This is a genomic window from Dyella sp. 01N448 (assembly GCF_056399225.1).
The window spans coordinates 398827-456497 of sequence record NZ_JBFTQX010000001.1; the positions used below are offsets into that span (position 1 = coordinate 398827).

The following is a 57671-nucleotide window of genomic DNA, read 5'->3' on the forward strand; positions in this document are numbered from 1 at the left end:
GGAAGCAGGGCGAGGAAACGGCGCATGAGCCCTCCAGGTGTTACGGATCCTCTGCCGAGACTAGCGCAAGTGTCTGCGGGGCGATGAATCGCCGGAAAACATGAGGAGCAAGTTAAGAGACAGGAGTGAGTGGAGAGGAGTGAGGCGGGAGCAGGCCCGCTGACTCTCGCTCCTCTTCTCTCACTCCTCGCTTCTCAGCTGCGCGCCACCACTTCGTCGATGTGCTTGAGCAGATCCGCCGGGTCTTCATAGACACGAAACGCACCGGCATCTTCCAGCTCTTCCTCACCATAACCACCCGACAGCAACCCCACGCCAAGCGCCCGAGCGCGCTGCGCGGCCAGCATGTCCCAGATGCTGTCGCCGATGACCAGGCTGTAATGGATGTCGATGCCCAGCTGTTGCGCGGCGGCGATGAAAAGATCCGGATCGGGTTTGGCGTGGCGCACCTGGTCACGCGTCACCACCGGGACTTTCGAAGGATCCACACCCAGCGCTTCAAGATTGTGCGCGGCGGTAGTCATGCGACCGCTGGTGGCGATGGCCCAGGGAATTTCCGCGTCGGTGAGGAAGGCCAGCAACTCGCGTGCACCCGGCAGCGGACGCACCGAGCCTTGCGTGGCCTGGCGGTTGTACGCCTCGGCGTGCCACGTGCGCAGGCGGGTGAGGCGTTCCTCGGTGATTTCGATGCCGGTTTCGCGCAGCAGGATGTTGGCGAACAGGCCGCCGCTCATGCCGATCTTGCGGTGGATGCGCCATACCGAGAGCTCCACGCCTTCGCGATCGAGCGCTTCTTTCCAGGCCAATACGTGCTGGTAGACGCTGTCGACCAGGGTGCCGTCGAGATCGAACAGGAAGGCGGTATCGCTGCGTGGCATGGGAGGCGCTCGAGCTGGGGGAGGGTGCTAAAGCGTAGCACTCGCGCCGGGCGCTTCCTGGAAGCGTGATGCAACGCACGAAGCCATGTAGGGCTGGATGTCGGCTGACAGAAAACGTTCCGCGGCCTGCCTAACGTGGGCGTCGTCGAACGAGCGACTCTGGCCGGGGGCGGGGAGCGCACGTCGTCGCAAGGCGAGGCGCGCTTGCTCCATGGCGCAGCGCCGTTGGCGATCCTCGCAAATATGCACATCCCCGGCCGATCGCGCGTGCGGCGACACCATCAACGCGAACAGGGGAATCTCAATGAACACGAACAGGCTGATGGCTACGGCAGGCTTGGCAGCATGCGTGGCTGCGACTACGGCGACTGCGCAAGAAGGCTATGCGCATCTGATCTTCAGCGGCCGTGTGGTGCAGGAGGCCTGCAGCAGCGGTCTCGCACCGCTGGGCACGAACGGTGCCGAAGCGAGCTGCGGCAGTGGTAGCTCGCGCGCCGCCTTTGTCGAGAACACGGCGATCGCCCGAAACACTACGGGCGTCGCCATGCTCGATTATTTTGCCGATCGACCCGACGGTGGCCGCAAGCTCGTGGTGACGCGCCAATACCGTTGAGCACCGCCAACGGCTGACGACATTCAGCCGTTGGGCACCAGCGCTTTGCCGGCGTCGAGCACGGCCAGTGCGGCGGCGCCGAGCAAACCCGGATCCGGATGCATCATGGCGACGGTAGGCACCTGCTCCATGGTCTCGCGGAAGCGGCCCTTGGCTTCGAAGCGCTCGCGGAAACCGCCATGCTTCAGCCACGGCAGCAGGATCGGCAGCATGCCGCCGGTGAGATAGACACCGTCCCAGCCGCCCAGGCTCAACACCAGGTCGCCCGCCACGCTGCCGAAAATGCCCGCGAGTGTTTCCACCGTGCGCACGCACAGCGGATCGCTGCCCGACTCGGCGCGCGCGGTGATGTCTTCGGGCGTGTATTCCTCCGGCGGCTGGCCGGCGATGTCGGCCAGGGCGAGGTAAAGATTCACCAGGCCGTTGCCGCAGATCATGCGTTCGTTGGAGACGCGGCCGAAGCGCGAGTTGAGGCGATGCAGGATCTCCACGTCTTCGGTGGTGTGCGCGGCGAAGCCGGCATGGCCGCCTTCGGTTTCCAGCACCATCCAGCGACCTTCGCGACGCATCAGGCCAGCCACGCCAAGACCGGTGCCCGGACCCACGACGACAAACGTTTGTGTTTCGCGCGTGCCCAGTTCGGTGATCGGCTGCGGGCCGACCGAGGACAGCTGATCGCGGGTGTGCAGCGGCACGGCCATGGCCTGCGCGGCGAAATCGTTGACCAGGTGCACCGCTTCCATGCCCAGCTCCGCTTGCAGCGCATGCGCCGCGACCTGCCAGGGATTGTTGGTGACCTTCACCGTTTCGCCTTCGCTGACGCGACCGGCGGCGGCGATGATGGCGCGCTGTGCGGTGAACCCCGTGTCCTTGAAGTATTCGCGCATGGCTTCGGCCAGCGAGTCGTGATCCTTGACCCGGTAGCGGCGCACGCTGTCCTCCATCAACGGGTTCGCGCGGCCCGTATCAGCCAGTGCAAATCGCACGTTGGTGCCGCCAAGGTCAGCAAGCAAGGTCGGGGCGGCACGGGCGGGTGTTCTCATGGACGGTCCTGCACTTGGGGAGACGGTAAGCGTGACTCCCTCGGGCTTTTTCGTCCAGTACTGCGGTGCAACGAAAAGCTGCCATTCGCGACCGAATGGACGGCCTTATGGCCGTCCACTGGTCTTTGGCATGTTTCTACGGCGTGGGCGCCGATCAGCCGCCCAGGTAAGCCGCCGGCGTGGCGCCGAAGCCTGCCTTCACGTGCTTGGCGGTGTCGTCCGCCAGCACTTCGGCGTCGTCGCGCTCCAGCGCTTCCAGGGTGCGGGCGGCGATATCGGCCGGGCTGGTCTTGGGCGCATCGACATGGCTGACCATGTCGGTGTCGATGTAGCCGGCATGGATGCCGAGCACCTGGGTGCCCTGCGCGCGCAACTCGATGCGCAAGCTGTTGGTGAGCGCCCATGCGGCGGCCTTGGTCACCGAGTAGGCGCTGGTGCTGTCCAGGCTCAGCCAGCTCAGGGCGGAGAGCATGTTCACCAGGGCGCCGCCGCCGTTCTTTTTCAGTACTGGCGCAAAGGCGGCGCTTACCGCGTACACACCGTACAGATTGGTTTCCATGATGCGACGCAGGTTGCCCTCGCCATCGGCCGCGTCCAGCAGCGGCGTGCCGCCGGTGATACCGGCGTTGTTGATCACGATGTCCACGTCCGCAGCCAGCTTTGCAGCGGCGGCGACATCCTGCGGGTTGGTCACGTCCAGCTTGACCGGCACGACGCCGGGCAGGGTGACGGTGGACGGATCGCGCGCAGCGGCATAGACCTTGCGCGCGCCGGCGGCCAGCACGGCCTTGGCGAAGGCGAGACCGAGGCCGCGGTTGGCGCCGGTGATGAAGACAGTGGAACCCTGGATTTTCATGATGGTGTGTCCGGTAGCGGGGTGGGAGAGAACGGTGATTATTTATATGACCAAAATCATATAATTCGAGTACTCGCCAGTTTCAAGGGCGCGGCCGAATTTTTTTTGCATCGGCGCCCTTCACGCCGCCCTCACAAAAAGTCACTTGCATTTCGCAAGTTACCATTTATATGATGATCGTCATCTAATGCAGTAGGGCCCGTCGCCGTGCGCCACACCACCGCCGAAAACATGCAATGCCCGATCGCCCGCGGACTGGACCGGGTGGGCGAGTGGTGGAGCATGCTGATCCTGCGCGACGCTTTTTATGGCTTTACGCGCTTCGACGATTTCCAGACCAGCCTGGGGATCGCGCCGAACATCCTCAGCCGCCGCCTGGCGATGCTGGTGGAAACCGGCATGCTCGAGCGCCGCCGCTACAGCACCCGTCCGGTGCGCCACGAATACGTGCTCACCGAACGCGGCCGCGATTTCCGCCCGGTGCTGCTGGCGATGATGGCCTGGGGCAACCGGCACTTCGCCGAGGAAGGCCAGGCCATCGAGCTGATCGATCGCCAGCTGGGGCACATCGTCGAACCGGTGCTGGTCGATCGCCAGACCGGCGAACCCATCACCCGCGAACGCCACGAATTGCGCGCCGGCCCCGCCGCCAGCGAGCGCATGCGAGCGCGCATCGAATTTCGAAATTCACGGGCGCAAGCCCTGCAAACCCTTTCCCATCCCAAGTCTCCGGAGTCACTCCCATGAATGCCGTCACCGTTGCCGAGCGAGCGGACGCACCCGCCGTTACGGAATCCGCCCCCCGCAGCCGGAAAAAGCAGCTGCTCAGGCTCGCCATCGGCGCGGCGGTGATCGCCGGCGTGATCTATGGCGGCCACTGGTGGAGCGTGGGCCGTTTTATTGAAGACACCGACGATGCGTATGTCGGTGGCGATGTCACCGTGATCGGCCCGAAGGTGCCCGGCTATATCACGCAGGTCGCGGTGACTGACAACCAGGTGGTGCACGCCGGCGACCTGCTGGTGAAGATCGATGATCGCGACTATCGCGCCGCGCTCGCCAAGGCTGATGGTGCAGTCGCTGCGCAGGAAGCCCTGCTCGCCAATCTCGACGCCACCGAAAAACTGCAGCTGGCAGTGATCCGCCAGGCGCAGGCCAGCGTGGCGGCGGCCGCTGCCGAAACGCAGCGCTCGCGTGACGACGAAGCGCGTTACCGCGATCTCTCCAGCCGCTCGGCGGTGTCGATCGAAAGCGCGCAGCGCGCCGATGCCACGTACAAGACGGCGCGCGCCGGTTCGGACAAGGCGGATGCCTCGCTGGTCGCCGCGCAGCGCCAGATCGACGTGATCGAATCGCAGAAGCAGCAGGCACGCGCGGCCTTGCAGCAGGCGAAGGCCGAACAAGACATTGCGCGCCTCAATCAAGGCTATACCGAGCTGCGCGCACCGGTGGATGGCGTCGTCGGCAACCGCCGTGCACGCACCGGCGCCTATGCCGCGGCGGGGACGCAGTTGCTGTCGGTAGTGCCGGCGCGTGGCCTGTGGGTGGACGCCAACTTCAAGGAAGACCAGCTCGCCCGCATGACGGCCGGGCAGTCCGTGGAAATTCGCGCCGACGTCGTGCCTGGCCGCGTATTCCACGGCCATCTCGCCAGTCTCGCCCCGGCCACCGGCGCGCAGTTCAGCGTGCTGCCGCCGGAGAACGCCACCGGCAACTTCACCAAGGTCGTGCAGCGCGTGCCGGTGCGCGTGGTCTTGGACAGCAAGGACGACGAACTGGGCGTGCTGCGTCCCGGTCTTTCCGTGGTGGCTGACGTGGACACGCGCGGCAGGGTCGCCACGCCATGAGCGCTCATGCCGCCAGCGCACCGCTGAGCGGGCCCATCGATCCGGCCGCGCTCAGCGTCGCGCAGAAAGTATTCGCCTTCGCCAGCATGTGCGTGGGCATGTTCATCGCCTTGCTCGACATCCAGATCGTGTCCGCGTCGCTGCGCGATATCGGCGGTGGCCTGTCGGCGGGCGCGGATGAAACGGCCTGGGTGCAAACCAGCTATCTGATCGCGGAAATCGTGGTGATTCCGCTGTCGGGCTGGCTGTCGCGCGTGATGTCCACGCGCTGGTTGTTCGCTGCGTCGGCGATCGGTTTCACCATCACCAGCATGCTGTGCGGCATGGCCTGGGACATCAAGAGCATGATCGTGTTCCGCGCGCTGCAGGGTTTCCTGGGCGGCTCGATGATCCCGATGGTGTTCACTACCGCCTTCGTGTTTTTCCAGAACAAGCAGCGCGTGATCGCGGCGGCGACCATTGGCGCGATCGCCTCGCTGGCGCCCACGCTTGGGCCCACGCTGGGCGGCTGGATTACCGATCACTCGTCATGGCATTGGCTGTTCTTCATCAACCTGGTGCCCGGCATCTTCGTCGCGGTGGCGGTGCCGATGCTGGTCAATATCGACCGCTCGGATTATTCCCTGCTGCGTCACGCCGACTACCTCGGCATGGTGCTGCTGGCGATCTTCCTCGGCTGCCTGGAATACACGCTGGAAGAAGGTCCGCGCTGGAACTGGTTCAGCGACCAGGTGATCCTCACCACGGCGTGGCTGTCAGGGCTGGCGGGCGTGGGCTTTATTGCGCGCAGCCTGACTTACGATCATCCCGTCGTTGATCTGCGCGCACTGCGCGACCGCAATTTTGCGCTGGGCTGTTTCTTCTCCTTCGTCACCGGCATCGGCCTGTTCGCCACCATCTATCTCACGCCGCTGTTCCTCGGCCGCGTGCGTGGCTACAGCGCGCTGCAGATCGGCGAGGCGGTGTTCTCCACCGGCGTGTTCCAGATCCTCAGCATTCCGCTCTACACCTTTCTGGCCAAGCGCTACGACCTGCGCTGGATCATGATGGCGGGGCTGGCCGTGTTCGCCATCTCCATGTGGGACTTCACGCCGATCACGCATGACTGGGGTGCACACGAACTGCTGCTGCCGCAGGCCCTGCGCGGCATGGCCCAACAGCTGGCGGTGCCGCCGGCGGTGACCCTCACCCTGGGCGGCCTCGCACCGAACCGGCTCAAGCTCGCCTCGGGCCTGTTCAACCTGATGCGCAATCTTGGTGGTGCCATCGGCATCGCGGTGTGCGCGACCATCCTCAACGACCGCACCAATCTGCATTTCTATCGCCTGTCCGAACATCTCAACGCGAGCAACGAAGCGATGAACGGCTGGCTGGCGCAGACCACCGGCCATATCGCCGAGCTCGGACAGAACGTCGACGACGCGACCAATGGCTCGCTGCATCAGCTGTGGCAACTGGCGTATCGCGAAGCGCAGACGCTTTCTTACGCGGACGCCTTCCTCGCCATTGGCCTGTGCTTTGTGGTGGCCACGGCGATGGTGCCGTTGATGCGCAAGGTGGCGCCGCCCGCTGCGCCGTCCGCCGATGCGCACTGATCCGATCTTCTACTTTCTTCGAGATATCACGATGAACACTTCGCTTTCGTCATCTGCCGGCGCGTCACGCTCATCATCGCGTCGCCACTCGTTAACTCTAGGCGCACTTGCGGCGGCCCTGATCGGCCTGGCCGGTTGCACGGTCGGCCCGAACTATGTGCGGCCAGAGGTGAAAACCAATGCCGACTACGCCAGCCAGTCGATGCTGCAGCAGCGCGACGCCACACGTGCCGCACCGGAGCTCGATGTTTGGTGGCAGGGTTTCGATGATCCAGAACTCACCCGCATCATCAGCCGCGTGATGGCCCAGAACCTCGACCTTGCTGCGGCAATGGCACGCGTGGACCAGGCACGCGCGGCCGCACGCGAGGCAGGTGCACAGCTCGCACCGCAAGGCAGTCTTGATGGCCAGGTGGTGCAGCAGCATCAATCGACCAAGGGCCCGCTGGGCGAGATCGCCAGCCAGACGCCCGGCTACAAGCGCTCTCAGACGCTGGAAACCCTGGGCGTTGGCGCAAGCTGGGAGCTTGATCTTGCCGGCGGCCTGCATCGTGGCGCCGAAGCGGCGGATGCCGAAGCGCAGGCAGCCGAAGCCAGCCAGGATGGCGTGCGCGTCTCCGTAGCCGCCGAGGCCGCGGACAGCTACTTCCAGGTGCGCGGTGCGCAGGAACGCATACGCCTTGCGCAGCAACAGATCGATACGGAAAGCCAGCTGCTCGAACTAGTGAAGGACAGGCTGGCCGGTGGCCTGGCGACTTCGCGCGAAGTGGCACAGGCACAGGCGCTGGTGTTGCAGGCCAAGACCACCTTGCCGCCGCTGCGCATCACGCTGGCGCAGCAGCTCAATCGCCTCGACGTGCTGATGGGCGCCGCGCCCGGCACCTACGCGGCGGAACTGAAGGATCACGCACCGACCTTCACCGTGCCGGTGATCGGCACCGATGGCGGCCCGGACATGCTGCTGCGCCGCCGCCCGGACGTGATCGCCGCCGAGCGCAAGCTCGCCGCATCGAACGCACGCATCGGCGTTGCCGTGGCCGAGTACTACCCGAAGGTGTCGCTGGGTGGCCTGCTCGGTTTTGAAAGCCTGCAGAGCGGCTCGCTGTTCTCCTCCCAGGCGTTCCAGCCGCAAGCCGTGCTGGGCCTGCATTGGCGCTTGTTCGACTTCGGTCGCGTGGATGCCGAAGTGGCGCAGGCCAAGGGTGCGAATGCCGAAGCGCTGGCGCAATATCGCCAGTCCATGTTGCGTGCCACCGAAGACGTGGAGAACGCCATCGTCTCGCTCGCGGAGCTGGAAACCCAGCACCGCGATCTGATCCTGGAAGTGCAGGCCCACGTGCAGGCCCGCGATGCCGCGCAGGATGCCTACAAGGGCGGTGCGGTAAGCCTGATCGAAGTGCTGGATGAAGATCGCCAGTTGCTAACTTCGCGCGACCAGCTTGCCCGCGTGCATGCCGACGACGCGCGCGCCGCAGTGGCTACGTTCCGTGCACTGGGTGGCGGCTGGTCCGGCAGCGAGGCGAAGGACGTGGCAGCGCGTTGAGCGCTGCCGTGCACGGGAGTTATTTCGAAGGTGCGGGCGTTGGCGGGACCTGGTCTTCCGCATCCGCCTTGAGCTCATTGGGATCACGCACACGTGGATCGTAACTCGTCATCAATGGCTGTCCGACCGGCGGCTTGTCGCGCAGACCCGCCACCTGATTTGCCGTCACCGCGCCGCCGCGATTACCCCAGCTGGAGCGGACGAAGGTGAGGATGTCCGCGATCTGCTGATTGTTCAACCGCTCGCGGAAGGCCGGCATGCTGAACTGCGTGGGCGCGTCGCGGCCGGCCGGCATGGTGGCGCCATGCAGCACCAGGCGCACAGCGGAGCCGGGATTCTCGCCGTTCAGCACGGGATTGCCGGCAAGCGCTGGATAGACCTGTCCATAGCCGTGGCCGTCGGTGCGATGGCAGGTGGCGCAGTTGTCGATATACAGCTGCGCACCCGGTGCGCTCACGTTGCCGCTGTAGAGCGCCGTGTGCGTGGCCGCGTCATAGGTCACCGCCTGTTCCTGCCGCGCCGCCGGCAAGGACTTCAGGAAGTGGACCATGGCAGCGAGATCCGCATCGCTCATGTACTGCGTGCTGTGCTCGATCACGTCGCTCATGCCGCCAAACACGGCACTGCGTTCGGTGCGGCCGGATTTGAGCAGGGCGATCAGCTCATCCTCCGGCACACTGCCAAGACCGCTGGCCAGTTCGCCGCGCAGGCTGGGCGTGACCCAGTTGTCGTTGACGCTGCCGCTGAGGTACGCCGGGCCATCCCTCGGACTCAATGCCTTCTCTTGCAGCGTGAATGCGCGCGGCGTGTGGCAGGCACCGCAATGCCCCAGGCCTTCCACCAGGTATTGCCCGCGCGCCATGGTCGCGTCGCCGGTGGCGGCGGTCTCGATCGGCGAGACCTTCGGCGCGAACAGCCAGCGCCAATAGGTGAGCGGCCAGCGCATGGACAGCGGCCAGTGGATGTCTTCGGCGTGGTTGTCCTGCTTCACCGGTTGCACGCTGTGCATGAAGTAGGCGTACAAGGCCTGGATGTCCTGATCGCTCACCTTCGCATACGACGGATACGGCATGGCGGGATAAAGCGTATGGCCGTCCGCATTGATGCCGCGACGTACCGCGCGCTCGAATTGGCCATAGCTGTACTTGCCGATGCCGGTATCCGGATCGGGCGTGATATTGGTGCTGTAAATCGTGCCGATCGGCGAGGCGATCGGCAGGCCGCCGGCATACGGCTTGCCGCCGGGTGCAGTGTGACAGGCGGCACAATCGCCGAGGCGGGCAAGGTATTCGCCCTGCTTGACCTGATCGGGCGTGGCCTCCGCTGCCTTTGCCGTTGGATCGCCGCCGCCACCGGGGAAAAGCATGGCAAGCAGCCATACGATTACCAGCAGCACGACCAGTACGACGATGACGCGCCACAAGCTGCTGCCACGACGAGGCTTCGCATAGGTGTTCATGCCTGCACCAGAGGCCCGGGATTCTTGAGATAGGTCTCGCGGATGGCCTTGACGGACATATACGTGAGGCCGCCGATTAGACCGGTCGGGTTGTAGCCAAGATTCTGCGGGAACGCCGACGCGCCCGTGACAAACACGTTGTGCACGTCCCAGTTCTGCTGGAAGCGATTCAATGCACTGGTTTCAGGCGAGCTGCCCTGGATCACGCCACCGGTGGTATGCGTGGTCTGGTATTGGCGCACGTCATAGTGGCCGCCGGGTTTGCGTATCGTCTGCGAGGTTTGCCTGGGCTTCATCGCATCGGCAATCTCCTGCGCCTTATCTGTCAGGAATTGCGTCATCTTGTATTCGTTGTCGTGCCAGTCGAAGGTGATGCGCAGCAGCGGCAGGCCAAACGAATCTTTATAGGTCGGGTCCAGATCAAGATAGCGATCGCGATAGGACATCACTGAGCCATGCGACTGCACGCCAGTGGTGTGCAGATAGCTGTCTTTCGCTGCGCGCTTCCACTTCTCGCCCCACGCCGGCGTACCCGGTGGCACCAGCAGTTGCTGGATCGGCCGGCCGCCGGTCTGTCCACCGAGGATGTAACCACCGCCCACGAATCCGTGCGGCCCGTGATCGAAGTGATCGGAGTTGAACTCGTCGATGATCTGGTTGCCGCCGGAGCCCGCGCCGATGAACGGATTGATCGCCACGTCCTTGTCGAAGAAGACGTTGACGTTGCTCATCATCTGGTACGCGTAGTTTTTGCCGATCACACCCTTGCCGGTGTTGGGATCGTACGGCGCACCGATGCCGGACATCAACATCAGGCGCACGTTGTGCATCTGGAACGCCGACACGATCACCAGGTCAGCAGGCTGCTCTACCTGCTGGCCCTGCGCATCGACGTAGGTGACGCCGGTGGCGCGCTTGCCGGTGGAGTCGAGGTTGATCTTGATCACGTGGCTATTGGTGCGCAGCTCGAAATTCGGCTTGCGCATCAGCACGGGAAGAATGGTGGTCTGTGGCGACGCCTTGGAATACATGAAGCAACCAAAGCGCTCGCAATAGCCGCACAGATTGCACGGACCCAGCCGCACGCCATGTGGATTGGTATACGGCCGCGACGCATTCGACGAGGGCTGCGGGAACGGCTTGTAGCCCTTCGAACGAGCCGCATCGGCAAAAAGTTTGGCGCCGTAGTTGTCGGCCACCGGCGGATTCGGATACTCGCGCTTGCGTACGCCCTCGAACGGATTGCCGCCATCCTTGATCTCGCCATTGAGATTGCCCGCGCGACCCGAGGTGCCGCACAGATACTCGAACTGATCGAGGAAGGGTTCCAGTTCGTCGTAGGTGACGCCGTAATCCTGGATCTGCATGTCCTCGGGCATGAATTTCTGCCCGTAGCGCTTGCTGATATGGCTATGGAATTCCAGGTCTTCCGGCGATGGCCGGTAGTGCTGCCCGTTCCAGTGGATGCCGGCGCCGCCCACGTTGTTGCCGAGCAGGAACGAACCGTACTGGCGATACGGCACGGCGGTTTCGTTGAGGTTGTGGCGGATCGTCACCGTCTCGCGCGCCAGCGGTTGAAACAGTTCGCCGCGGATGCCGTAAGCGAGCTCATCGGCATTGTGCGGATAGGTGAAATCAGGCGAGGTATCACGATAAGCGCCGCGTTCCAGCGCCAGGATCTTCAAGCCCGTATCGACCAGCTCCATGCCGATGATGGCGCCGGTCCAGCCAAAGCCGACCAGCACCACGTCGACCGGTTTCATGCGCATCATGATTTCGCCCCTTCGATCGACACCGGCCCAAATGGATAAACCTTGCCGGGCTGTTCGATCCAGTCGGCGTAGTCGGCGCGCGCGCCCGGAAAACCGATCATCTTCCAGGCGCCCATCAGCTTGTTGCCGCCGTACATCGGGTCGGCGAAATAGCCTTCCTTGGTGTTGGCCAGCAACTGGGTGAAGAAGGCGATCGCCGGGATATCGTCGAGCTGGATTTCACCCTTCTCCATCTGATGGAGGATGGCGTCGCGTTGCTCGGCCGGCAGCGCGGAGAACTTCTGGTTGTGCTGCTTCTGGCACCAGCTGTCGACCGAGGCGATGCCCTTGCGATAGAACTCGCGCGGCGTATAGCGCAGCTGGTAGCCAAGCGTGGCTGGCGCATCGGGCACGAACGGCCCCTGCATATACCAGAGGCCGCCATGGCCGTAGGCCGCTTCCATCTGGCGATCGAGAAATTCCGGCACACCCGCTTCGACGGCGCTGGGTCCGTCTTCATTGGGCGGGATCAATCGTTCCACCGCGGCCTGCAGGAATTCCCACTCGGGCGCCGTGAAATAACGTGGCGAGTACTTCGTTGCCGTGGCAGCTGCCGCAGGCGTAGCGGCCGTGCTGCTTTGCGTCTGCGCGATGGCGGAGGTTCCCAGCAGACTGACGGCAGGAACCGCCACCAGCGACTGTCGCAAAAAGTCGCGACGGGAAGGCGATCTGGGCTTGCTGGACATGACAACCCCTTACCAAGCGTGCGTTGCGTTCGCCGATCCTGACGCGACAGCTGAATGCAAAACGTGAAGGTTTGTTTACAGAACAAACGCAGCAGGCGAGCGGCTTGCGTGCGTTTTCCTGGAGGCGTTTGGACGCCCATCGTTCACAGTATGTCGACCACACGCATGACGACTATCGGACTTTGGTGTTGTCGGGCGATCGACACGCTGCGCATCGCCAAGGAACAGAACGAACGCTTCCCTGGTTTCGAATCCGACGTGCAACCTCCCCTTGTGGGAGCGCACCCTGTGCGCGACCGCTGCGACGGGGCAGCGACTTCGGCAGTCGCGTTCGCGCACAGGGTGCGCTCCTACAGACATAATGTCTGCGACCTCAAAAGGGGATGGGCATGGACACCTTCCGCGAACAGAGCCTGTTGCGCCTTTCAATCGGCGCGACCTTCCTGGTCGGCGTGGCCTGCGTCACCGTGGGCTTGCTGATGCGCTCGCAGGCCCTCGCCTTCGACGGTTTCTACTCGCTGGTCGACGTGGTGCTCACGGCCGGATCGCTGGCGGTCTCCCATCTGGTCACCAGCGAGGGCAGCCGGCGCTTCCAGTTCGGCTACTGGCACCTGGAACCGCTGGTGCTGGTGTTCAATGCGGCGGTGCTCACCGCGATCTGCAGCTACGGCGGCTTCACCGCCTTGCATGGCCTGCTGACCGGCGGCCACGAGCTCGCCTTTGGTTTCGGCGCGGTGTGGGCGGCGATCATGGGCGTGGTCAGCGTGGCCATGGCGCTATATATGCGCCGCCAGGCCAATGCCCTGGGATCGGTACTGCTGCAACTGGATGCGAAGGGCTGGCTGATCGGCGGCGCCATCAGCGTCGCGGTGTTGGTGGGCTTTGCCCTGGCGGCCGTGATGCAGGGCGGCCCGCTTGACCACTGGACGCGCTACATCGATTCCACCGTGCTCTTGCTGCTGACGCTCGCGCTCTTGCCGCTGCCCCTTGGCAGCCTGTGGCAGGCGCTGCGCGAAGTGCTGCAACTGGCGCCCGATTCGCTCGACCAGCGCGTGCGTGATGTGATGACGGCGATGGTAGGGGAGCGCGGCTATCTCGATTTCACCAGCTACGTTGCCAAGATCGGGCGCATGCGGTTTATCGACATCCATATCCTGGTGGATGCGTCGCGACCGTTGGGTGATATGCGGGATGTGGATGCGGTGCGCAGCGACATCGCCAGTCGGCTGGGCAGCGATATTCGGGCCGAGTGGCTGACGATTGTTTTCACCGGCAAGCGCGAATGGATGTAAGCCGCGATCACCTTGTAGGAGCGCACTTGTGCGCGACAACCCGGCGAAGCGGTGAACTGCAACTCTGCGGTCGCGCACAAGTGCGCTCCTACAAGGTGACCGCAGGCAGCGAAAACCTACCCCCGCTTCTGCAACCAATCCCCCAGCTGCTTCAACACCTGACTGCGCGCGGGCTCAGCCTCATTGAACAGCTCGCGATACGGCCGCGAGTGGATGTAAGCCGCTGCGATGTCCCCAACTGTGGGAGCGCACCCTGTGCGCGACGGCCACGCTGGGGTGTACCGCTTCGTAGGTTTGTCGCGCACAGGGTGCGCTCCCACAAGGTGCGCCGTCCGTCGCGGGACAGCGGCGGAGAAACTACCCCCGCTTCTGCAACCAATCCCCCAGCTGCTTCAACACCTGGCTGCGCGCGGGCTCGGCTTCATTGAACAGCTCGTGATACAGCGAATCGAAATAGCGCGTGGTGACTTTGTTGCCGGCCCAGCTGGCCGATGAAAAATCGCGGCTGCCGGAGGGATTGACCAGCTTGTCCGCCCCCGCCACCAGCAGCAGGGTGGGGATGGCGAGCTTCGATGCATCGGCGACTGCCGCGTCGCCTGCGCGGAAAATGAAATCCGCCAGGCGCGGCGTGATCCAGCCATGCCGCAGCGGATCGCGGCGATAGGCCGGTTCCACCTGCGGATCATGCGAGAGCTTGTCGAACGGCAATCCATTCGGCAGCGGTAGATTGGGCAGCGACCTGGCCAGTGTGGCCGCCAGCTTCTGTCGCCACACCGGCTCCCAGGTGCGCAGGGAAGGGGAGGACAGCACCATCGCCCCGGGCTGCACGCGGCGGTCGAGCACGGCGCGCGCCGCGACCAGGCCGCCCATGCTGTGGCCTAGCAACAGCGGCCGCTGTGGCCGGGCCTGAGCGTAGTCGTTGTAGACGATCGCCAGGTCTTCGAGCAGATCATCCGGATGGGACAGCGCGCCGCGCCGTCCGGGCGACTGGCCGTGGCCACGCTGGTCGTAGCTGCGCACCGCATAGCCGCGCGTGCGGAACCACGCGGCCAGGCGCTGGTAGCGACCGCTGTGCTCGCCCAGCCCATGCACGATCAGCACGGCGTCCTGCGCCCGGCTGCTGGGCCAGTCGCGCACGAACAGCGTCTGGCCATCGGCCATGGTGAGGGTGTGGGAGCGTTCGCTGCCCTGGTCGCCCGGGTGGTTCACATTGCGCACTCGACGGTAAAGGCCTGCATTCTGCAACAAGCGACGCATTTTTGGCGCTCTGCCATGCGGCCAAACAAAAGGGGAGCGGACTGGCCGGCTCCCCTTGACGCACTGCACGACCGGCGCGGGCGCCGGCCGGATCATCAGAAGTCCGCGCGGAACTCCACGCCAATAATGCGCGGGTCGTTGACGAACGCGGTGCGGTTGTTGAAGTCGATCGCACCGGTGATGTACTGCTTGTTGGTGATGTTGCGGCCGTACAAGGCGATTTCGCGCTTGCCGAAATCCCAGTTGTAGCCCACGCGCACGCCACCCTCGAGCATCGGCTTGCCGCGGAATTCCTCCGAGTCGTACAGGAAGAAATTCACTTCGCTGCGGTAGGCCCAGTCGGTGTAGATGAAGAACTCGCCACTCTCGCCATAGGGGATGCCGTAGCGCGCGGTGAAGTTGCCGATCCACTGCGGTGCGTTCGGCAGCGGGTTGCCGTTGACCAGCGCATTGCCGTCGGCGTTGAGCGGATCGAGCACGGTGCAGCCCGAGCCGCACACGGCCACGGCCAGGTTCGGGTCGTCCAGCTTGGTGTGGTTGTAGCTGCCGCCGGCGGTGAGGACGAAGTTCGGCGTCACGTACGCTTCCAGATCGAACTCGGCGCCGTAGCCTTCGGTCTTCTTCGCGTTGATCAGGCGCGTGACGTTGATGTCGCCGCCCACCGCGGTGAGCTGCTGGTTGTGCATGGTGTAGTCGTACACGTCGGCGTTGAAACGCAGACGGTTGTCCATGCCGGTGGTCTTCACGCCCAGCTCGTACGAGGTGATCGTCTCGGGCTTGGCCTGCGAGATGAAGTCGGCAAACAGCACGCGGCCCTGCACGCTCGGTGCGCGGAAACCGTTGGCGATACGGCCATACACGTTGACGTTGGGATTGAGTTCCCAGGTGCCGGTGAGGTCGCCGCTCCAGCGCGCGTCATGCGGGTTGGCGCTAAGCGACAGCGGGCCGCCGCCGATCGGCGACAGGATGCGATCAACGTGGAAGTCGCGCGAATCGTGCGACCAGCGCGTACCGGCACGCACGTCGAAATCGTCGGTGATGTGATAGTCGGCCGAACCGAACACCGCATATGCCTTGGTGGTCTGCGCCTGCTGCGCATAGCCGTCCATCACGTGGTTGGCCAGCGTGTTGTAGTCGTAATTGACGATCGCGATGTTTTCGTAGAAGTAGTACGCGCCGACCTGCCAGTTCAGGCGATCCTGCTGGTTGCTGGCCAAGCGAACTTCCTGCGTGATCTGGCGATCGTGCGGCAGCGCATCGGCGGTTTCCGACGGGAACGGCGTGACGGCCTTGTCCTGGCTGGGATTCAGCGGAATGGCGATACCGCCGTCCACGTCGCCGAGGCTGTACGTGGTGGCCTTCTCGAAACCGGTGATGGAGGTGAGCGTGTAATCACCCAGGTTCCAGGTGAGGTGCAGGTTGCTGCCCCACGAGAACAGGTGCTGGCGGTTGAGGCCGTCCTGATACACCACGTTGCGGTCAAAACCCTGGACCAGGCTGTCGCTGCCCAGCGGAATCGCGTTGGCGCGGTTGACCATCGCGCTGCCATCCAGCCAGCGGCCGTGCACATTGATCAGCGCGTTGAAATCCTGCACGTCGTACATGGCCTGCAGACGCACGGCGCGGTCGTTGTAGCCGCCCAGGTCGTCCTTCTTACCGGTGTAGTCGTTGTCGATCCAGCCGTCGCGATGCTGCGCCAGCGCCGACACACGGCCCGACCAGTTGCCGCCCAGCGAGCCACCGAGTGCGGCTTCAGCATTGGCGGTGCCCTTCGTGCCGTAAGAAGCCTTGGCGTAACCGCTGGTATCCTGGCTCGGCTTCACCGAGTCGAACTTGATCACGCCCGCCGGCGAGTTACGGCCGAACATGGTGCCCTGCGGGCCGCGCAACACTTCGACCTGCTGCAGGTCGAACAGCGGGAAGCCCTTGAGGATGGGGTTTTCCTGCACGATGTCGTCGTACACCATCGACACAGGCTGCGACGCATTCAGATCGAAGTCGCTGTTGCCCAGACCGCGGATATAAAAACGCGGGAACTCACGACCGTAGGAAGTCTCGGCGTACACGCTCGGCGCGCGGCCGGCGAGCTGCAGCACGGTGTCACCCGCCTGGCCGTAATTGCTCAATTGCTCCGCCGTCACCACCGTCATGGAGACCGGCACCTTCTGCAGGTTTTCGACGCGCTTTTCAGCGGTCACGTTGATGGTTTCGAGCTGGACGGCCTTGCCGCTTTGTCCCTTGGCCGCGCTAGCGGCGGGTGGGGTCGCGTCCTGTGCGAAAGCAGTCGTTCCTGCGGCAAGGGCACTGGCAATGGAAAGGGCGAGCAACGCGAAACGCGTCTGGCTGGCGGCGGTCATTGGATGGTCCCCGGAGAATGGAAGCAAAGAGCGAATAGAGGCGGAAAACGCCGCAAGAAGTCAGCGTAAGAAGGCGGCTTAACGATATTGTCACGTAATTCTGGCAAGGGTTGAAGCGAATTTTCTTTCGAAAAGTTGGCAAAACCCCTTGACGCCCCCATGTCTCTCCCTCTGAGAGCGGCTTGAGCGACACTTAAGTCCATGCCCCTGCACGATTTTCATCCAGCAGTTGCGGCCTGGTTCCAGGGAGCCTTTCCTGAACCCACGGCGCCCCAAAAAGCGGCTTGGCCATCCATACGGTCAGGCCGGCACACGCTTGTGGCCGCACCGACAGGCTCAGGCAAGACGCTGACGGCGTTTCTCTCCGCCATCGATGGCCTGGTGCGCGAAGGCCTGGCCCACGACGGCGCACTGCCTGAAGCCACCACCGTGGTCTACGTGTCGCCGCTCAAGGCACTGTCCAACGACATCCGCATCAATCTGGAAGCGCCGCTGGAAGGCATCCGCGCCGAACTGGCCAAACTAGGCCTGCCCGATGTGGACATCCGGACGGCCGTACGCACCGGCGACACACCGCAGGCCGAGCGCAACCTGATGCGCAAGCAGGCGCCGCATATCCTGGTGACCACGCCCGAATCGCTATACATCCTGTTGGGCTCTGAGTCGGGTCGCAGCATGTTGTCGACGACGCGCACGGTGATCGTGGATGAAATCCATGCGCTCGCTAACAGCAAGCGTGGCGCGCATCTGGCGTTGTCGTTGGAGCGGTTGGAGTCGTTGTGTCAGCGACGACTGTTGCGGATTGGGTTGTCGGCGACGCAGAAGCCGATTGAGGATGTGGCGAAGTTTTTGGTGGGGGCAGATGCTCTGCTCCCTCTCCCCTCCGGGGAGAGGGCTGGGGTGAGGGGCCAATCTAGCGATACGCTCGCAAAGAAGCGCGCTTCGAAAAAGACCGAGGCAAGCCCCGACCCCTCATCCGACCCTTCGGGCCACCTTCTCCCCGCAGGGGAGAAGGAAAACAGCGTCAACATCATCGACGTCGGCCACGCCCGCGACCGCGATCTGGCCATCGAAGTCCCCCCAGTCCCCCTCGAAGCCGTCATGTCCAACGACTGCTGGGAACTGATCTACAACCGCCTCACCCAACTGGTCGAGTCGCATCGCACCACCCTGGTCTTCGTCAACACCCGCCGCATGGCCGAACGCGTGGCACGCCACTTGTCCGAACGCATGGGCAAGGAAGCCGTCGCCGCGCATCACGGCAGCCTCGCCAAGGAACAACGCCTTGACGCCGAGCAGCGCCTCAAGCGCGGCGACCTGCGCGTGCTGGTGGCCACCGCATCGCTGGAACTGGGCATCGACATCGGCGACGTGGATCTGGTGTGCCAACTCGCATCACCGCGTTCCATCGCCGCCTTCCTGCAGCGCGCCGGCCGCTCCGGCCACGCCGTCAACGGCACGCCCAAGGCTCGCCTGTTCCCCACCTCGCGCGACGACCTGGTGGAATGCACCGCACTACTCGATTGCGTGCGCCGCGGCGAACTCGACACCCTGATCCAGCCGCCGCAACCACTGGACGTGCTCGCGCAACAGATCGTGGCGGAAGTCGCCTGCCAGGAATGGAGCGAAGACGCGCTCTACGACACGCTGCGTCGCGCCTATCCCTACCGCGATCTCACCCGCGAGCAGTTCGATGCCACCGTGCGCATGCTGGCCGACGGCTTCACCACGCGGCACGGCCCACGCGGTGCGTATATCCATCGCGATGCCGTGAACCGGCAATTGCGTGCCCGCCGCAATGCGCGACTCACCGCCATCACCTCCGGCGGCGCCATTCCCGACACCGCCGATTACCTGGTGGTGCTGGAGCCGCAGGCCACCATCATCGGCACCGTCAACGAAGACTTCGCCGTGGAAAGCCTCGCCGGCGACGTGTTCCAGCTGGGCAACACCAGCTACCGCATTCTTCGCGTCGAGCGCGATCGCCTGCGCGTGGAAGATGCCCAGGGCGTGCCGCCGAATATCCCGTTCTGGCTGGGCGAAGCGCCCGGCCGCAGCGCCGAGTTGTCGCATGGCGTGTCGCGCCTGCGCGAGGAAATCGCCACGCGTCTCGACGAAGGCGGCGTGCCAGCCGTGCTGCATTGGCTGATGCACACGCTCGGCATGAACGAGTCTTCCGCGCAGCAGCTGGCCGAATACATGGCCGCCGCCAAGGCCGCGCTGGGCGTGCTGCCCACGCAGGAAACGCTGGTGTTCGAGCGCTTCTTCGACGAATCGGGCGGCACCCAGCTGATCATCCACACGCCCTGGGGCAGCCGCATCAATCGCGCCTGGGGCCTGGCGCTGCGCAAGCGCTTCTGCCGCCAGTTCAATTTCGAACTGCAGGCAGCGGCCACCGAAGACGCCATCGTGCTGTCGCTGTCCACCAGCCACAGTTTTCCGCTGGAAGAAGTGGCGCACTACCTGCACTCCAACACCGCCGAACACGTGTTGATCCAGGCCTTGCTGGACGCGCCGCTATTCCCCGCGCGCTGGCGCTGGAACGCCACCACCTCGCTGGCCCTGCCGCGCTTCCAGGGCGGCAAGAAAGTGCCGCCGCAACTGCAGCGCATGAAGAGCGAAGACCTGCTCGCCGCCGTCTTCCCCGATCAGGTGGCCTGCCTGGAAAACATCGTCGGCGAGCGCGAGATCCCAGATCACCCGCTGGTCAACCAGACCATGCACGACTGCCTGCGCGAAGCGATGGACGTCGACGGCCTGCTGCACATCCTGCACGGCCTGGAAGACGGCTCCATCCAGGTAGTCGCGCGCGACCTGGCCGCCCCCAGTCCGCTCGCCAGCGAAGTACTCACCGCCGCGCCGTACGCCTACCTCGACGACGCACCGCTGGAAGAACGCCGCACCCAAGCCGTGCAATCCCGCCGCTGGTCCGACCCCGAAAGCGCCGACGACCTCGGCCGCCTCGATCCCGACGCCATCGCCTCGGTACGCGAAGAAGCATGGCCGCAAGTGCGCAGCGCCGATGAAATGCATGAGGCCCTCACCATTCTCGGCGGCATCACGCAGAGCGAAGCAGATGCGAACGAAGGCTGGAACGACTGGCTAAAGAGCTTGGCCAAAAATTCCAGGGCCACGCGCTTGGCTCCCTCTCCCCTCCGGGGAGAGGGTTGGGGTGAGGGGTCACTCTTGCCCCAGTCCAGCTCCGCGCACATCTGGACCACCGCCGAATCCCTACCCAAGTGGCAAGCCGTCCACCCAACGGCGACGCTGCACCCACCCATCGATACCCCGGCCGAATACGCCGCGCAACCCTGGACCCACGAAGACGCCCTACTCGAACTAGTCCGCGGCCGCCTGACCGGCTCCGGCCCCATCACCGTCGCGCAACTCGCCACATCACTCCAAGTCGAGCCCAGCGCCATCGACCTCGCACTGCTGCGCCTTCAATCCGAAGGCTACGTCATGCAAGGTCACTTCACGCCCGGCACGCACGACATCGAATGGTGCGAACGCCACCTGCTCGCACGCATCCACCGCTACACCATCGGCCGTCTGCGCCGCGAAATCGAACCCGTCAGCCGCCGCGACCTGATGCGCTTCCTGTTCGAATGGCAGCACGTAGCCCCCGGCGCACGCCTCAGCGGCCCCGATGCACTCCCGGCCGTGCTGACCCAACTGGAAGGCTTCGAAGCCGCCGCCGGCGCCTGGGAAAGCGAACTGCTGCCGACGCGCATCAACGACTACTCCATCACCTGGCTGGACGAGCAAATCCGCGCCGGCCGCGTCAGCTGGAGCCGCCTGCGCAGCGGCACCGGCAATGGCGGCGGCCCCGTGCGCGCCACGCCCATCGTCCTGCTGCCACGCCGCAGCTCGCCCATCTGGACCAACGCCGCGGCCACCGATGCGAACCCGCAGGACATCGTCGTCTCCTCACGCGCGCAAGCCGTGCTCGACGCATTGCGCGACCACGGCGCCCTGTTCTTCGACGAACTGCTGAGCGACACCCACCTGCTGCGCACCGAACTCGAAGACGCCCTGGGCGAACTCGTCGCCGCCGGCCGCGTCACCGCCGACAGCTTCGCCGGCCTGCGCGCCCTGCTAGTCCCCGCCGCCAAACGCGACGCAAACCGCCACCGCCGCCTGCGCAGACACATGCTCACCGGCATCGAAGACGCCGGCAGATGGTCATTAGTAAGGTCAAACCGCGCAACTCTTCTCCCCTCCGGGGAGAAGATGCCCGGCAGGGCAGATGAGGGGCGGGTGCTCGCGGCAAGGTCGCCAAATGCGAGCACCAAACTCGACCCCGACCACCTGGAACACATCGCCCGCAGCCTCCTCCGCCGCTACGGCGTCATCTTCTGGAAACTGCTGGAGCGAGAAGCCTCCTGGCTCCCCACCTGGCGCGAACTCCTACGCGTCTACCACCGCCTGGAGGCACGAGGCGAAATCCGCGGCGGCCGCTTCGTCGAAGGCCTCGTCGGCGAACAATTCGCCCTACCCGAAGCCATCACCCGCCTGCGCGCCGTACGCCAGCAAGAGCCGCAAGGCGAACTCGTCCTCATCAGCGGCTCCGACCCACTCAACCTGGTCGGCACCGTCCTGGCCGGCAACAAACTCCCCGCCGTCACCGGCACCCGCGTGCTCTACGAAGACGGCGCCGCCGTAGCGGCCTGGGTCGCCAACAAACCGCAATGGCTGGTGGAATCGACCACCGCCCAGCAACAGCTGTGGCGCAACGCATTGCTGCGCCGCGCGGATGCGGATGGTCTTAAAGCGGATGCGCGAGCTGCGGGCTTCTAGCTCGCCATTCCGGCAAGCGCCCTGAAAAAGGGAAGGGCGGCGGTGTTTCTTAGCTCGTCATTCCGGCGAAAGCCGGAATCCAGCGCCTCTATGGCCGGCTGTCGCGCGTGATATCCATCGGGCTCTTCAGAACCCAGCCATCACTCACTGTAATCCCCGATATAAACCAACAACCCATCCCTCTCCCGAAACTCACTGCGCCCATTCAACGTAATCGACTGCCCCGCCCGCACCCCATTAGGCAGGTCAACCGCAAACGTCCCATCAAACAGGATATGCACCGTCGCCGTCCCGTCGCGCTCCTCATAGGCAAGAATCACCTGCCGCCGCGCCGAAAACAGAAAGCTCGAACTCTGCGCCAGATGCCGCAGCTCATCGACCCCAAACGTCCGCACGCTCAACACCCCGGCCGTATAGTTCTCGAACACCACCTCGCGATGCATCGTCGCCGTCATGCCGTCGACATCCATGCGGTTATAGGCAGCCAGGTAACGTTCGATCAGCTCGCGCATGGCGCATCCTTCAAAAAAGCAGGCGCCAACACCGGCGCGACAGCGCAAAGTCTACGTTAACCGCGCCAGACAGCCGAATTCCCACCCCAAAACCCACCCACCCCCGTCGACGCCCCCTCCCGACCCCGCTACCATGTCCGCCCCAAGCCAGCGCAACGCCGGCACGCATGGGCCTATAGCTCAACGGTTAGAGCAGGGGACTCATAATCCCTTGGTTCGAGGTTCGAATCCTCGTGGGCCCACCAAATTTGCAAGTCTTCTGGGACTTGGTTGATTCGCGGGTATGGAAGGTGCCAGATTCCAAAGCCAACCGAGTCGATAGGTGACGCGGGTTTGGTAAGGCTCCAGATTTCGGCCTGGCGTCAAAATGTCTCGCCAACCGCATTTCTCTTATTTTCCTAATTGAGATCCAAGCTTGGTCATGCACAAGTCCCAGATGAAGACAAAGGCAATGCGCTACTGGGAGCGCCTACGAAGCTTGTCTACCAAGGGGTGGAGTGCGGTAGTGGGATTTCTTGCGGTACTAGGTCTAGTTGCCGCAGCAGTCGGAAATTGGGCAACACTCCGACAGTTGGCGGTTAACCACTTTGGTGAAGATGACGCCACGTTGGTCGCAAGACGTGCTCGACTTATTCCATATTTCGCCCACTTTCCTGACACGATCGAACGCGAACAGTTCGCCTTGCAGTTCGAGCTTCGCAACTATGGTGCGTCCCCGGTGGTTTTGACATCGGCTGACATCGCTGTGGCGCACGCCACTAATGCGAAGATCGGACCCGGCGGTAGCGCCCCCGGCGATGGTGGATGCACTCTGTCTACCGACCCCAACGACAACCAGCCCATTGAGTTGGCCCCTGGTGAATCGGCGTGGCTGGAAGTATCGCCGATGGTGAATTTGCCGGGGATTCGAAAATGGCTAGACAGCGCAAAACTGGCAAACGTGCATGTTGATCAAGATCCCTTTTTGACAATCCACGAGCTGAATACCGTCGATGAACTGGACGCAGAGCTAGCACGCAGATTTGGACCCAATGCCACGATCCTTGTCACGCTATTTACGGGGGTGCATCAGAAACGCCGTGTCTTGAAGTTCTCTCTTGCAAACGGGAAGGACATGTTTGCAAAGGACGGCAGCCTGATGCACGACGCACTAATCAGCTACTGGGTGTCACCGACGTCCAAAGCGGCAGTCCTTGACTGCCGCAAGCACCAAAATTCGTGAGGAGAGCGTGCCCTATCTATGTACTGCGCCGTTACCCAGCGTGCGGCCCGGTTCGCGGCGGCGAAAGTTGCAATGCCCTTAGGGCGCCTTGTTCGTCGACTTCAGGGCAGTTCTCCAAACCTGGGGCAGGGCGCGCTGTTGTCGCCAGCCTTCATGAAAAGGCCACTCTGACCCCGCATTCGGTCGCCGCATCGGGCGGCGCATGGGGCGCGGAATCTGTTCTACGACAATATGCGAGGCGCGGCGCCTGGCGATGTGGTGTTGTCGTTTGCTGGCGGCCTGATTCGGTATCTCGGCTATGTCGAGGACTACGCGAGTCCGGCCCCGAAGCCGGATAGCTTTGGTTCTACGGGACATTACTGGGACGACGAGGGGTGGCTGCTGCCGGTGTTGTGGGAGCCGTTAGCTACGCCTGTTCGTCCGAAGGACCATATCAAGGAGCTTGGTCCTCTTTTGCCGGATAAGTATTCGCCTATCCAACCCAGTACGGGCAACGGCAATCAAGGGGCTTACCTTGCTGAGGTTGGTCGCGAAGTCTATGAGTTCCTCATCGGGCCCTTGGGTATTCTCGACTCGGGTTATAAGGTGGAGGCGTCCCAGGTTGATGCGCCACTCGCGCGCATCGATGATGCCATTCAGGCCATCATTCGCGATGATCCGAGCTTGGATGCGACGACTAAAGAGCAGGTGGTTAAGTCTCGCTACGGGCAAGGTCTCTTTCGTCAGAGCATCTTCAACTTCGAGTCCTCATGCAGGCTCACCAAAGTGAGCAATCCACGGCTGCTGATTGCGAGTCATATCAAGCCGTGGCGCCTCTGCGAAGATTCGATTGAGCGACTTGACGGGGCAAACGGCCTCCTGCTCACGCCGCACGTCGACAGGCTGTTCGATCGAGGGTTTATTAGCTTTGGAGACGATGGAAATGTGATGCTGTCGCGCATGCTCGATCACGTCGATTTGGATCGACTTGGATTGAGCGAAGCCTGCGCAAACGGATGCGGAGTCTTCCATCCGAAGCAGGCGACCTATCTCGCCTATCACCGGAGCAATGTCTTCTTGCGGTGATGCGCTGGGCGATGCATTACAAGCGGCCGAAGCCGGCAAGACTAGGTTGAAAGTGCAATTTCTAAGCAAACGCAGATCGAGAAACAAGAGAGAAATACGCTCTGCCCCCGGCTTCCTGGCCTGCTAGAAGAAAAAGGCCTACTCAAAAATGAAATCGAGTATCCCTTTAGACTCAAGTAGTTCCGCAGAAACTAGGCCGTCACTAGGATTGATATCCGCCAACCGAATTTCTCGAGGACCTGTTGCATGGTATTCACAACATCCCGCGGCGTGATCTCCCTCAAGTGGGAAACAATCATGGCGACCGCTGCCTCATCCAGAGGGAAGTAGCCCATCGCTCCCTTCTGATTTGGATCACGGCGATCATTATCCAGAACTTGGCGAATGAATTCCCTTGCCGCGCCTTGATCGAGAAAATCGAATTCAACCTTTCTGGTCATTCGAGACAATACGTAATCAGTGAAAAGGTGTTGAAGGGTGTTTAACTCGGCTGAAGCGGCAACGACGAGCCCGAAGCAATTAGGGCACGCATCATAGAGATGGCGAAGCGTGGCGTTGGTTTGAAGCGACTCCTTAGCCGAATGTTGACCAAGGTCGTCCAATTCATCGATGAGAAGGTATACCGCGGACGAAAATCGCTCCTTCGTGTCGCCTATCTCACCGACAAACAAGTTCACCACTCGCGAAAACAAAGTCACGGCCTCGTGTTCGCTTCCCATTCCCTTAAGAAGGATCTCTTTGAGCTGATTCGAGTCACCGTCGGTGTGATAGATGCGGCTTGCTAGGTGGTATGCCTCTGGAATCGGGTACAGGGACCTCAGCGCCTCATCCGCGTCCTTTTCCTGGGATGTCTGAACGGCCAGCACGCGAACTTGAAGCCATTTGCAGAACCTTTTGAGGTCGTCGGGCATGAGGCCACGCTCTACAAGATCTTCCCTCAATGCAGAAGAAAGAGAGAGGTTTCCCTTAGAGGCGCACCGGCAGCAGCACACGCTGTCACCACACCAAGCCACAGCAGTCGACTCACTGCTTGCGCCCGGCGCCCGGCAAGGCCGGGGCGTATAGTCGACACCCATCCGTCGCTCCCGCCGAGTGTGTGCACATCATGCGATAGCACTGCTCCGCATCGCTCGCGCCATACCGTATTTCGCAGAATTCGTGAAAGCTGGCCTTTTCGGCTGGCGTTAATTCGTCGATCTCTTTGGCGTGCAGGTATGGCCGGGCAGGATTCTGAAAGCGATACTGCCAAGTTCCTTTGTGCTTGACGAACCACTCCCACACCACGCCCGTTTCCTCATCATCGGTAACGGTGCGCTCGACTCCCATGTGATAGCGCCAAACGGGGACACTAGCTACCAATAGCGCCGCGGCTGCAAACCATGCAATTGCCGCTCTCACGGTGCCGACGCGTTCAACTGGCGGCGCAGCATGTTTGAGATTACCAAGCCGTAGGCACCTGGGCATGCGCGGCTCGTGCCCAGCTTGTTTGCAAACTCGCGATGGCCGCCAACGACGGCTATGTTGAAGTAGCTCGCCAAGCTCTTGCAAAGGACTGACACCGATTCGATCTGCGGCTCAGTCGGCACGTCATAGCCAAAATCGAGGGCATCCTTTGTTACCCCCGCCAATTCAACGGCGGCCGCCTTAAGTCCGCTATCGCGATATTTTCTTGAAATGCTGGGGCCATCGTCCATTGCCTCGCCAGGCAGGCTCAAGTTGGCTAGCAAGACAATGCCGATGGCTCCTGTGTTGCCGAGTTCGATGTGGCTCCCCTTATACCGAATGTCTAGCGCTTCATAGATGATGCCTTTGCAATCTATGGCGTAGTGGTAGCTGACTTGCCCGAAGCGTCCTAAATCGGTTGCTTCGACTTTGCGCATTTCCATCGCGCCATCGGCCGAGCATGAAAAGCTGTTGCCCGCATGATGTATCGCAATTTGTGTGTAATCCCAATCTTGCTCTGGGCTTGTGGCCGGTGTTTTCGCCTTCCAATCCGATCGTGTCTGTACTCGCACGCCTTGCGCTTGCACAGCATCAATGATGGCTTGACGAACTGCGGCGCGATTATTCACGGTGACTTCGATAGCATCATCACGGCCACTTCCGACTGCTGTCGTCGCTGTTGTCCAGTGCTTTATTGAGTAGTCGGCCATGCTGTCAGATTCCGTGAGTGGGAGTCAGGGGGCGTCGCGGGGCGACGAAAATCGCGTGCAACATGACGTCCGACGGCGTGTCGCTTGCGACACGCGCGTATCCATCCGCGTCTGTCGTGGTGTGTCTTCTGCGCCCGTTGGCTTCCACAATGACGGGATGATTGCCTAACGGCTCGCCCGTCGAACTGTCCCGCAGTAATACCCAGCGCGTCGCGCCGCCCGCCGATGTCAACGCATGATCAGCGCCGTTGGCGGAAAGCATGGCATCACGCAGCGCATGGGCATCATCTTTAACGTCGTTCTCAAACACATGCGAGGCAAGGTCCTGCGATTTCAGGAGCGTAGGCGACGGTACGCATGCACATACACATTTGTCGCCGTCCAGTAGCACCTGTATACCGAACAGCGTTTGCTTGTGAAACGGCGGTACGTTCACGCCGTGGCCGGTAGTTCCGCACGCGGGGCAATAGATGCGCGCCCCCACATAAGCAACGGGTACGCCCTTGATGGTGTTGTTAGTGGCGCCGTCGAGAACGGTGCCGCCGGCCGTCGTCCTGGCCCCTTGCGTAATCAGATATCGCCGCATTGATACGTACCGCATTTCACGTGGGAAACCCCAACGGTGTCATGCGATGCGGGCATCAAACAGTCGGAAACACGGTGTGTTGTCGTGAGCGATCGCCGTCGGCGTAAGCCAGTGAAGTTTGGCGGTTTGGCTGTAGGGGATGTATTACGGATGGGGTAACGGGATTGGGTTCGCTTCTCGGACCGAAGCGCAACTCGAAGCCGGCGTAATTCAGTGAGCCTCCACCGACATTCAATCCAGCCAGCGCCGCCGTACCCACCACGCTCCGCAATGCGCACGCCCGCCCCATATAACCCCGACAGACACGCCGATTCCTGATCGCTAGCTTCGTCTAGCCATCCGCGCATCCGATTTTTCTTGCAACGCCGCGCGAATGACCATGACCCCAAGTCATGAAGCGCGAGCCGTGAGTGCAGCAACACCCACGACCCGCTAACCATCTCCAACTACCTCAGAGTTGATCATGGCTATCCGCGATCATACGGCACGCGTTCGCCCGTCAGTTCCCGCTGACGACACCCTCACTGGCTCGCCCAACGCCATTTCTACCGCAGGCGTCGCGTGGCCGAAAACCTTCCGGCAAAGCACTCGCGCAGACATCGCCCTGGCGGTGCTCACGCTGACGCGCCTGCATCACGACAGTGATCGATGGCGCAAGGCGAGAGCCGGTGGGTTCCCCGCCAGATCGCTGGTGTGGCCGCTTTCCGAGGCGGAGATCACCAGTCTCGACACCGCAGTTCACTGCCTGCTGCAGTACGCCAGGCTGCTCGGCGACGCGCCTCGAGTGAGTTGTCCACCCGGTCATTGATCTCCCCCGGCGGCGCATCGGCCTGCATGGCGGTGCGTCGCCACCTGGGGATCGCTGATGTACCTACCAGGCATTCGCTGACGCGAATGACCGTAAGTGCGCGCCCGTTCTGAGGGCGTGTCCGACAGGGGAAGGAAATCCATGGAACTGATCAGACTGGCGCCGCGCCTGGGCGTCGATGCGTCGCTGCGCCTGCGCTCTCCCGGGGACGTGCTGCTGCACGACTACATGCGTACGGAGCGGCTCAACCCCGCGCAATTCGCACGGCGCACCGGCATCCCTGCTGTGCATATCAAGGAAATCCTCGCGGGCGAACGATCCGTTACGCCACGGCACGCGATACGGCTCGCCATCGCGCTGGATACATCGGCGCTCTATTGGCTGGTGTTGCAGGCGCGCTATGACCTGGCGCGCGAGGCGCGAGGCATCTCAACCACCGGCCGCTCAATGGCGCGCGCCGACGCACCGCCCGACTTTCGTTAGCCGCCTTTGATGGCCGCTCACGCGATCCGCCAACCACCCTCTCACGACATAAGGAATCGATCATGGCTAGGCCAGGTCTGCAGGTACGCACGTGTCCGTCGTTCGCATCGCGCCCCTTCGCATCGCACGCTGTGTGGAATGCGCCGCCTCACGAAGCAGCAAGGCCGCCCATCATGGGGGCCGGTGCGCTGCGTTATCGCCGTCGTTCCACCCTGGCCATCGCGTTGCTGGGTCTGTGTGCGGCGAGCGTGTCGCCGGATGTCGTCGCCGATCCGCAGGCATCCGCACGCCCTGCGGAAACGGATAGCCGCAAGGCCGATGCGGATCAAAAGCCCGGCACTAAGAAACTGGAAACGATCACGGTAACGGGTTCGCTGATCCCTCAGGTCGAGATCGAAACCGCGGCGCCGTTGATCATCATCTCCGGCGAGTCGCTGCAGGCCCGCGGATTTGGCACGGTGGCCGAGGCGTTGAAGCAATCCTCGGTGGCCACGGGCAGCGTGCAGGGTGCGCAGAGCTCCGCCTCGTTCACCCAGGGCGCGGAGACGCTCAGCCTGTTCGGCATGCCGCCGGGTTTCACCAAATACCTGATCGATGGCCGGCCGATGGGTAATTTCCCCGCGCTGTACAACGGCCGGGACGTGTTCAACAACTTGTCCGGCATCCCGATGCAGTTGGTCGATCGCATCGAGATCCTGCCGGGCGCGCAGTCGTCGCTGTATGGGTCGGATGCGATCGCGGGCGTGATCAACGTGGTGCTGAAGAAGCATGTCGATGGCGCGTCGCTGGATGCGCGCTACGGCTTCTATCAGGAAGGTGGTGGCGTCAGTAGGCGGCTGAGCTTCAGTGACGGGTTTCAGCGTGGCCGCTTCAACCTGATGGGTGGCGTGCAATACGAAAACGTCGATCCGATCTGGGGCTATCAGCGCGGGCTTACCCGCCGGCGCAACACCGACGGCACCGGCCCTTCGATCGCCAGCGGCGATTATCTGCTGGTGAGCGGCACCACCGGGCGCTACATCAACGTGGAAAAGGTCGACGCCAGCGCCTGCAGTCGCGTGACCGAACAGTTTGCCGGCACCACCGGCTATCGCGTGCGCTCGCCCAATGGAAGCTACTGCGGCTCGTTCTATTCACCGGGCTACCGCACGCTCGCCAACGGCACCGAGAACGCGCAGCTGTATACGCACGCCAGCTACGATGCGGGCGAACACGTGCAGTTGTATGGCGACCTGCTCTACAACTACAACGAGACCCGCTACGCGACAGGCTCCAATTACACGTGGTGGGGCAGCAGCGCCAAGTACCGCTACTTCTACGACACGAAGTTGCGTGACTACGTGCAGATGCAGCGCGCGTTTTCGCCAGAGGACGTGGGCGGCTACGACTCCATCATGAACAAGTCCCTGGAGAACGCCTATATGCTCACGCTGGGCGCACAAGGGCGCCTGGGCTCCAGCGCGTGGGATTACGACCTTGGCTTTACGCATTCGGACGACCAGCTGAATCAGCGCGGCTTTGCGCGCTGGACCGACCCCATCAACGACTACTTCGTGAGTCACGTGCTGGGCCCCGACCTGGGGCCGGACCCGCGCGGCCGCGGCTATCGCAGCTTCGCGCCCGACTACGCTGCGTTCTACACCCCCATGTCGGTCGCCGACTTCCGCAGTTTCACCGGCTACACCAGCAGCCGCAGCAAGACCTGGGACAACCTGGCGCGCGGCCAGCTCACCAACGCCTCGCTGGTCACCTTGCCGGGTGGCGATGCGGGAATCGCTGCGGTGGTGGAAACCGGCAACCAGGGGTGGGATTACACACCGGATGCGCGCCTGATGAATGGCGGTGTGTGGGGCACGACGGCGGTGCAGGGTGCGGGCCATCGTTCGCGTTACGCCGGCACGCTGGAGTTGCGCGCCCCGGTGTGGCGTCAGCTGACCGTCGATGCGTCGGCGCGCTATGACAGCTACAAGGTGGCCGGCAAGCAGGTGGCCAGCGCCACCTGGAATCTCGGCCTGGAGTATCGGCCGATCGAAACGCTGCTGCTGCGTGGCAAGGTCGGCACCGCCTTCAAGGCGCCGACGCTATCCGATCAGTTCCAGGGCTTGAGCGGCTTCTACAGCAGCGCCACGGATTACTACAATTGCGCCGCGCTTGGTTACCGCGGACCCAAGATCGACCAGTGCCCGGCGCGCTACGGCAACGTGCAGTACTTCGGCCAGCAGTCGGGCAACCCGGCGCTCAAGCCGATCGAAGCGAACGCCTGGAGCTACGGCGTGGTGTGGTCGCCGTTGTCCCGCATGGCGGTCAGCGTCGATTACCTGCACTGGAACGTGCAAGGCGAAGTGCAGAACCAGAGCGTGGACTCGCTGCTCAACGACGAGATGCTGTGCCGGCTTGGCGAACGGGACATCAATACACCGTCCTGCCGCACCGCCTTGGCGCAGATCACTCGCAGTACCGGCGTTGCCAACGACGGCACCATCGGTGATATCACGTCGATCTATCGCACCAAGGTCAATGTCTCACGCCGTGTCATCGGTGCGTTGGTGGCGGATTTTCGCTATGGCTTCGGCATTGGGCGTTATGGCGACCTGAACTTCACCGCGACCTACACCGACATGCTCAAGCACGACTATCAACCGTACGCCGGCGATCCGATGGTCGACCGTCTGCGCGACCCCACGTGGAGCACCGATTTCAAGACGCGCGCCAATGCCTCGGCCAACTGGCATCGCGGCAACTGGTCAGCCACCCTCTACGCCAACCGCTACGGCAAGACACCCAACTACCTCGCCTCCAACAATGGCTACGACTATCCCGGCGCAGGCGTGTTGGCGCCATGGATCCGCTACAACGCCAGCGTGTCGTATCAGCCGATGCCAAGCCTTCTGCTTTCGATGCAGGTCAACAATCTGTTGAACGCTATGCCGCCGCGTGATGGCAGTTATCCCGGTACGTCGGGTGCGCCGTATAACTCGAGCAATTACAGCGTGTATGGGCGGGCGTATTACCTGCAGGCGACTTATCGGTTTGGGGAGCGCAAGTAGTAGGAGCGTCTATTGAGGAAACGTAGTGGCTTGGCGCACATGGGCAGGCCACTCGAACTCCCTTGGCGCTAAGGATCCGCTTCCGACCCGAAACGGATCTTGGACATCGGCCAGTAACAGCAAGGGCGCAGTGGATCGCATCCTTCTCTTCCACTCACGCCAGGTTTGAGCGGCATGGTTTCAATCGCCGGCCAGGAAGGGAAGGACATTGCGCAAACTGGCTTTGGCCTGGAACAGGCGCGCCTTCACGGTGCACAAAGGTATGCCAGTGATGGCGGCTATGTCGTCCAAACTATGGCCTGCGCCGTAAACCAGCTCAAATACCAAGCGCTGGTCGGAGGTGAGGCGGGCAAGACCATGGGTGATCCGATCCCGCAACTGGCAATGTTTCCCGGCGTTGGGCGACGGCGTCAGAGCTTGAGTGAAGCAATCTGCATCGATAAGTTCGGCACCACGTCGGTGTAGCGCCTTCAGCCCTGCGCGATAGGCGATGCCCATGATCGAGATGGAGACAGGGGACGCCTGTCGAAACTCCGATGCCTTTTGCCAGACGACCCAGAAGCATTCATTGATCACCTCATCGATGATTTCTGCATGTCGGGTCAGGCGATAGAGAAACTCACAAAGTCTCCCGTGATAGTTGTAGTAGAGCGTCGCCAACGCATCTCGATCGCCATCGGCGATGCGCTTAAGGAGCAGCCTGTCCATGGCCTCGGTGTCCTGCTCTCGGTGGGAACGGGTCTTCATGAGTGACCTAACGCCCATATTGAAATATTCAGGGGAATAGAAGCCCGTCGGCGCTATCGGCCGGTATGTGGCTCTACTTGTATTGATGGGCTGGGGTAGGGGAGTGAGCCCACGGCATCTTGCGATATGCGCGTATGTTTTTGCGATGTCATAAGCAAGACAAAGCATGCTTTTGTGGGGCCCGTCGCATATCGGGCGCCTCGTGTTTCTGCAGAGCAATTTCTGATGATGGAGGCGAGCGCACGCGACCATCTCAGGCTATGGTCAGATGTATGCGTTGCCGTTTTGGGTACCTCGCATCAGGCCTCCAAAGTCGAGTAAAGATTCCGAATGGACGGCCGATACAGGCGCGGATTCTCCACGCATTTTTCGGGTCGGCTGTTTTAGCCGCGACGTCGCGCCCTGCGGACAAGCAAGGCCGCCTGCATGGAAATTCAATTCAGGAGGCCAGGCAGATATGCAGATGAAAAGCAGTGGAAGGGCGATCGGCGCGAAGTCAGTCTTTTGAAGAATGGTGTGTGGACATTTGGGCGGGTTGAGCTATGCCCAATTGTCCCTGACACCATTTCCCACAGTACCCACAGGTACGCCCGTGATCGTGGCCACGTCATCGAGGCTGTGACCAATTCCGTAAACGGGCTCGAAGACCAGACGCTGGTTGGGCTTAAGTGGGGTGAGGCCTTTGGTGATCCCATCTCGCAACTCGCGAACTTCCTCGGGATCGGTTGAAGGGATGAGATATTGATTGACGTTATCTCCGTCGACAGGTTCGGCACCACGCCGACGCAGAGCCTTCAGCCCCGCGCGATAGGCGATGCCCATAATCCAGGTAGATACGAGTGATGCCTGTCGAAAGCCTGCTGCCTTTTGCCAGACGATCCAGAAGCATTCATTGATCACCTCATCGATGATCTCCGCGTGTCGGGTCAGGCGATACAGGAACGCACATAGGCTCTCGTAATAACCGTAATAGAGCGTCGCCAAAGCGTCCCGATCGCCATCGGCGATGCGCTCAAGAAGTAGCCTGTCGCTAGCTTCGGTGTCTTGCTTTGGGCATGTACGGGCATTCATGGGTAGCCTGATACCAACGTAGAAAATATCCGTAGAAACAAAAGCCCTCCGGCGCATTTGGCCGGTGAGTGGCGTTACCGATGTGATGAGCACCGCCTGTGCACGAAATCCGCGATCAGGTGTTTTCTATTGCACTTGCTGCGAGAGATGAGAAGGGCAGAAGCCTTACTCCTGCTGCGACCTTTCTCGATGACGCCTTGGCGAAGTCCAACAAGTCCTGTTTGAACTTGTCCTGCGGTGATTGCACCACCCGGCGTGGGACACTCCGATGCATCCTGAGCGCTCCATGCTTGATTGGAGTCACGACTGGTCGCGCAGGCAAGAAGGCGGCGTCCAGGCGCCGCCTTCTGCTTCACAGACCTGCATCACTGCGCCAAGTGGGCCTTGATCTCGGCTGACATCTGGCGGATCGCGGCCTGCGGCTCGGGATCGGCCTGGAGGCCGTTGAGCAGGACGAAGTCATGGATCATTCCGTTGTACCGTGTGGCGATCACCGAGACTCCGGCTTCCTTGAGCTTGCGTGCATATGCTTCGCCTTCGTCGCGCAAAGGATCGTTCTCTGCGGTGATGACCAAGGCCGGCGGAAGTCCATTCAACTCCTGCAAAGTGGCACGCAGCGGCGATACATAGGGATTGTCGCGGGTCTTGCTGTCCGGCGCGTACAGATCCCAGCCGTATTTCATGAACGCGCGGGCCAGAAACCGCCCCGTGCCGAACTCTCGATAAGACGCGGTATCCACGCTGGCGTCCGTCGCCGGGATCATCAACACCTGATAGCTGATCTTGGGTCCATGCCGGTCTTTCGCCATGAGCGCCAGCGCTGCGGACATGTTACCGCCCACCGAGTTGCCGGCCACTGCGATCCGGCTGCCATCGGCGCCGAACTCTTCCGCGTGGGCAGCGACCCATTTCAGCACGGCGTAGGACTGATCGAGCTGAGTGGGAAAGCGAGCTTCCGGTAGTGATGTGTACTCGACGAAGACGCCGATCTGACCGGAGCCCACCACCAAGTCCCGCAGTAGGCGTTGATGGTTCTGGAAGTTGCCGACGATCCAGACACCGCCATGGATGAACAGCAGAACGCCCGGCTTACCGGTCACCTGCTGGGGCTTCATGATGTAGACCTTCACCGTCTGACCGTCCTGGGTGATGGTCTGCTCGGTCGTGGTCACCCCGGACATGTCGACATGGGTCTTGTTCTGCAGACCCGTCAGGATCTCTTGCGGCTTGGGTTGAGGGAGCTCCCAGAATGGACTTGAGTCTTTGTTGATTTCGCGCAGGAAGGCGCGGACTTGGGGGTCGATCCGGGGGTCGGTTGCGGCATCGGGCTCCGCAAAGGCGGCTTGTGTCATGAGGACTGCTCCCAGGGCTAGTGTTGCGAGCGAAAAGACGCGCTTCATGGTCGTTCTCCATCCAAGAATTGGATGGCGAAAAGCTAGTCCTGGAGGGGGGATGGTCGCTTCTGTCAAATGACCAGTCTGATGACCGGTTGGCCATCAACCTGCCGGGTTTTCAACGCCGGCGAGCATGGGGCCTAGCATCGACCGAGATGTAATACCGGTCTTGGAAAAGATTCGGTGCAGGTGATATCCAACCGTCCGGTGCGACAGGTACAGCCTGATCCCTATCTCCTTGTTCGAAAGCCCTTCGGCCGCGAGCTGCGCGACGTGGAGTTCCTGCGGGGTCAGCGTCTCCCAGATGCGCTCCGTTCGTTGGCGGCTGGATTCACCCGAAGCGCGCAGCTCCTCGCGTGCGCGGTGGCTCCAGGGAGCGGCGCCGAGTGCGTCGAAGATGTCGCGGGCCTCACGCAGGGGAGCCCTTGCATTCGCAGGCCTGCGCTGCCGCCGCAGCCATTCGCCGTAGGCAAGGAGCAGGCGTCCACGCAAGAATGGCCAGTTCTTCGCAGCCGGGCCGAGGCCCAGCAGGAACCAATGTTCGGCTTCGGCCGGCGCAGCGAGCAACGCCTTGCTGTAATGGAGCATCGTTTCGACCCATGGCATCGGGGTCGGGGCCGATGCCAGCTCGATCTGGTCGATCACACGCCGGGCCGCGTCCGGATGGCCGGAAAAAACGGCTGCCTCCGCGAAATACGCCAACGCAAAAAACTCAAGGCCTGAATTGAAGGCCGGGTCGGCCGGCGAAAAAACGCGCTGCAGCTGTTCGTAGGCCAGCCAATGCTGGCCTGCTCCGATGGCAGAGGCACCGCGCGCGATCTGCAACAACGCCCGCAAGAAACCGGCGCCAACCGGTAAAAGTAGACGTTCCGCTTGCGCGGCAAACGCTTCGGATTCGTCCAGGTTCCCCTGCATTCCCACAAGCTTGGCTTTCAGGATAGTGGCCGCGGCCACCCATAAGGTTCCGCCTGTCTCCTCGGCAAGGCGTGCGGATTCTTCGGCCTCCCTCATCGCGCCCGCCCAGTTGCCGACTTCCATTTCGGCCCATCCGCGGGCAAAAAGCACGCGGGCGAGCTCGCCGAGCCGGCCCTGAGCGCGCAGCGCAGCACTGAACTCGGCGAGCATGCTCACGCTGAAATCGAAGGCGCCAATGATGTTGGGAGTGGTCGCGATGACCCTCGCGATCGCCGGATCGCTGTGGTCGATGGCCGTGAGCTTTTGCAGCGCATTGAGCACGCTGCGGCTACGCCGGAGCGGTTCGACATAGGCAGATATGGCGGTCAGGCGTGGATCTTCCTCTGGCAAGCCCAGCCGGTTTGCCGCAACGAGAATGCTGGCCCGGAGTTCTCCACTCGCACTGCTCCACCAGCAGCGTTGCGCAGCGCGCCACAGGAGATTGCAGGCCAGGTCCTTCGCGCCAGCGGCGTCGGCCTGTGCGGCGAAGCCAATCAGGGTCGCGACTTTCGCGGCGTCATAAACCGCCGGGGGCTTGCTGATCTCACGACACCAACTGATGCGCACGGGCGTGAGGTTGTCCGACTCGTCCACGTCGACCAGGCGCAACAGGCGTTCCAACACTTGCGGTTGACCCAGGTCTGCCGCAAGTTCGGCGGCCCGCAGAAGCCTGTCACTTTTCGCCCTTGCACTGGTGCTCAGTCGTGCGGCGTTCTCCAGGACCTCGATCGCCATCGCAACCGCACCTCGCCGCAAGGCGCGCTCCGCCATGCGATCGTGCTCGGCTGCGAGCTCGTCATCCGGCCCGATGATGGCCGCCGCGCGGTGCCACAACCGACGATCCAGCTGCCCCTCAATGGTCGCGGCAAGTGCGGCGTGAATCTGTTGGCGCGTTGCCAGATCGGCCACCTGATGGAGGGCGGAACGAACGAGGGGATGCCGGAACCGCACCTCCGTTCTGTCAACTTCGATAAGTCTGGCGGCGATGGCCGGTGCCAAGACATCGACTCCCACCCGCTCACCCAGCACGACTTCGCCGGCACGCAGCACTTCCTGGAGCGATGCTCCATCATTCTCCGCTGCCACGAACAACAGCGTGCGGGTAGCATCGGGAAGATCGGGCAAGCGAGACGAGAAGGCGCGTTCCAAACGCTCGGTCAACGGAAGCCATGCCGGGTCGCCTGCGTCTGTTGGGCGTTTGCCGCGAGGCAGCTCCAACAGCGCCAGCGGATTGCCGGCGGCTTCCGTGAGGAACAGTCTGCGTAGATCAGGCGACAGATCGGGGGCGTGTGTGTCCAGCAACTGCCCGGCATCGGTACCGCCCAGTTCCGAAAGCCTGAGCCGCAACGTGTCAGTGTCTCCGAAGGGGCGATCGAAACCGTCGCGTATGGCCACCAGGAGAATGATGGGGTCTGAACTGAGTCTGCGCGAGATGAACGACAAGACGTCATAAGTGGCCTGATCAAGCCACTGGACGTCGTCAGCAATGAACAAGATGGGCGTTGAGGTGGCCCTTTCGCTCAGAACAAATAAGGTCGCGAGTGCGACCAGGAAGAGGTCAGGCGCTCCCCCGTCGTCATGCATGCCAAAGGCAGACAACAATGCGGATCGCTGCCGAGGTACCAGGCTTGCGATCTGCTTCTTCAATGGACGAAGGGCGAGTTCAAGTGCCGCATACGGCAAATGGACCTCGGCAAGAACGCCGGTCATATGCAGTGCGGTAAAGCCGCGTTCTTTGGCTCGGTGCCTGGCAATTTCCAGAAGCGCAGATTTCCCGATACCTGCATCGCCGCTGATAACAAGCGCCGATCCGCCTTGATCGATCCGGTCGATCAGATGATCGATCAGGGCGATGTCCTTCTCCCGGCCTTGCAAGACAGGCGACGGCGACCGGGCGACCCGCGTGCGCTGTTTCTGCACAGCAGGGTACGTCTTTTTCGGACCGTTGGTCATCGCACAACCGTCGCAGACGCGACGCCTAGACTCCGCAGCGTTATGCACATCTTACCATCCGCAAGATTTGGGGAAGCAACTTCTTCTGGATGGGTTCGACCTCACGCTTGCCAAAAAAAAGCGCCCTCCAGCGTCGAATGACGGCGGAGGGCGCAGATCGTACGACGAAGTTCGTGGCTCCGCGTCCGATCAGTTCAGGTGCTCGCGGATGCCGTCAGCGATCTGGTCAAGGGCCGCTTCGGTCGTCGGCATTTTGCGCAGAGCGTTGAGCGCAACAAAGTCGTGGATCGTACCGTTGTACTGCACGGCCGCCACCGGAACACCGGCATCCGTCAGCTTGCGGGCGTAGGCCTGACCTTCGTCACGGAGCGGATCGTTTTCCGCCGTGATGACGAGTGCCGGCGGAAGACCCGTCAGCTCTTCCTTGCTCGCGCGCAGCGGCGAGACGTACGGGTTGTCACGCGTCTTGGCGTCCGGCGCATACAGATCCCAGCCGTACTTCATGAAGGCACGCGACAAGAAATAGCCATCAGCGAACTTCTTGTAGGACTCGCTATCGACACTGGCATCCGTCGCAGGCACCAGCAGCACCTGATAGGCAATCTTCGGGCCCTTGCGATCCTTGGCCATCAGGGAAATGGCTGCGGTCATGTTGCCGCCGACCGAGTTGCCGGCCACCGCGATGCGGCTGCCGTCTGCGCCGATTTCTTTGCCATGCGCCGCGACCCACACAAGAGCGGCATAGGTCTCGTCCAGCTGAGTCGGAAACTTTGCCTGCGGCAGCGGGGTGTACTCGACGAAAACGCCGACCTGGCCGGACTTGACGACGAGATCGCGCAACAAGCGCTTGTGATTGTCGAAGTTGCCGACGATCCACACGCCGCCATGGATGAAGAACAGGACGCCGGGGTTAGCTGCAGCATGATCCGGCTTCATGATGTAGATCTTCACGGATTGACCATCCTGCGTGATGGTCCGTTCCGTCGTCGTCACGCCCGACATATCGACCGGCGTCTGGTTCTGCAGGGCAGTCAGGATCTCCTGCGGCTTGGGCTGCGGAAGCTGCCAGAACGGGCTGGGGTTCTTGCTGAGTTCGGTGAGGAACGACCGGACGGTGGGATCGAGGTGCGTGTTGTTCTTGAAGTCTTCGGCGGAAACGGACTGAGACATGACGGCTGCTCCGATGATGAGGGCCAAAAGGCCGTTGATGCGCTTCATGGTGTTCTCCGTGAGCGAGTGACAGACTCGGAGAAACTCCGAGATGGGTTCGTCTTCTGCGACATCAGTCGATGCCGAGGACGAGCGCATCTAAGCAACACCATCGAGCTGACGATATTCATGCCAAGGTATGAGTCAGCCAAGAGATGCGCATATGCTGCGCCTTGAACCGCTGCTTTTAAGCACTATTCAATGCACCAAAGCGTCTGGCGTGGGCTATCTACATACCTTTGTATGAGCCTTCGCCATCTTTGCATTTCATGCTTGATGCCCAACCATCGTGGTCACCATCACCACACGAGGCATCATCATGTGCACCTTCAAGACGTCAGACGGAACCAATCTCTTTTACAAGGACTGGGGAACGGGGCCGGTCGTTGTTTTCTCCCATGGATGGCCGCTTTCTTCGGACGCGTGGGACTCGCAGATGCAGTTCCTGGCGACCCATGGCTATCGGGTGATTGCGCACGATCGTCGAGGCCACGGACGCTCCGACCAGACCTGGCAAGGCAACAACATGGACCAGTACGTGGCCGACCTGGCGGAATTACTGGATCATCTGGATGTGCGCGACGCGGTACTCATCGGCCATTCGACAGGCGGTGGTGAAGTTGCGCGCTATGTGGCAAACCAAGGCGCCGCCCGCGTCGCCAAAGCCGTACTGGTGAGCGCGGTCCCACCGATCATGGTGAAGTCTGCGAATAACCCCAATGGCACGCCGCTTGAGGTCTTTGACGGTATTCGCCAATCCGTGCTCAAGAACCGCTCCCAGTTCTACCTCGACCTGACGCTGCCTTTCTTTGGGTACAACCGCCCTCATGCAGAGGTTTCCGAAGGCGTTCGCCAGTCATTCTGGCTGCAGGGCATGATGGGCAGCATCAAGGGACAGTACGACTGCATTCGCGAGTTCTCGGAGGTCGATTACACCGACGATCTGAAGCGCATTCGGGTACCGACCCTGGTGATCCACGGCGATGACGATCAAATTGTGCCCATCGATGCCGCCGGCAAGCGCTCCGCGGAGCTGGTACCCAACGCGAGGTTGAAGATCTACGCCGGCGCACCGCACGGCTTGCCGATCACTCGCGAGGATGAGCTCAATCGCGATCTGCTGGCGTTTATTCGGGAGTGAGCAAAGGTCGACCCGCCAGCGATGACGCCGGTGGGTCGAACTCGCTTTTGGGAATTTGGTCGACCGTGAAGAGCGTGCGCCGCTTGCTCAGTCGCGTTTGTAGCGGGAGACCGGCTCGCGAATGCCAAGAGCCTCCGCCATTCGCACCAGGTTAGCCAACGATTCGGCCTGCATCTTTCGCATCAGGTTTCCCCGGTGAATCTTCACCGTGATCTCGCTCAGATTGAGGCGACCAGCGATCTGCTTGTTGAGAAGACCTGAGGTTACCAGGCCAAAAACTTCGCGCTCTCTGGCAGAGAGGCTATCGAACTTCGCGCGAACGGAAGCAAAGGCGTCGACCTCTGCTCTTCGGATCCGAGCCCGGGTAGCTGCTTCTTGCACCGCCGCGAGCAATTCATGCTCATCAAAAGGCTTGGATAGAAAGGTGACCGCGCCGGCGCGCATGGCGCGTACCGTCATCGGTATATCCCCGTGACCACTGATCAAAATAACAGGAATCGGCGTGTCACCCTCGACCAGCTCCTGCTGGAAATCCAGCCCGTTGGCGCTGCCCAGCTGAACGTCGAGCACCAGGCATACGGCCGTGTCAGCCGCATCGCACGCCAGGAATTCCTCGGGGGTCGCAAAGCCCTGGACGCTGTATCCCGCGGAACGCAGCAGGCTTTCCAACGATGACCTGACGTCTTGGTCATCATCCAGTACGCAAATCAGTGCAGTTTCCAAGGTGCGCCTCAACCTGTTTGGGTAGCCGCCGATTGAACGTGTTGCTAGTTGGCGATAAGCGACCTGACTACTTTCAAGAGCTCGTCCGGATCGGCGGGCTTTTCAAGGAATTCCGCGATGCCGAGGCTATCTGCCATGTCTCGCGCCTCGGGAGTCGCGAATGCCGTCATCATGACTACCGGCAAATGCTTTCCCTGGTCCATCAGTTCGCGTCTTAGCCCGAACCCATCAATTCCCGGCATGTGAAGATCCGTGACCAGGCACTCCAGCGTATCGATCAGCGGGAAGGCCAGAAGGGACTCTGCGCTTGAAAAGGCATACACGCCAATGCCCTCGGAGCGAAAGACAGCGACGATGCTATCCCTCACATCCTCGTCATCATCAACAACGCCGATGGTATGAACCTGGCTCAAGAACAACTCCATGCCCTGTACAGGAACTTTCGGAGCCATTCTCCATGTTTCGGATGCCGTTCTCCACCATCCGAATGTATAGGTGTTGCACCCTCGCCTATGTGTTTGCTGGAGTCGCGGGGACGGTAAAGGTTACCGTCGCGCCTGGCCCTTGATTGTTGTTCACCTGGATGTGCCCTCCTTGCGCTTCGATAATGGAGCGGCAGATGGAAAGGCCCATGCCCATGCCTTCGGCCTTGGTCGTGAAGAATGGATCGAACACCTTGCCAATGGCCTCCGGCGCAAAGCCCATACCCACATCCCGTACTTCGACGCGAAGCAGCCCTTCAGGTGCAACGCCAAGAGAGATCCGCAAATCCTTCTTCCGATCGGCGACATCTCGCATGGCGTGGAGGCCGTTGACGATAAGGTTCACGAGAACCTGTTGCACTTGAACTCGGTCACCGAAAGCAAGGGGGAGAGGGCCGTCCGACGATTGCCTGAGCTTGACGCCCTGTAACTTTGCGTCATGCCGCACGAGTCCAAGTGCGTCCTCGACGATCTCGGGGAGACTAAAGCTTGCTGCGGGAGTCAGGGTCTTCCTGGCTAGCGTCTTGACTCGCTTGATCACCTCCGCTGCCCGGTTCCCGTTGGTCACGATGCGCTGAAGACTCGAAGAAACTTCAACCAGATCGGGATCTTCCCTCGACAGCCAGCGTTCGCCCGAGCGGGCGTAGTTGAGGATCGCTGTGAGTGGTTGATTGACTTCGTGCGCGATGGATGCAGAGAGCTGCCCTAGCAGCGAGACGCGGGCGGCATGAGCCAGCTCGGCCGACGTCTGTTCGATCCGGGCACGCGATAGATTCTGTTCGGTGACGTCGAAAGCCATGACCAAGACATGTGTCCAGTCGTGTGAGTCGGGAAGAATATTGACGCGAAGGACCACGTCGACAACGTCCCCTGTCAGCGTTTTCAAGCGGACTTCGTTCTCTGCCCCGCGTTCGCCTCTAAGCAACGTTGCAAGTAGCTGTGCGATGGCGGGGAAACTATCGGGTAGATACCGGCCACACAGATTTGTACCTGAGAGTGTTTCGTTGCTGTCTGCATGGAATAGCCGTACCGCGGCGGGGTTCGCGTTGCGGATAATGGCTCCCCGGATGGCAGCTTGAGTGATTTCGGGATTGGCCAACAGCCAATCTTCCAAATGACGTACGTCGCCCGTGTATTGGTCGAGAACGCGTTTGGATTCCAACCAATTGGACTCCCAGGTAGCAAAGCCTGCAGTCTCGAATATGGTCCGATAGCGTTGTTCCGACGCACGTCGTGCTTCGTCATGCTTCAACTGCGCTGTGACATCTGCACTGGACTCAATGACGCCAACAGGCTTTCCCGCATCGTCCTTACGCTGGAGCCAGCGACTCGCGAGGGTAAGCGACGCACCATCGCGGCGCGTACGAATCAATTCACCAGTCCAGTGGCCTTCCAGATCAAAGGCGGCCTGGACTTCTTCCGAGGAGAACTGGCACTTGAGCAAGCTCTCACAGTGCTTGCCGACCGCCTCGCTCCGCATCCAACCGTACAGTTTCTCGGCGCCGTCGTTCCAATAGACGATGACGTCATTCTTGTCCCTGATGATGACCGTGTCGTGTGATAGCTCGAGAATCCTGGCCTGCTCAACCAGTGATGTGCGGGTGGCTCGGTCCCGGAGGATCAGGACTGTCGTCAAGGAGATGGCGACGATGCAAACGCCAAGGCGGATCAGCGCGCTACTGTTGAGCTTGTCACCGTGTTGCAGGACGAACGCCAGAAGCGTGAACACCACGGCGGCGGCCGCCGCCGCGATGATGGCTCGTAAGCCCAAGGGGGCAACCAGGAGAATTGCCACGATGTAGACGACAGCTATAGCGCCGTTTACCGTCGTAAATGCGTCGACCATGAAGACGGCGAGTGACAGGGCAACGGCCCCAATGACCCGCAGCTGGCTTTTCATACGAGACTCTCGAGAAAGCTGACCTGCGATAGCATAATGAATGAACAGCTCGGCGGTAGATGTTGGATCGCCGCTCCTCTGGACTCCAATCGAATGCTGTCTGCTTCGGGTCATGTCGAGTGCCTAACCGTCTACGCAAGCGGTGGGTCGTAACACGCGGTCAAGCGCGCACTGCGAATCAAGCCGGTCGATAAGTAAGCCGTACTCCTTTGTGTGTGTTTCTCCTTAAACCGATCGGGTTTGGGTGGTCAATCAAAGTTCGCGGCAGAGATAGATGGCGTAGACCAACACGATGGCCAGGTCGAAAGCGGCAATGGGTCGCATGCGGGTCACGTACGGTTTTTTCCAGCTCGCCACGATCAAGCCGATGAGCCCAGCTTTCTCGATGCCTGCAGCCAACATCAGCGGAACGCGAAGTTCCGGGTGCCACGCGGCATAGATCAGTAACGCTCCCAGGCTCGGCGCCAGCAAGCTCCAATGTCGCGTGAGCAGCCCACCGGCCCCTTCGGGTGCTTCGATTCCGAAGAGGAGTCTTGGCCCCTGTGCTGGAAGCAGAAAGACAATGATCGGCAGCAGGGTAAACGCGCCGCTGACCCATAGAATGATGCGAATGTGGTCGACGATCACGGTGATTCTCCAACAGTCACGCCCAGAGGCTTGTACGAACGGACTTGCAGATCAGGGAAAGGTGCGGCGCATGAATCGCTCAAACAGCGAGTCGGGCAGCCAGCCTTTCAGGCGAGGGATCCAGCGCGCGAGCGAGCCTACCCGGTAACGCGGCGCCGGCACTCGGGCTTGGATGGCTTGCACGACAGCGGCCGCCACATGCTCGGGCCGAGTGCGACTCGCAAGGCCGTCGCGGCGCATGCGGCTAACCAACTGGGCTCGCCTGTGAGCGAACGGATTGTCAGCCGCACTGACTTCTCGAATCGACTGCTCGAGCGAGCCAGTGGCCACCGGGCTCGGGCTGACAGTGCAGGCATAGAGGCCAAGAGGCATCAGCTCATGGCGCAGCGATTCGGTGTAGCCCTCGAGGGCAAACTTGCTGGCTGAGTAAGCCGCGTTCATCGGAAGGCCAATCTCACCTCCGATCGAGCTGATGTTGATGATGCGCCCCGAGCGGCGTTCCAGCATGTGCGGCAAGACGGCCTGGACCATGCGCACCGCGCCGAGAAAGTTCGTGTCCAGCTGATCCATGAATTCGTGCCACTGGGTCTCCAGCACGGCACCGAACAGGTCGTAGCCGGCATTGTTGATCAGCGCATCGATGTGACCCTCACGCCGCAGCAGTTCTTGCACACAAGCCTCGACCGAGGCCGCGCTGGTAATGTCCAGACTCAGCACCTCGGGGCTGCCCTGCGGCCCGCGCTCAACCGGCGCGCGCTGGGTCACGTACACGCGATGCCCCCGTCCACGGAGCTGCGAGGCGATCGCTGCACCGATGCCCCGCGTGCCGCCGGTGACCAGTACAACTTGCCGTTCATTCTTCAAGCTTCAGCTCCCTGAGCCTTAAGGGGCTCGTGAGGTTCAGCTCGTTCAAGAACGAATCGATGGCTCGCGTGGTTTCAGCGGGAGCGTCGACTACCGAGAGATGGGCCGTTGGCAGCTCGATGAAGCGGCCGCGCGTCAACTGAGCGGCCGCATGGCGAAGATCGTCCACCGGGTACATGGCATCGTGCGTTCCGGCGACGAAAAGCGTTGGCGCAGCAATGTTCTTCAGACGCGACGAGAGATCGTCTCTTTCCAGCAGTACCGAACGAACGGCCTGCGACAGCGCCCTGCCGTCGGCCCGCCGGATATGTTCGCGGAATCCTTCCATCAGGGCGGACTCGCGCTTTCGCGTCTCGGGCATAAAATAAGCATCGGCCACACCCTGTACGTATACCTTGGTAAATTTCAGCCAGCGTGCGCCCCAACTGACGAAGCTATCGCGCCAGCGCGCACGGGTCTTGAAGACAGGAGTGTTCAGCATGACGACGGCGCGAGTGCGCTCGGGATGGTTTAGCGCAAACTCACCCGCAACGAGGCCGCCCCAGGACGTGCCAATGCAAACGACAGGCTTGACGATCTGGAGTACGTCCAGCACCTGCTTCAAGGCATCCGCGCATTGCGCCATGCTGAAGCCGCCAGCCGATGGGCCGCTGGCGCCATGACCGGGGCCGTCGATGAGGATCAGTCGATGGCATTCCCGCAGGGCGGCCACCTGCGCATCGTAGATCCGGTGGTCGGCCAGAACCGACGGCCACAGGACCAGCACCTCCGAAGAGGCGCCCGCGCCGCCCGGTATGCCGGTATCGTAGACCGCTAACTGACTGAGACTGGTCGGTATCGACCAGACCTTGATTGAATGGGGTTTGGGAGGCGTCATGGGGCGACCATCGCTGGATGGGGATGGGGTTATTGCGTCAGGACGTGCTTCGAAATCGGATGGCCGCTGGCATCGAAGGATCAATGTTATGACCGTTAACTTAGACCGCAAAACTACCGATGTCAACAGCGTTAACATTCAGCCATGACTAAGCCCTCCGATCCTGCCGGAGGGCGGTATCACCACGGAGACCTGCGACGGGCCCTGCTTGAGGCCGCAGGAAAGGCGGCTGACATCGAGCACATCTCTTTACGCGAGCTCGCCTCGGGACTGGGCGTCAGTGGCGCGGCGGTGTACCGGCACTTCGCCAGCCGCGAAGCTTTGCTGGCGGAGCTTGCTGCCATCGGCATCGCCCAGCTCCAGGAGCGCTTTGCTGACGCATTCGATCTCCACACCCCGCCGGCAGATGGCCCGGAGGCGATTGCACGCCTGCACCGCTTGGGCGTGGCGTATCTGCGCTTCGCCGACGATCAGCCGGCCATGTGGCGCCTGATCTTTGGTACGTATGCGGTGCAAACCCGTGCCAACGCATTGCAAACGGGCAAACCGACCAGCTACTCGTATCTGCCGGCGGCACTGCAAGGGCTGCACGAAACCGGCGTGATGGCGCTGCCACCATCACCAGGCGATCTGTTGTTCACTTGGAGCACCGTCCATGGTGCGGCGGCGCTGAGAGTGGGCAACGTAGCTCCGGCACAGGGGGAAGTCGAACGCATAGGCGCCGAAGTTGTGCAGCGAATTTTGCGCGGAATCGGTGCATCTCCTGAGCCATCCTGAGCACGGCAGGGCGGCGGTTGCGCGCACTCATGTCAGTCTCCGATCCATGGCGGACATGACAGGATAGGGCCGTCGATTTGGCCGCCCCACAATGCATCGTAGGGTCAGGTGATGGCAGGCGCCAACGGAAACTCCCGCGCAAAGACCAGGCGCTCAACCACCTTGGGCTGATGGAACGGAAACGGCTGGACGACGACTTCCTGGTCGGACAGATGCCGTTCGTATTCGCGCAGCATCAGGCGCAGGCGTTTGCCTTGGAGGTTGGCGGGTACGCTGATACGGCCGACCCAGACGCAGGTGTCGAGTGAGACCAGTTGTGCGATCAGCTCTGGGGTGAGGTGGGTGATCTTTGCTGTTTGCGCAACGTTTGCTGTCGCCGCTTCCCGGCTAGGCGCGGGTGTCGTCGTTGCGACGTGTTGATCTTGGGCAAAGCTCGTCAGCATGGTGGCGCCGATCTGGTCGAGCAGGCCGAGCACCGCTTGTTGGGGGGTGGCGTCGGCGCTGGGGTGGGTCTGGTTGGGTACGTCGAACCAGTCGAGGTCGGTTTCGAAGGTCGTGTTCTGCCATTGCAGCACGACTTCGATGCGGTTGTGGCCGGGTCCGGGGCCAAAGTATTCACTTAGCAGGGACGACACGCCCGGATACATGGCGGCGGTGGAGCCCGCGCCTTGCGTGGGCACCGGGCCATACACCTTGAACGTATACGCATCGCGCGCTTTGGATACGTCGATGCGACGGCGCGGCAGGAGTTGCGCATAGGGCGCGACCACGACGGTCGACAAGCGTACGTCATGGTTCGCGTTGGGTTGATAGCGCACGAGGCACAGGCGAACGAAGGGCATGTAGCTGTCGCCGGCGTCGATGCGCACTTCGGCAAACCACTCGTTGCGCTCCGCATCGAAGTAGACGCGGTGCCCGGCAATCAGCATGTCTTGATTGGCTTCGGGAAGACGCTCGGTTTGCGTGTAGACGGCGTTGGGAAACGCGGCGGCGGTCAGCGTGCCGTGTGGCAACGTGGAGTCGAACAACGGGTCCTGTCCCCATTGGCTGACGAAAGCTTCGCTCGGCTCGGTCAGGTGGCACAGTTGTTGGGGATTGCTGCCCGAGATCACGACGACGCCCAATAGCTCGCCATCGCCGGAGGTGAACCAGGGGCGCTCCAGATAGATGCGCAAGGTGCCGCCGTCGCGTACCACGCGATGCACACCGCCGACCTCCGCGTCGGACCAGTGTTGCGTAGGCATGATGTAGACCAGGTGCGGCGGTTTGGGCCGGCCCGAGGCGGGGACGATGTATCCCTGCGGCGCAACGTTCGATAGGAGCAAGGGCGCGCCGCATGCCACGTCGGTCGCTTCAACGGTGTCGTCGTGATAGTTCGCAGGCAGCGCGAGCGCATCGCGCAAACAGGGCTGCCCTTGCCGCGTCACCTGTGCCGGGTCAGCCGTGATCGATGGCGGCAGGTATTCGCGAAAGCGCGTTGTCGCCAGCAGGCTGTAGCGTACGAAGCGGAACTTCTGGTCGCCGAAATCGTGGCGCACATGCGGGCGAACCGTGCCGCTGTCGGGCAAGGGTCCCAGGAGTCCGAAGTCCGACCTGGTGGGCTCGCTGGTGTCGATGCCGGGCTGCTCGATGCGCACGGGCTTGAGCCGCGCCGTGACGTGCTTGCGGTACGGCTTGCCTGCGGCCGGGTCGTCGATCCACTCCATCCAGTCGGCCATCACTTCGAGTTGACCGGTGCTGCGCGCGTGATAGCGCACGAAGGTTTCACCCTGGAAGTCGAGCCACGTGGCGCCCGTTTCGCGTTTGGTATGGATGGTGAGGAAGGTCGGCTCGCACACCGGATGCTGGGTGGCATGCACGAGGGTGAGCGTGCGATCGGGCGTCATCGTCCAGTTGGCGCCGCAGATACCGAGTATGGCCGCCCAGACACCGCCCAGCGGCGTGCTGGTCCATGCGGGCAATCCCATCTTGAGGATATGGTCCACGCGGATGCCGGTGGAGTAGCGCACGGGTGCAATCTCGCCTTTGCGCAGGAAGATCGTCAGCGTGCGTTTGGCGCTGTCCCAGGTCGGAAGGGCATGCGTGGCGTCGACGGTGTCTGTGCATGGCGCCGCGTCGATCTGTTCGGCCAGTTCGATGATGGCGATGCGGAATCCATCGATGTCAGGCCAGGTGCCTTTCAATGGCACGTAGAGCACGAGTTCCTGGGTGAGTGGAATGTAGTCGGCGTGCACGTTGTCGGCGGCGTCGATCACCACCGGCGCGACGATGCCCGGCACGCCGCGAAGTACGACGGCCGCTGCCGTGGGGTCAGGCAGGTAAGGCGTGGCCAGGCGATCTTCGGTGTGCACGACGTATTCGCCCGGCTGCAGTCGGAAGCCTTCGGGTGGTGACTGCGCCAGCGCTTGTTCTTTGGACGCGCCATCGATGGCGGGCGTGATGATCTTCACTGCTGCCCCGCCGTCATACAGGGTGCCGGCCTCGCGCTTGGCGATCAGGTCGAAGGCCTGGTGGATGGCGGCGTTCTTGCCGGGGCCGGCGGGTGCATCGAAGGCGTCGTCGAAGCAGCCGTGCTGCTCGGCCAGCGTCTGCGAGGTTTTCGGCGGCACCACGTGACGGAGATTGACATCGACGTATGCGAAACCGCTCACCAGTGGATCGTTTAGCGCATAGGGACCTTGCGCGATGTACTGGCTGGTGGACAGGCTCTGGTAGCCCGCGTCCGTCGCCACCACATCGGAGCGGATCACGGCCCGCTCCAACGACTCGCCTTCCGACACGCGGCCGTGCAGCGAGAGTACCGGCGGGTCCACGGGTTCCAGGCGGCGATAGGTGATTTCTTCGCTGGCCTGCTCCAGATCGGAAATCGACTTGTCGTCCAACTCCAGGCTGTTGCCGGCGAGGTCGACCGTGCGCGCGCGCAAGCGATAGGTATCGCCGAAGCGAAGGCGCGGCAGCGTGCCCTGTCGCGACTCCGTCACCGTCAGCACGGGCGACGCGCCGTCGGCGGCATCGGCATCGGCGTGCGCCTGCACGGTTTCTTCCTGGATCAGGCCGTGTTCGTTGATGGGCACGATGCGCTTGCCGGGACGTGGCGCGACCAGGCTCCAGCCAGCCCACTTGAACAGTGCCTCGTGCAGGTAGTGATCCTGGGTGTCCTTGTTGTTGTCCACGTCTTTCGGCGCGGCCTGGGTGGTGGTCGAAGGCCCTTGCACGCAACCTTCGTCCGGCACGTCATCGATGAGCTTCGATTGGTCCTTGGTGACCCGATACTTGGCGATGCGGGCGCACAGCGAGCGCCACTGGCCAGTGCGCTTCTCCCGCACATCCACGCGGAAGCCGCGCAGCACATCTTCGGCGTAGAGCAGCACGTTCGCGGACTGGCCGGCGTCGTCCAGTGCATCGTTCTTGAGCGAATGCGCAGCGAGGTCCGCTGCCAGGTCGGTAGCGCGGTTGTGGCGCGTCACGGTGATGCCGGCCGAGCGCAGCGCAGGCGTGGCCTCCTGGTTGTTGTTGGTGGTGTACGCGATCCCTGCCGGTTTGCCCAGAGGGTCGTCGTCGTCCGGATCAGGCGTGTTCTGCAGGTGGGTGAGCGTGCTGTTGACGAAGTTCACCGTCTTGATCGCTGAACCGTCGGCATCGACCTGGATCAGGCTGAAGGGTGACCTGCTGTCGGCGCCCTTGGCGTCATCCGAGCGCGCTACTTCCATCGCGCCGGCCAGCGCCAGGAATCCGTCCGTGACATCGGTGGTCGTGCGGCTGCGCACGATGAAGCGCCTGCCGGTCAGGTGCCAGGCCGTGCGTGGCGTGGAGTCCTCGGCGGTGCTGTGTCCACGGTGCTTGACCACCAGCTGCATGGTGCCGGCGATGCCGGCGGGGCTGGCACGCCCCTGTTCGATGAGTGGTTCCGCGCCGACCACGGTGGCATCGATGACCAGGCCGAGCGTGCGCATCAACTTCGGCGCATCACCGAACGAACCCACCACCTTGTGGAAGTCGTATTTCGGCGTGGGTATGGCTTGCCTGGTCACGGTGGGATCGGGATAAGGCACGTAGGTCGGCGGCGTCTCTTCCCGCGAATAGAACCGGTTCGCTTGGTAAAGCGCGTAAGCCGGCGTGCTCTTGCCGAACAGGTTCTTGAGGCCCGGGGGTAGATCGCCCGGTAGTGCACGCGTTGGTGTGTGCTTCTTGTTGGCGGTGAGGCGGCCGTCGATGCCGACGATCTGTTCCGGTACATATTTGCTGTGTTTGCCGAAGTATTCGCCACGCACTCGCTGGTCGATGTCGCTGTTCGCCAGCAAGTCGCCGATGCCATTGGGTCGGCGGTTGTCGTACTTGCGCCGGCCCCAGCGTTCGCCGCCGGCCGCCTGGGTGATCATCGGCTTGAACGGACTGCGGCCAATGGGGAACAGGGCGGGGCGATCCAGCCCCTGCTGTGCGGCGAGGTCGCCGTAGTGGTCCTTCAGGAAACGCACGACGTGGCGCACCGGAAAGGAATGGAGGTTGTGCTGGCTCATGTCCGTGTACACGAACGGCGCCACGCCCATGTCTGGCGTGAACAGCTTCTTCCAGCTGACGCTGTCGGCGACTTGGTCGACCTTGAGATCGAACGTCGCGCCATCTGTCTTCAGCCAAAAGCCGAGCTGTGCCAGCGTTGCGGGCCAGTCCAGGAAATCCGGATAGCCCGACAGCAGCGCCTGCGCATTGCCACTGTCCGGATCCGGGGTAAGCCTGGGTGAAAGCACGATGGACACGCGCAGGTGGCCCTGCTTGTCGAAGCCGTTGGGCAGCACGGTCCAGACCAGTTTTTCCGCCATGATCGTCTCCTTGCGAGCGTGGTTCCTTTCGCTCAGGCGAAAGCGTCGACGTAGTCGTGCCAGGGATACTTCGAGTCGTCGGTGACGGGCCCGGCTTCCGGCCCCATCAATGCGGCAAACGATGGATCGCCGTTGGAACCGGCAAAGCTGCGCTCGCAGTGGATGGCTGCGCTGACCGAGAACATGAACAGGCTCACCGCGATGGTCAGCGTGGCCTCGCCCTTGGCCTTGCCGGTGCCGCTGTCGTAGCTCAGCGCCAGGTAAAGCTCGATCGACACCGAGATGATGCCCAGCACGCTCACATTGCCGCCCAGGCGGAAGTAGCCCGCCAGCTGACAGGCATCCTTTTCCATGCGGAAGTAGATGCCGGCCATCACATGCACGCCGCCGGAAGCCACGCCGAAGTCCACCGCGATGGCGGCGCCAAACTCAAAGGCCGCCTCCATCAATTGCACGCCGTGCGGATCGATGGTGATGCCGAAGAAACCGCCACCACCGAACATCGAGACGGTGAGGCAGAACGGTTGTTCGCGTGTGCAGAAGTTGAAGCGCACCGACAACGGCTGGCCGATGAAGGGCACCGTGAAGCCAGCGCCCAGACTGAGATTGCTCAGGTTGAGCACACCGACGGCCAGGTTCGGCAGGGCCATCGAGAAGCTCGCGTCGATGCCTTTCGGTGAAATGTCCAGCGACGGCGGATCGGAAAAGCCATCCAGCGGAATCAGGTCCTTCAATGTTTCGACGAACTTCAATGGCCCGATGAAGTGGATGCCGTCGAACTTCACGTCCACGTCCATCTTGGCCGAGGAATCCGCGCGGAACTCGATCTTCTCGAACGCGAGCTTCATGAAGCCCAGCTTCTCGCCCAACAGGATCAGGTCGAAAGCGCGCAGGCCGCAGAGCACCTTCACATGCGCCTCGCCGGTGCTCTTCTTCACCTTGGCCTCGACCGCCACGATGAAGGCATCCTTGTCGCGCGGCTGGAACAGCGTACCCAGCGGGCCGTACAGCGTGTTGGACGGCTCAGGCCAGGGCTTTATGATGGGGTGCCAGTCAAAACGCACGGTGATCTCGTCGCCAAGCAGCGAGGAAAGCAACTGCGTGATGTCCGCCGCTTTATCGGTGATTGAGCGCAGCGTGATGGCGATCCTGTCGACGGTCCCGCGCACGCCGCCGGCGAAGAGGTTGATCTTGTCGAACGCCGCCTGGAAGTCCGTCAACGCGTTGCCCACGGCGTCGATGTTGTTCTTCAGATCAGTCGTGTTCGCCAGCAGGTCGGGCAATTGCTCGGGCTGAACAAGCAACTTGGACACCGCGTTGAACAGTGCCTCAGCGGGACCCACCATGGCCGGAATGCGCCTGATGTCATCGACTAGCGCCTGGATTTGCGCGACGCGAGTGCGTATCGGTACGAGCTGTTGCTGCACGACATTCTGCACGGCGGTGGAAAGTCCGCTGCCTGGCAACTGGGTGATGCGCAGGTTTACTGCCGCCAGCAAATTGCCCAGCTCGCCCTGCATGTTGTTGAGCGCGGTGGTGAGTCCGCTCGCTGGCGGCTTGAATGCATCGGCCGCCTTGATCGCGTTGATCAGGCCTTTGCCCGCGCCCGCGGCCTGATCGAGCTTGCCGGCCAGGGTGGCGGTGGTGGCATCGAGCGCCTGGATCTGCGGCTTGATCTGTTTGAAGGCCAGGTCGATGGCCTGCTCCAGCGCCGACTGCGCGGCCGATGAGGCCATGCCCTCGAGCTGACCGAGCAGGTCGTTGGTGTTGCCCAGGGCGCCGATGAAGTCTTGCAACGCGTCAGCCGCTTCGGAGACGAACTTCGGCAGCCTGTCGATGCCGTCCGTATCGATGTTCACCAGGTTGAGCAATTCGCCCAGCGGTATGCAGCCGAACAGCACGGGGTTGACGATGGCGCTGAAGGCTTGCGAGCCATCGAAGGCCCCGCTGTTGAAGGCGGCGACATCGCCCGCGAAGGGACCGGCGAGGCGTGACATGCCGGAGGGACGCAAGTTGGGTTGCACGAAACCGCCCGAACGGTCGCCCTTGCTGGTGAAGTCCAGGTCAGGGCCATTTTTGATATCGGCAAACACTTCGCCTTTGTCGAAGTCGTTTCGACGCGCGGCATACTGCTTGTTCCAGTGGAGCTCACTGCCGGTCGTGCCGCCGGTGAGGTAGGTGAGCGAGGGGATGAAGGCGGTGGCCTGCTGGATCGAGGGATAGGTCAGCGGCCCGGTACGCGTCGCCGGATCATGGCGCAGTTGACGCACCTCCATGCCGAACTCGATCTCCTCCAGTTCGCAGGACGTGTCGCCGTGCTTCTGGCTGGGCGCCATGCAGACACGTTGCCGGTGCGTAGTCGCCTTGCGCCATGGCTTATTGTCGTCGGTGTACCAGTCGGCCTGGACTTTATCGAAGTTCGTTTCTGCGTCGCTGCGATCGCCGTCGGGCGACGGATTGGCCAGTGAGTTGTCGATGAAGATGCCCGGCATCTCGAATGCGACGTGCTTGCCATCCAAGTCGGTGCCCACAAAGCGAAACCGGAACGGCGTGTCCTTATCGACGCAAGGCCAGAACATCTGCATGTCCTTGTCATCAACGTCCTTGCCGCCCGGATTCTGCAGATCAGGCGTGACATGGGTGAGGCAACGGATCTGGCTAAAGGGAAATTGGCGATGGAAATACCGCGTATAGGCGGAGTCGGCGACGCCGGGGAGGGCATCGCTCGATGGAATCGTCATCGTGGGATAGCTGTGCACCGGCTCGCGCACGATGATGAAGGTTCGCTGGCGCAGATAAGCAGGATTGCCGGGTCGGTCGTGATGGAACTTGCGCTCGCTCACTTTTACCAGCGAGACCTGATGACCAAACGGGCAGAGGTAGCCTTTGTAGACCACCTTCACGTAGTGGTCGCGCGCTTGCGTTGCCTGGTGCACCCATTCTTCCACCGACAGTCCGTGCGGCACCTTCCACGCACCGCGTGCATCCAGCCAGCCGCCAAGCGCAGACAGCATCAGCCGATGGCATTCGATGGGTTCCTGGTTGCCGTCTGAGATACGGAAGTTGCTCGACTCGTGGACGATGTTGAAGCGGTCGCGGTCGTCCAGCGTCATGCGGAACGGAACCGCGTTCGGCGCGGGCGTGGTGGTGGGTTTGGGAATGCCGGGATCAAATGTGGACGGCACCGATTGCGGCCCGAAGCGTGCCCATATGGCGCGCACTTGCGTGCCGCTGTTCGGGCCTTCCTTGAAGACGCCGGTCGTGCCGTCCAGGCAGCCCAGCCGCGTATGCCAGAGCGGCGTGCAGCCCGTCGGAGTGAAGGTCTGCGAAGTGATGGCATGCACGAAGCGGCCGGTCTCATTAGGCGAAAGAATCAGCCGATACGGCAGCTCCAGCGATGTTTGCGTGGCGGTGGGCAGGCTAGGGATGGGCGGAAGTAAATACCAGGACGGAGGTATCTTCGTGACCTCCAGACCCGCCGATCCGACCACGCCATACAGCGCCATGGCAGATGCGCTGTGCAGCGATTGATGCGCAGCGGGCCGAACCGTGCCGGCCACCGGCCTGCCTGGTTCGAGGACCTCCGTGCCAGCTTGTTCGGCGGGCACGGCGAGCTGGTCGGCACGCAGTTCGGCGCGACGCAACAGCAGATGCAGGCCTTCCGGTCCCCCGTTCTGCACAATGCGCAGGTTGCGCAGCGTCGTGGCGAGTGTGCGTGCCTGTTGACCCGGCGTGAGCGCGGCGAAAGCGGCGCGCTGGCGTTTCTGGAGCACACCGGTGAGTGGACCGACCACGATGCGCCGCGCAGGACCACGGGCCGCATTCGCGGTGATGCTCAGGGGAAGATGCAGGCAGGCTTCAAGTATGCCTTGCAAGGTGTAAGGCACCGGCAGCATGTTGGCATCGGCCAGCAGCTTGGCGTCGTAGCGGAACACGGCGCGGCTGCCGTTGGCAATGCGCGAAGGAATGGGCGGGAAACGCGGCGGCTCGCCGGCCATGTTCGCAGGAGGCGAAGTCGGCGGGCACTGGGGGTCCCTGTCCTTGATGCTGCCGGTGGGCGCCTGGTAATACACCTCTTCCGAGATCGATTGCGGCGCAAAGCGCAGCACGATGTAGCCAGTCTTGCCCTGTCTCGCCTTGAGCGTGGCCGGGCCGTGTCCATCGGGCGCGACCACGTCCAGGTTGATCAACGAGAAATTGATCGAAAGGAAGTCATCGGAGCGGATCACCGATTGCCCGATATCCACGATCGCGGCGATGCCGCCCACGATGGGTTCCACGCGCTTGAGCTGCGCGCGCTCGAAGCCGGCGACAAATCGCGGATCGTTGGCCAACTCGGCCAGGTCGCGCTGGATGGTGGCGCCGCGTCGCGTCTTGCTGGGCATGACCGTCCCTCCGTCGTGAAAGACTCCCATCGGAACGGAAGATCATTCATAGGCATCGGAGCGCACCGCAAACGTTCCCCACGCACGCCATGCGGGACGTGCATCGGTTCATGTCTGCCTAGCCGTTCGATCACGGCTTCCCAGTGTTCCCCGCCCAATCTCCCACGCCAGATGGTATGGACCGGCATTACGGCGGACCGTGGTTCAGGCAACACGAAACCGTGCCGACCAAGTCAGCAAACCAAGCCAGTCATTCCAAACGAATCCACTTCGCGACAGCCGATGTCGGCTGCGTACCCCAGCGGGACCGAAAGCGAACAGCGCCCCCGCGAACACCCCGGCGCAAGAGCCTACGGTAGCCGAGGTTAAGGTGGCGTCGAACTTTGAAGTCAGGGCTGGCGGAGACGCAAGCCCATAGCATCGCGGCAGTATCTGATGCCGAACAAACACGGACGGCTAAACGTTCGTGATTTGCATCGGCTCTTGCAAGGCAATGCTTGAGCCTCGGCAGCTCAAAAAGCGACTGGCGCCGCGTATTCGACGGTGTGGCGACGCGATGTGGCCAGCTTTGATTTATCGAAGTTGCAGCTGCATGCCTCAACGTCGGTCGCGGATTTGTCTATGCCTTTCATCCTAAGTAAAGCGCGTAGTTTCACGGATTACTCCGACGTCGCTGATATGGCAGTGTCACGTGCCCGTGGAGCGCGTACAGAAGATGACGAATGGTATTCGTGAATGTCTCCTGCCCGGCTTTCACGGTCGCCCCAAATGCGGATGCGTGAGCACTCGCGTTCCCCGTTGCCTGCTGGCACGGCACGGTGGAGCGCGCTGGATCGAGCGGCGATCTCGAATGCGCAAGGAAATGGGATAGCCGTCTGGCAGAACGTCCTGATAATTCTCTGGAGAACGTCAATGGAAGCAAATGACATTCGATTGATTGCGCTGGTCAATCGCCTGACCGATGCGTTCTATCCCAACCCGGATGATCCCGGTCCGGTCGGGCCGTGGGGACCATGGATCAGGGATGCGCTCAACGAGGGGCCACATCCCGAACCCTGGCGCAGAGCAGCAAGCACGGAGGACGATGACTGGTGGAAGAACAGTCCCGTAGGGCCACATCCGGGGCCACCTCTCAGGGCGATCCTTGCCGCACTGGCGGGGTTGAACGGCCTTTTCGACAATGAACTCACCGCCGGGGGTAAGAGACCTCATCCCAACTGGCATGGCGGCGGGTTATTGAGCGATCTTGTAGCGCTCAATCCTCAGCCACTGCCCCCGAAGGCTGGTGGAATTGGATTTGCGAGAGCCTTGGCATTCGTCGCGCTGCGGCGCGCGCGTGAGGCCGGTGGTGAGCAGGGTGCCAGTCTGCTGCGCCAGTTTTCTGAGGACTGGTGCGGCACCGTCATCCCGCTTCCAGGTCTGCCGAAACCTCACGACCCGGGCGAACCCCGCCCGCCTCGTCCAGAGGAATCGCTCGTGTTGGGCGCAACGCTGATTCGAGCGGCTCGCTTGAGCGAGGTCGCGACGCTGAAGCATGCAGCAGAAGAAGCAGGACAGCGGATCTTCAATTACGGACTGTCCGGCCTCGCCTGACCAGGAACGGGGTCAGCTTAAGTTCCGCGATCGAAGGGCAGTGAGGAACTCAACCTGATCCCCGTTTCAATCGTCGATTTCGTTCAGCCGTCTTTGAAATCAGCCAGCGGCATGGATGCCACTACCCATGTTGCCCCTCGCATTTGCGGATCTCTCTTTCTGGTTATTTACGCCCCCGGCAGACCGAGTAACCTGACCAGGCTACGTTCCTCTACGGAGCCTTGGCCATGCGCAAGTTGTTGAA

General features: G+C 62.2%; 42 protein-coding genes and 1 tRNA gene (1 of these 43 running past the window's edge). 16 read left to right on the forward strand and 27 right to left on the reverse strand.

What is annotated here, in order from left to right:
- Together AC1DKY_RS01780 and AC1DKY_RS01785 are read right to left on the reverse strand one after the other, a co-directional pair.
- On the reverse strand, nt 1-26 hold the start of the coding sequence (locus AC1DKY_RS01780; RefSeq protein ID WP_441602036.1) for a hypothetical protein. The gene continues 301 nt to the left of window position 1, outside the view; the window shows 26 of its 327 coding nt (coding positions 1-26); the start codon lies at nt 24-26; its stop codon lies off the left edge, out of view.
- Nucleotides 27-194: 168 nt separating this feature from the next.
- On the reverse strand, nt 195-878 hold the full coding sequence (locus AC1DKY_RS01785; protein WP_441602037.1) for an HAD family hydrolase: 684 nt from the start codon (nt 876-878) through the stop codon (nt 195-197).
- Between the two features lie 304 nt (nt 879-1182).
- On the opposite strand from AC1DKY_RS01785, the gene AC1DKY_RS01790 reads away from it, so the two are divergent.
- Entirely contained in the window at nt 1183-1491 is a 309-nt protein-coding gene (locus AC1DKY_RS01790; protein ID WP_441602039.1) for a hypothetical protein, read from the forward strand.
- Nucleotides 1492-1514: 23 nt separating this feature from the next.
- On the opposite strand, the gene glk is transcribed toward AC1DKY_RS01790, so the two are convergent.
- Together glk and AC1DKY_RS01800 are read right to left on the reverse strand one after the other, a co-directional pair.
- Nucleotides 1515-2534, reverse strand: a complete 1020-nt coding sequence (glk, locus tag AC1DKY_RS01795; RefSeq protein ID WP_441602040.1) for a glucokinase — start codon at nt 2532-2534, stop codon at nt 1515-1517.
- Nucleotides 2535-2688: 154 nt separating this feature from the next.
- Complete coding sequence (locus tag AC1DKY_RS01800) at nt 2689-3390, reverse strand: SDR family oxidoreductase (RefSeq protein WP_441602041.1); 702 nt, start codon at nt 3388-3390, stop codon at nt 2689-2691.
- A gap of 207 nt (nt 3391-3597) precedes the next feature.
- Here AC1DKY_RS01800 and AC1DKY_RS01805 point away from each other — a divergent pair, with 207 nt between their 5' ends.
- Genes AC1DKY_RS01805 through AC1DKY_RS01820 form a run of 4 tightly spaced genes read left to right on the forward strand, consistent with a single transcriptional unit; the run spans nt 3598 to nt 8375 of the window.
- On the forward strand, nt 3598-4137 hold the full coding sequence (locus AC1DKY_RS01805; RefSeq protein WP_441602042.1) for a winged helix-turn-helix transcriptional regulator: 540 nt from the start codon (nt 3598-3600) through the stop codon (nt 4135-4137).
- A complete protein-coding gene (locus tag AC1DKY_RS01810; protein ID WP_441602043.1) occupies nt 4134-5237 on the forward strand; it encodes an HlyD family secretion protein in 1104 nt (367 codons plus the stop codon). The genes AC1DKY_RS01805 and AC1DKY_RS01810 overlap by 4 nt, the downstream gene beginning before the upstream one ends.
- A complete protein-coding gene (locus AC1DKY_RS01815; protein ID WP_441602044.1) occupies nt 5234-6832 on the forward strand; it encodes a DHA2 family efflux MFS transporter permease subunit in 1599 nt (532 codons plus the stop codon). The genes AC1DKY_RS01810 and AC1DKY_RS01815 overlap by 4 nt, the downstream gene beginning before the upstream one ends.
- Before the next feature lie 31 nt (nt 6833-6863).
- Nucleotides 6864-8375 carry an efflux transporter outer membrane subunit gene (locus tag AC1DKY_RS01820; protein WP_441602045.1) on the forward strand — a complete coding sequence of 504 codons (1512 nt, stop codon included), beginning with the start codon at nt 6864-6866 and terminating at the stop codon, nt 8373-8375.
- Nucleotides 8376-8394: 19 nt separating this feature from the next.
- Here AC1DKY_RS01820 and AC1DKY_RS01825 read toward each other — a convergent pair whose 3' ends face one another.
- The 3 genes from AC1DKY_RS01825 to AC1DKY_RS01835 are packed head-to-tail and all read right to left on the reverse strand — an operon-like array spanning nt 8395 to nt 12331.
- Nucleotides 8395-9834: a c-type cytochrome gene (locus AC1DKY_RS01825; RefSeq protein ID WP_441602046.1), complete on the reverse strand. Its 1440-nt coding sequence runs from the start codon at nt 9832-9834 to the stop codon at nt 8395-8397.
- Entirely contained in the window at nt 9831-11606 is a 1776-nt protein-coding gene (locus AC1DKY_RS01830; RefSeq protein ID WP_441602047.1) for a GMC family oxidoreductase, read from the reverse strand. Before AC1DKY_RS01830 ends, AC1DKY_RS01825 begins: the two co-directional genes overlap by 4 nt.
- Nucleotides 11603-12331, reverse strand: coding sequence for a gluconate 2-dehydrogenase subunit 3 family protein (locus AC1DKY_RS01835; protein WP_441602048.1), 729 nt, complete (start codon nt 12329-12331; stop codon nt 11603-11605). Before AC1DKY_RS01835 ends, AC1DKY_RS01830 begins: the two co-directional genes overlap by 4 nt.
- Before the next feature lie 389 nt (nt 12332-12720).
- Here AC1DKY_RS01835 and AC1DKY_RS01840 point away from each other — a divergent pair, with 389 nt between their 5' ends.
- The gene (locus AC1DKY_RS01840; RefSeq protein WP_441602049.1) at nt 12721-13623 is read left to right on the forward strand and encodes a cation diffusion facilitator family transporter; all 903 of its coding nucleotides are present in this window, start codon (nt 12721-12723) and stop codon (nt 13621-13623) included.
- A 357-nt stretch (nt 13624-13980) separates the two neighbouring features.
- Here the strand turns inward: AC1DKY_RS01840 and AC1DKY_RS01845 are convergent, their stop codons facing one another.
- Complete coding sequence (locus AC1DKY_RS01845) at nt 13981-14880, reverse strand: alpha/beta hydrolase (RefSeq protein WP_441602050.1); 900 nt, start codon at nt 14878-14880, stop codon at nt 13981-13983.
- Between the two features lie 95 nt (nt 14881-14975).
- On the reverse strand, nt 14976-17237 hold the full coding sequence (locus AC1DKY_RS01850) for a TonB-dependent receptor (RefSeq protein WP_441602051.1): 2262 nt from the start codon (nt 17235-17237) through the stop codon (nt 14976-14978).
- 201 nt (nt 17238-17438) lie between these two features.
- On the opposite strand from AC1DKY_RS01850, the gene AC1DKY_RS01855 reads away from it, so the two are divergent.
- The gene (locus tag AC1DKY_RS01855) at nt 17439-22037 is read left to right on the forward strand and encodes a DEAD/DEAH box helicase (protein ID WP_441602052.1); all 4599 of its coding nucleotides are present in this window, start codon (nt 17439-17441) and stop codon (nt 22035-22037) included.
- Nucleotides 22038-22177: 140 nt separating this feature from the next.
- On the opposite strand, the gene AC1DKY_RS01860 is transcribed toward AC1DKY_RS01855, so the two are convergent.
- Nucleotides 22178-22549: a nuclear transport factor 2 family protein gene (locus tag AC1DKY_RS01860; protein WP_441602053.1), complete on the reverse strand. Its 372-nt coding sequence runs from the start codon at nt 22547-22549 to the stop codon at nt 22178-22180.
- 169 nt (nt 22550-22718) lie between these two features.
- On the opposite strand from AC1DKY_RS01860, the gene AC1DKY_RS01865 reads away from it, so the two are divergent.
- From AC1DKY_RS01865 to AC1DKY_RS01875, 3 genes are all read left to right on the forward strand, one after another.
- Nucleotides 22719-22794, forward strand: a tRNA-Ile gene (locus AC1DKY_RS01865).
- A 260-nt stretch (nt 22795-23054) separates the two neighbouring features.
- Nucleotides 23055-23771, forward strand: a complete 717-nt coding sequence (locus AC1DKY_RS01870; protein WP_477179550.1) for a hypothetical protein — start codon at nt 23055-23057, stop codon at nt 23769-23771.
- 258 nt (nt 23772-24029) lie between these two features.
- Nucleotides 24030-24836, forward strand: coding sequence for an HNH endonuclease (locus AC1DKY_RS01875; protein WP_441602055.1), 807 nt, complete (start codon nt 24030-24032; stop codon nt 24834-24836).
- Nucleotides 24837-25027: 191 nt separating this feature from the next.
- Here AC1DKY_RS01875 and AC1DKY_RS01880 read toward each other — a convergent pair whose 3' ends face one another.
- From AC1DKY_RS01880 to AC1DKY_RS01895, 4 genes are all read right to left on the reverse strand, one after another.
- On the reverse strand, nt 25028-25747 hold the full coding sequence (locus tag AC1DKY_RS01880; RefSeq protein WP_441602056.1) for a hypothetical protein: 720 nt from the start codon (nt 25745-25747) through the stop codon (nt 25028-25030).
- Nucleotides 25748-25859: 112 nt separating this feature from the next.
- The gene (locus AC1DKY_RS01885; RefSeq protein ID WP_441602057.1) at nt 25860-26162 is read right to left on the reverse strand and encodes a hypothetical protein; all 303 of its coding nucleotides are present in this window, start codon (nt 26160-26162) and stop codon (nt 25860-25862) included.
- A gap of 68 nt (nt 26163-26230) precedes the next feature.
- Nucleotides 26231-26989 (reverse strand): peptidoglycan recognition protein family protein, encoded by a 759-nt coding sequence (locus AC1DKY_RS01890; protein ID WP_441602058.1) that lies wholly within the window; start codon nt 26987-26989, stop codon nt 26231-26233.
- A 4-nt stretch (nt 26990-26993) separates the two neighbouring features.
- On the reverse strand, nt 26994-27575 hold the full coding sequence (locus tag AC1DKY_RS01895; RefSeq protein WP_441611364.1) for a PAAR domain-containing protein: 582 nt from the start codon (nt 27573-27575) through the stop codon (nt 26994-26996).
- Between the two features lie 463 nt (nt 27576-28038).
- Here AC1DKY_RS01895 and AC1DKY_RS01900 point away from each other — a divergent pair, with 463 nt between their 5' ends.
- The 3 genes from AC1DKY_RS01900 (at nt 28039) to AC1DKY_RS01910 (ending at nt 31913) form a co-directional block, all read left to right on the forward strand.
- On the forward strand, nt 28039-28383 hold the full coding sequence (locus AC1DKY_RS01900; RefSeq protein WP_441602060.1) for a hypothetical protein: 345 nt from the start codon (nt 28039-28041) through the stop codon (nt 28381-28383).
- 141 nt (nt 28384-28524) lie between these two features.
- A complete protein-coding gene (locus AC1DKY_RS01905; RefSeq protein WP_441602061.1) occupies nt 28525-28866 on the forward strand; it encodes a HigA family addiction module antitoxin in 342 nt (113 codons plus the stop codon).
- Between the two features lie 62 nt (nt 28867-28928).
- Entirely contained in the window at nt 28929-31913 is a 2985-nt protein-coding gene (locus AC1DKY_RS01910; RefSeq protein WP_441602062.1) for a TonB-dependent receptor domain-containing protein, read from the forward strand.
- 180 nt (nt 31914-32093) lie between these two features.
- Here the strand turns inward: AC1DKY_RS01910 and AC1DKY_RS01915 are convergent, their stop codons facing one another.
- From AC1DKY_RS01915 to AC1DKY_RS01935, 5 genes are all read right to left on the reverse strand, one after another.
- Entirely contained in the window at nt 32094-32660 is a 567-nt protein-coding gene (locus AC1DKY_RS01915; RefSeq protein ID WP_441602063.1) for an RNA polymerase sigma factor, read from the reverse strand.
- A gap of 540 nt (nt 32661-33200) precedes the next feature.
- Nucleotides 33201-33731, reverse strand: coding sequence for a sigma-70 family RNA polymerase sigma factor (locus tag AC1DKY_RS01920; RefSeq protein ID WP_441602064.1), 531 nt, complete (start codon nt 33729-33731; stop codon nt 33201-33203).
- A gap of 365 nt (nt 33732-34096) precedes the next feature.
- Entirely contained in the window at nt 34097-35131 is a 1035-nt protein-coding gene (locus AC1DKY_RS01925; protein WP_441602065.1) for an alpha/beta hydrolase, read from the reverse strand.
- A 96-nt stretch (nt 35132-35227) separates the two neighbouring features.
- Nucleotides 35228-38032, reverse strand: a complete 2805-nt coding sequence (locus tag AC1DKY_RS01930; protein WP_441602066.1) for a helix-turn-helix transcriptional regulator — start codon at nt 38030-38032, stop codon at nt 35228-35230.
- A 189-nt stretch (nt 38033-38221) separates the two neighbouring features.
- On the reverse strand, nt 38222-39250 hold the full coding sequence (locus tag AC1DKY_RS01935; protein ID WP_441602067.1) for an alpha/beta hydrolase: 1029 nt from the start codon (nt 39248-39250) through the stop codon (nt 38222-38224).
- A gap of 310 nt (nt 39251-39560) precedes the next feature.
- Between AC1DKY_RS01935 and AC1DKY_RS01940 the strand changes: the two genes are divergently transcribed.
- On the forward strand, nt 39561-40382 hold the full coding sequence (locus AC1DKY_RS01940; RefSeq protein ID WP_441602140.1) for an alpha/beta fold hydrolase: 822 nt from the start codon (nt 39561-39563) through the stop codon (nt 40380-40382).
- 87 nt (nt 40383-40469) lie between these two features.
- On the opposite strand, the gene AC1DKY_RS01945 is transcribed toward AC1DKY_RS01940, so the two are convergent.
- The 6 genes from AC1DKY_RS01945 to AC1DKY_RS01970 all read right to left on the reverse strand — a co-directional run bounded on the left by AC1DKY_RS01945 (nt 40470) and on the right by AC1DKY_RS01970 (nt 45855).
- Nucleotides 40470-41105, reverse strand: a complete 636-nt coding sequence (locus tag AC1DKY_RS01945; protein WP_441602068.1) for a response regulator transcription factor — start codon at nt 41103-41105, stop codon at nt 40470-40472.
- A gap of 44 nt (nt 41106-41149) precedes the next feature.
- On the reverse strand, nt 41150-41518 hold the full coding sequence (locus AC1DKY_RS01950; protein ID WP_441602069.1) for a response regulator: 369 nt from the start codon (nt 41516-41518) through the stop codon (nt 41150-41152).
- Between the two features lie 97 nt (nt 41519-41615).
- Nucleotides 41616-43487 (reverse strand): PAS domain-containing sensor histidine kinase, encoded by a 1872-nt coding sequence (locus tag AC1DKY_RS01955; protein ID WP_441602070.1) that lies wholly within the window; start codon nt 43485-43487, stop codon nt 41616-41618.
- Nucleotides 43488-43739: 252 nt separating this feature from the next.
- On the reverse strand, nt 43740-44114 hold the full coding sequence (locus AC1DKY_RS01960; protein WP_441602071.1) for a hypothetical protein: 375 nt from the start codon (nt 44112-44114) through the stop codon (nt 43740-43742).
- 51 nt (nt 44115-44165) lie between these two features.
- Nucleotides 44166-44978, reverse strand: a complete 813-nt coding sequence (locus AC1DKY_RS01965; RefSeq protein ID WP_441602072.1) for an SDR family NAD(P)-dependent oxidoreductase — start codon at nt 44976-44978, stop codon at nt 44166-44168.
- Nucleotides 44968-45855, reverse strand: a complete 888-nt coding sequence (locus tag AC1DKY_RS01970; protein WP_441602073.1) for an alpha/beta fold hydrolase — start codon at nt 45853-45855, stop codon at nt 44968-44970. Before AC1DKY_RS01970 ends, AC1DKY_RS01965 begins: the two co-directional genes overlap by 11 nt.
- Before the next feature lie 144 nt (nt 45856-45999).
- Here AC1DKY_RS01970 and AC1DKY_RS01975 point away from each other — a divergent pair, with 144 nt between their 5' ends.
- Nucleotides 46000-46632 carry a TetR/AcrR family transcriptional regulator gene (locus AC1DKY_RS01975; protein WP_441602074.1) on the forward strand — a complete coding sequence of 211 codons (633 nt, stop codon included), beginning with the start codon at nt 46000-46002 and terminating at the stop codon, nt 46630-46632.
- Nucleotides 46633-46736: 104 nt separating this feature from the next.
- On the opposite strand, the gene AC1DKY_RS01980 is transcribed toward AC1DKY_RS01975, so the two are convergent.
- Together AC1DKY_RS01980 and AC1DKY_RS01985 are read right to left on the reverse strand one after the other, a co-directional pair.
- Nucleotides 46737-51449, reverse strand: coding sequence for a hypothetical protein (locus tag AC1DKY_RS01980; protein ID WP_441602075.1), 4713 nt, complete (start codon nt 51447-51449; stop codon nt 46737-46739).
- A 32-nt stretch (nt 51450-51481) separates the two neighbouring features.
- Complete coding sequence (locus tag AC1DKY_RS01985; protein WP_441602076.1) at nt 51482-55834, reverse strand: hypothetical protein; 4353 nt, start codon at nt 55832-55834, stop codon at nt 51482-51484.
- Nucleotides 55835-56746: 912 nt separating this feature from the next.
- Between AC1DKY_RS01985 and AC1DKY_RS01990 the strand changes: the two genes are divergently transcribed.
- On the forward strand, nt 56747-57427 hold the full coding sequence (locus tag AC1DKY_RS01990) for a hypothetical protein (protein ID WP_441611356.1): 681 nt from the start codon (nt 56747-56749) through the stop codon (nt 57425-57427).
- Nucleotides 57428-57671 lie beyond the last annotated feature (244 nt).

Excerpts from the sequence above, each read along its gene's own strand:
- AC1DKY_RS01885 (WP_441602057.1), bottom strand. The coding sequence starts at position 26,162 with ATGGGAGTCGAGCGCACCGTTACCGATGATGAGGAAACGGGCGTGGTG.
- AC1DKY_RS01820 (WP_441602045.1), top strand. The coding sequence starts at position 6,864 with ATGAACACTTCGCTTTCGTCATCTGCCGGCGCGTCACGCTCATCATCG.
- AC1DKY_RS01860 (WP_441602053.1), bottom strand. The coding sequence starts at position 22,549 with ATGCGCGAGCTGATCGAACGTTACCTGGCTGCCTATAACCGCATGGAT.
- AC1DKY_RS01835 (WP_441602048.1), bottom strand. The coding sequence starts at position 12,331 with ATGTCCAGCAAGCCCAGATCGCCTTCCCGTCGCGACTTTTTGCGACAG.
- AC1DKY_RS01940 (WP_441602140.1), top strand. The coding sequence starts at position 39,561 with ATGTGCACCTTCAAGACGTCAGACGGAACCAATCTCTTTTACAAGGAC.
- AC1DKY_RS01910 (WP_441602062.1), top strand. The coding sequence starts at position 28,929 with ATGGCTAGGCCAGGTCTGCAGGTACGCACGTGTCCGTCGTTCGCATCG.
- AC1DKY_RS01990 (WP_441611356.1), top strand. The coding sequence starts at position 56,747 with ATGGAAGCAAATGACATTCGATTGATTGCGCTGGTCAATCGCCTGACC.
- AC1DKY_RS01920 (WP_441602064.1), bottom strand. The coding sequence starts at position 33,731 with ATGAATGCCCGTACATGCCCAAAGCAAGACACCGAAGCTAGCGACAGG.
- AC1DKY_RS01790 (WP_441602039.1), top strand. The coding sequence starts at position 1,183 with ATGAACACGAACAGGCTGATGGCTACGGCAGGCTTGGCAGCATGCGTG.
- AC1DKY_RS01855 (WP_441602052.1), top strand. The coding sequence starts at position 17,439 with ATGCCCCTGCACGATTTTCATCCAGCAGTTGCGGCCTGGTTCCAGGGA.
- AC1DKY_RS01955 (WP_441602070.1), bottom strand. The coding sequence starts at position 43,487 with ATGAAAAGCCAGCTGCGGGTCATTGGGGCCGTTGCCCTGTCACTCGCC.
- AC1DKY_RS01785 (WP_441602037.1), bottom strand. The coding sequence starts at position 878 with ATGCCACGCAGCGATACCGCCTTCCTGTTCGATCTCGACGGCACCCTG.
- AC1DKY_RS01970 (WP_441602073.1), bottom strand. The coding sequence starts at position 45,855 with ATGACGCCTCCCAAACCCCATTCAATCAAGGTCTGGTCGATACCGACC.
- AC1DKY_RS01900 (WP_441602060.1), top strand. The coding sequence starts at position 28,039 with ATGGCTATCCGCGATCATACGGCACGCGTTCGCCCGTCAGTTCCCGCT.
- AC1DKY_RS01840 (WP_441602049.1), top strand. The coding sequence starts at position 12,721 with ATGGACACCTTCCGCGAACAGAGCCTGTTGCGCCTTTCAATCGGCGCG.
- AC1DKY_RS01930 (WP_441602066.1), bottom strand. The coding sequence starts at position 38,032 with ATGACCAACGGTCCGAAAAAGACGTACCCTGCTGTGCAGAAACAGCGC.
- AC1DKY_RS01975 (WP_441602074.1), top strand. The coding sequence starts at position 46,000 with ATGACTAAGCCCTCCGATCCTGCCGGAGGGCGGTATCACCACGGAGAC.
- AC1DKY_RS01895 (WP_441611364.1), bottom strand. The coding sequence starts at position 27,575 with ATGCGGCGATATCTGATTACGCAAGGGGCCAGGACGACGGCCGGCGGC.
- AC1DKY_RS01850 (WP_441602051.1), bottom strand. The coding sequence starts at position 17,237 with ATGACCGCCGCCAGCCAGACGCGTTTCGCGTTGCTCGCCCTTTCCATT.
- AC1DKY_RS01915 (WP_441602063.1), bottom strand. The coding sequence starts at position 32,660 with ATGAAGACCCGTTCCCACCGAGAGCAGGACACCGAGGCCATGGACAGG.
- AC1DKY_RS01925 (WP_441602065.1), bottom strand. The coding sequence starts at position 35,131 with ATGAAGCGCGTCTTTTCGCTCGCAACACTAGCCCTGGGAGCAGTCCTC.
- AC1DKY_RS01905 (WP_441602061.1), top strand. The coding sequence starts at position 28,525 with ATGGAACTGATCAGACTGGCGCCGCGCCTGGGCGTCGATGCGTCGCTG.
- AC1DKY_RS01825 (WP_441602046.1), bottom strand. The coding sequence starts at position 9,834 with ATGAACACCTATGCGAAGCCTCGTCGTGGCAGCAGCTTGTGGCGCGTC.
- AC1DKY_RS01810 (WP_441602043.1), top strand. The coding sequence starts at position 4,134 with ATGAATGCCGTCACCGTTGCCGAGCGAGCGGACGCACCCGCCGTTACG.
- AC1DKY_RS01980 (WP_441602075.1), bottom strand. The coding sequence starts at position 51,449 with ATGGCGGAAAAACTGGTCTGGACCGTGCTGCCCAACGGCTTCGACAAG.
- AC1DKY_RS01815 (WP_441602044.1), top strand. The coding sequence starts at position 5,234 with ATGAGCGCTCATGCCGCCAGCGCACCGCTGAGCGGGCCCATCGATCCG.
- AC1DKY_RS01845 (WP_441602050.1), bottom strand. The coding sequence starts at position 14,880 with ATGCGTCGCTTGTTGCAGAATGCAGGCCTTTACCGTCGAGTGCGCAAT.
- AC1DKY_RS01985 (WP_441602076.1), bottom strand. The coding sequence starts at position 55,834 with ATGCCCAGCAAGACGCGACGCGGCGCCACCATCCAGCGCGACCTGGCC.
- AC1DKY_RS01890 (WP_441602058.1), bottom strand. The coding sequence starts at position 26,989 with ATGGCCGACTACTCAATAAAGCACTGGACAACAGCGACGACAGCAGTC.
- AC1DKY_RS01935 (WP_441602067.1), bottom strand. The coding sequence starts at position 39,250 with ATGAAGCGCATCAACGGCCTTTTGGCCCTCATCATCGGAGCAGCCGTC.
- AC1DKY_RS01800 (WP_441602041.1), bottom strand. The coding sequence starts at position 3,390 with ATGAAAATCCAGGGTTCCACTGTCTTCATCACCGGCGCCAACCGCGGC.
- AC1DKY_RS01880 (WP_441602056.1), bottom strand. The coding sequence starts at position 25,747 with ATGCCCGACGACCTCAAAAGGTTCTGCAAATGGCTTCAAGTTCGCGTG.
- AC1DKY_RS01830 (WP_441602047.1), bottom strand. The coding sequence starts at position 11,606 with ATGATGCGCATGAAACCGGTCGACGTGGTGCTGGTCGGCTTTGGCTGG.
- glk (WP_441602040.1), bottom strand. The coding sequence starts at position 2,534 with ATGAGAACACCCGCCCGTGCCGCCCCGACCTTGCTTGCTGACCTTGGC.